At 70.7% G+C, this 57,671-nt stretch carries 36 protein-coding genes and 3 pseudogenes (1 of these 39 running past the window's edge); 18 read left to right on the top strand and 21 right to left on the bottom strand.

Features of this window, described 5'->3' with window-relative positions:
* Positions 1–1,214, bottom strand: the 5' portion of a protein-coding gene (locus AB0G32_RS20930) for a LuxR family transcriptional regulator (RefSeq protein ID WP_361165026.1). Its footprint begins 1,714 nt before the window's first position; the window shows 1,214 of its 2,928 coding nt (coding positions 1–1,214); the start codon lies at positions 1,212–1,214; its stop codon lies off the left edge, out of view.
* Positions 1,215–1,239: 25 nt separating this feature from the next.
* Positions 1,240–3,210: a multicopper oxidase family protein gene (locus AB0G32_RS20925; protein WP_361165023.1), complete on the bottom strand. Its 1,971-nt coding sequence runs from the start codon at positions 3,208–3,210 to the stop codon at positions 1,240–1,242.
* 168 nt (positions 3,211–3,378) lie between these two features.
* On the opposite strand from AB0G32_RS20925, the gene AB0G32_RS20920 reads away from it, so the two are divergent.
* Genes AB0G32_RS20920 through AB0G32_RS20910 form a run of 3 tightly spaced genes read left to right on the top strand, consistent with a single transcriptional unit; the run spans position 3,379 to position 5,654 of the window.
* Complete coding sequence (locus tag AB0G32_RS20920) at positions 3,379–4,425, top strand: medium chain dehydrogenase/reductase family protein (RefSeq protein WP_361165020.1); 1,047 nt, start codon at positions 3,379–3,381, stop codon at positions 4,423–4,425.
* A 36-nt stretch (positions 4,426–4,461) separates the two neighbouring features.
* Complete coding sequence (locus tag AB0G32_RS20915) at positions 4,462–5,085, top strand: ABC transporter permease (RefSeq protein WP_361165017.1); 624 nt, start codon at positions 4,462–4,464, stop codon at positions 5,083–5,085.
* Positions 5,085–5,654, top strand: coding sequence for an SRPBCC family protein (locus AB0G32_RS20910; RefSeq protein ID WP_361165014.1), 570 nt, complete (start codon positions 5,085–5,087; stop codon positions 5,652–5,654). The genes AB0G32_RS20915 and AB0G32_RS20910 overlap by 1 nt, the downstream gene beginning before the upstream one ends.
* 46 nt (positions 5,655–5,700) lie before the next feature.
* Here AB0G32_RS20910 and AB0G32_RS20905 read toward each other — a convergent pair whose 3' ends face one another.
* From AB0G32_RS20905 to AB0G32_RS20890, 4 genes and pseudogenes are all read right to left on the bottom strand, one after another.
* On the bottom strand, positions 5,701–5,886 hold the full coding sequence (locus tag AB0G32_RS20905) for a DUF397 domain-containing protein (RefSeq protein ID WP_361165011.1): 186 nt from the start codon (positions 5,884–5,886) through the stop codon (positions 5,701–5,703).
* On the bottom strand, positions 5,883–6,719 hold the full coding sequence (locus tag AB0G32_RS20900; RefSeq protein WP_361165008.1) for a helix-turn-helix transcriptional regulator: 837 nt from the start codon (positions 6,717–6,719) through the stop codon (positions 5,883–5,885). The genes AB0G32_RS20905 and AB0G32_RS20900 overlap by 4 nt, the downstream gene beginning before the upstream one ends.
* 107 nt (positions 6,720–6,826) lie before the next feature.
* Positions 6,827–13,600, bottom strand: a complete 6,774-nt coding sequence (locus tag AB0G32_RS20895) for a glycoside hydrolase domain-containing protein (protein ID WP_361165005.1) — start codon at positions 13,598–13,600, stop codon at positions 6,827–6,829.
* 318 nt (positions 13,601–13,918) lie between these two features.
* Positions 13,919–14,032, bottom strand: a pseudogene (locus AB0G32_RS20890) (XRE family transcriptional regulator); the annotation flags it as partial.
* Here AB0G32_RS20890 and AB0G32_RS20885 point away from each other — a divergent pair.
* Positions 13,979–14,125: a hypothetical protein gene (locus AB0G32_RS20885; protein WP_361165213.1), complete on the top strand. Its 147-nt coding sequence runs from the start codon at positions 13,979–13,981 to the stop codon at positions 14,123–14,125. The pseudogene AB0G32_RS20890 and the gene AB0G32_RS20885 sit on opposite strands and share 54 nt — an antisense overlap.
* An 18-nt stretch (positions 14,126–14,143) precedes the next feature.
* On the opposite strand, the gene AB0G32_RS20880 is transcribed toward AB0G32_RS20885, so the two are convergent.
* The 3 genes from AB0G32_RS20880 to AB0G32_RS20870 form a co-directional block, all read right to left on the bottom strand.
* Positions 14,144–15,322 (bottom strand): cytochrome P450, encoded by a 1,179-nt coding sequence (locus tag AB0G32_RS20880; RefSeq protein ID WP_361165002.1) that lies wholly within the window; start codon positions 15,320–15,322, stop codon positions 14,144–14,146.
* 80 nt (positions 15,323–15,402) lie between these two features.
* The gene (locus AB0G32_RS20875) at positions 15,403–16,038 is read right to left on the bottom strand and encodes a TIGR03086 family metal-binding protein (protein WP_361164999.1); all 636 of its coding nucleotides are present in this window, start codon (positions 16,036–16,038) and stop codon (positions 15,403–15,405) included.
* 214 nt (positions 16,039–16,252) lie between these two features.
* Positions 16,253–17,068: an SAM-dependent methyltransferase gene (locus AB0G32_RS20870; protein WP_361165195.1), complete on the bottom strand. Its 816-nt coding sequence runs from the start codon at positions 17,066–17,068 to the stop codon at positions 16,253–16,255.
* 427 nt (positions 17,069–17,495) lie between these two features.
* On the opposite strand from AB0G32_RS20870, the gene AB0G32_RS20865 reads away from it, so the two are divergent.
* Entirely contained in the window at positions 17,496–17,849 is a 354-nt protein-coding gene (locus AB0G32_RS20865) for a hypothetical protein (protein ID WP_361164996.1), read from the top strand.
* 589 nt (positions 17,850–18,438) lie between these two features.
* On the opposite strand, the gene AB0G32_RS20860 is transcribed toward AB0G32_RS20865, so the two are convergent.
* Positions 18,439–19,905, bottom strand: coding sequence for a UvrD-helicase domain-containing protein (locus AB0G32_RS20860; RefSeq protein ID WP_361164993.1), 1,467 nt, complete (start codon positions 19,903–19,905; stop codon positions 18,439–18,441).
* A gap of 13 nt (positions 19,906–19,918) precedes the next feature.
* A complete protein-coding gene (locus tag AB0G32_RS20855) occupies positions 19,919–22,003 on the bottom strand; it encodes an AAA family ATPase (RefSeq protein ID WP_361164991.1) in 2,085 nt (694 codons plus the stop codon).
* A 566-nt stretch (positions 22,004–22,569) separates the two neighbouring features.
* On the opposite strand from AB0G32_RS20855, the pseudogene AB0G32_RS20850 reads away from it, so the two are divergent.
* A pseudogene (locus tag AB0G32_RS20850) lies at positions 22,570–23,329 on the top strand (transposase family protein).
* Positions 23,330–23,429: 100 nt separating this feature from the next.
* On the opposite strand, the gene AB0G32_RS20845 reads toward AB0G32_RS20850, so the two are convergent.
* The 4 genes from AB0G32_RS20845 to AB0G32_RS20830 form a co-directional block, all read right to left on the bottom strand.
* Positions 23,430–23,822: a type II toxin-antitoxin system death-on-curing family toxin gene (locus tag AB0G32_RS20845; protein ID WP_361164988.1), complete on the bottom strand. Its 393-nt coding sequence runs from the start codon at positions 23,820–23,822 to the stop codon at positions 23,430–23,432.
* The gene (locus AB0G32_RS20840) at positions 23,819–24,013 is read right to left on the bottom strand and encodes a ribbon-helix-helix protein, CopG family (protein WP_007445201.1); all 195 of its coding nucleotides are present in this window, start codon (positions 24,011–24,013) and stop codon (positions 23,819–23,821) included. Before AB0G32_RS20840 ends, AB0G32_RS20845 begins: the two co-directional genes overlap by 4 nt.
* Positions 24,014–25,036: 1,023 nt before the next feature.
* Positions 25,037–26,041, bottom strand: a complete 1,005-nt coding sequence (locus AB0G32_RS20835) for a beta-ketoacyl-ACP synthase 3 (RefSeq protein WP_361164985.1) — start codon at positions 26,039–26,041, stop codon at positions 25,037–25,039.
* Positions 26,038–26,799: an alpha/beta fold hydrolase gene (locus AB0G32_RS20830; protein ID WP_361164982.1), complete on the bottom strand. Its 762-nt coding sequence runs from the start codon at positions 26,797–26,799 to the stop codon at positions 26,038–26,040. The genes AB0G32_RS20835 and AB0G32_RS20830 overlap by 4 nt, the downstream gene beginning before the upstream one ends.
* A gap of 227 nt (positions 26,800–27,026) precedes the next feature.
* Between AB0G32_RS20830 and ccrA the strand changes: the two genes are divergently transcribed.
* Entirely contained in the window at positions 27,027–28,370 is a 1,344-nt protein-coding gene (ccrA, locus tag AB0G32_RS20825) for a crotonyl-CoA carboxylase/reductase (RefSeq protein ID WP_361164979.1), read from the top strand.
* 36 nt (positions 28,371–28,406) lie between these two features.
* The gene (locus AB0G32_RS20820) at positions 28,407–30,152 is read left to right on the top strand and encodes a 3-hydroxyacyl-CoA dehydrogenase family protein (RefSeq protein ID WP_361164976.1); all 1,746 of its coding nucleotides are present in this window, start codon (positions 28,407–28,409) and stop codon (positions 30,150–30,152) included.
* A gap of 47 nt (positions 30,153–30,199) precedes the next feature.
* Here AB0G32_RS20820 and AB0G32_RS20815 read toward each other — a convergent pair whose 3' ends face one another.
* Entirely contained in the window at positions 30,200–30,790 is a 591-nt protein-coding gene (locus AB0G32_RS20815; RefSeq protein ID WP_361164974.1) for a TetR family transcriptional regulator, read from the bottom strand.
* 194 nt (positions 30,791–30,984) lie between these two features.
* Here AB0G32_RS20815 and AB0G32_RS20810 point away from each other — a divergent pair, with 194 nt between their 5' ends.
* From AB0G32_RS20810 to AB0G32_RS20790, 5 genes are all read left to right on the top strand, one after another.
* Positions 30,985–32,208 carry a beta-ketoacyl-[acyl-carrier-protein] synthase family protein gene (locus tag AB0G32_RS20810; RefSeq protein ID WP_361164971.1) on the top strand — a complete coding sequence of 408 codons (1,224 nt, stop codon included), beginning with the start codon at positions 30,985–30,987 and terminating at the stop codon, positions 32,206–32,208.
* 138 nt (positions 32,209–32,346) lie between these two features.
* Entirely contained in the window at positions 32,347–33,633 is a 1,287-nt protein-coding gene (locus AB0G32_RS20805) for a cytochrome P450 (protein ID WP_361164968.1), read from the top strand.
* Positions 33,634–33,666: 33 nt separating this feature from the next.
* The gene (locus AB0G32_RS20800; RefSeq protein WP_361164965.1) at positions 33,667–35,706 is read left to right on the top strand and encodes a beta-ketoacyl synthase N-terminal-like domain-containing protein; all 2,040 of its coding nucleotides are present in this window, start codon (positions 33,667–33,669) and stop codon (positions 35,704–35,706) included.
* A complete protein-coding gene (locus tag AB0G32_RS20795; RefSeq protein ID WP_361164962.1) occupies positions 35,699–42,433 on the top strand; it encodes an SDR family NAD(P)-dependent oxidoreductase in 6,735 nt (2,244 codons plus the stop codon). The genes AB0G32_RS20800 and AB0G32_RS20795 overlap by 8 nt, the downstream gene beginning before the upstream one ends.
* Entirely contained in the window at positions 42,417–44,288 is a 1,872-nt protein-coding gene (locus AB0G32_RS20790) for an amino acid adenylation domain-containing protein (protein ID WP_361164959.1), read from the top strand. Before AB0G32_RS20795 ends, AB0G32_RS20790 begins: the two co-directional genes overlap by 17 nt.
* Positions 44,289–44,376: 88 nt before the next feature.
* On the opposite strand, the pseudogene AB0G32_RS20785 reads toward AB0G32_RS20790, so the two are convergent.
* Positions 44,377–45,012: pseudogene (locus AB0G32_RS20785) on the bottom strand (enoyl-CoA hydratase-related protein); the annotation flags it as partial.
* 389 nt (positions 45,013–45,401) lie between these two features.
* Here AB0G32_RS20785 and AB0G32_RS20780 point away from each other — a divergent pair.
* The 5 genes from AB0G32_RS20780 to AB0G32_RS20760 all read left to right on the top strand — a co-directional run bounded on the left by AB0G32_RS20780 (position 45,402) and on the right by AB0G32_RS20760 (position 52,513).
* Positions 45,402–46,037 carry a lysophospholipid acyltransferase family protein gene (locus AB0G32_RS20780; RefSeq protein ID WP_361164956.1) on the top strand — a complete coding sequence of 212 codons (636 nt, stop codon included), beginning with the start codon at positions 45,402–45,404 and terminating at the stop codon, positions 46,035–46,037.
* Positions 46,038–46,129: 92 nt separating this feature from the next.
* Positions 46,130–48,784: a LuxR family transcriptional regulator gene (locus AB0G32_RS20775; RefSeq protein WP_361164954.1), complete on the top strand. Its 2,655-nt coding sequence runs from the start codon at positions 46,130–46,132 to the stop codon at positions 48,782–48,784.
* 263 nt (positions 48,785–49,047) lie between these two features.
* Positions 49,048–49,830: an AfsR/SARP family transcriptional regulator gene (locus AB0G32_RS20770; RefSeq protein WP_361164952.1), complete on the top strand. Its 783-nt coding sequence runs from the start codon at positions 49,048–49,050 to the stop codon at positions 49,828–49,830.
* A gap of 110 nt (positions 49,831–49,940) precedes the next feature.
* Positions 49,941–50,843, top strand: coding sequence for a sterol desaturase family protein (locus AB0G32_RS20765; RefSeq protein WP_361164949.1), 903 nt, complete (start codon positions 49,941–49,943; stop codon positions 50,841–50,843).
* 77 nt (positions 50,844–50,920) lie between these two features.
* Positions 50,921–52,513 carry an MFS transporter gene (locus AB0G32_RS20760; RefSeq protein WP_361164946.1) on the top strand — a complete coding sequence of 531 codons (1,593 nt, stop codon included), beginning with the start codon at positions 50,921–50,923 and terminating at the stop codon, positions 52,511–52,513.
* A 47-nt stretch (positions 52,514–52,560) separates the two neighbouring features.
* On the opposite strand, the gene AB0G32_RS20755 is transcribed toward AB0G32_RS20760, so the two are convergent.
* The 4 genes from AB0G32_RS20755 to AB0G32_RS20740 form a co-directional block, all read right to left on the bottom strand.
* Positions 52,561–54,795 carry an FAD/NAD(P)-binding protein gene (locus AB0G32_RS20755; protein ID WP_361164945.1) on the bottom strand — a complete coding sequence of 745 codons (2,235 nt, stop codon included), beginning with the start codon at positions 54,793–54,795 and terminating at the stop codon, positions 52,561–52,563.
* The gene (locus tag AB0G32_RS20750; RefSeq protein ID WP_361164943.1) at positions 54,792–55,940 is read right to left on the bottom strand and encodes a 2-aminoethylphosphonate aminotransferase; all 1,149 of its coding nucleotides are present in this window, start codon (positions 55,938–55,940) and stop codon (positions 54,792–54,794) included. Before AB0G32_RS20750 ends, AB0G32_RS20755 begins: the two co-directional genes overlap by 4 nt.
* Positions 55,937–57,061: a phosphonopyruvate decarboxylase gene (gene aepY / locus AB0G32_RS20745; protein WP_361164940.1), complete on the bottom strand. Its 1,125-nt coding sequence runs from the start codon at positions 57,059–57,061 to the stop codon at positions 55,937–55,939. Before aepY ends, AB0G32_RS20750 begins: the two co-directional genes overlap by 4 nt.
* A partial coding sequence (locus AB0G32_RS20740; RefSeq protein ID WP_361164937.1) for a hypothetical protein occupies positions 57,058–57,671 on the bottom strand: 614 nt, incomplete at its 5' end. The genes aepY and AB0G32_RS20740, both read right to left, overlap by 4 nt.

Below are 57,671 nucleotides of genomic sequence, written 5' to 3'. Positions count from 1 at the left end.
GCGGGTGACGCGGCCCGGTAGACGGCGGACCGGGCCAGCGGGTGGCAGAAGCGGACCCGGGTGCCGAACTCGATCAGCCCGGTGCCGGTCGCCGCCGCGCCGGCCGCCGCCGGGTCGAGGTCCAGGCGCCGGGCGGCGGGCCACAGCAGCCCGGGGTCGCCGGTCGGATCGGCGCTCGCGACGGTCAGCAGCAGCCGCGTCGCGTCGGACAGTCCGGCCAGCCTGGCCCGGAACCCGCGCTCGATCCGGGTCGGCACGGACGAGGTGTCCGGCGCGCCGAACCCGCCGGCCCGGGGCAGTTCGAGCAGCGCGAGCGGGTTGCCCCGGGCCTCGGCCAGCAGCCGCCGGTACACCTGGTCGTCGACCGCCACATGCCCCCGCGCGGCCAGCAGCGCCCGCGCGTCGGCATCACCCAGCCCACCGACCGGCAGCACGGGCAGGTCGTCCAACTCGCCCGCCGCCGGAACGGGCAGACGATCCGGCCCGTCCAGCCCGTCCACCGCCGGAACGGGCAGACGATCCGGCCCGTCCAGCCCGTCCACCGCCGGAACAGGCAGACCGCCCGGCCCGTCCAGCCCGCCCGCCGCCGGAACGCGCAGACGGTCCGGCCCGTCCAGCCCGTCCACGGCCGGAGCAGACAGACCGCCCAGCCCACCCACCCCCGAATCAGGCACGCCATCCACTCCACCCACCCCCGGCTGCGACCGGGCCGCGAACACCAGGGCGACCGGTTCGCAGCCGACCCGCCGGGCGACGAAGGTCAGCACCCGCGAGGACGCCGCGTCCAGCCAGTGCGCGTCGTCGATCAGGCACAGCAGTGGCCGTTCGCGGGCCGCGCAGGCCAGCAGCTCCAGGGCCGCCAGGCCGATCCGGAACACGTCCGGCGCCCCGGTGGCCAGCCCGAACGCGTTCCGCAGCGCCGCGCGGTGCCCCTCGGGCAGGCCGGCCAGATGCGGCAGCAGCGGTACGCAGAGCTGGTGCAGGGCGGCGAACGGCAACTCCCGCTCGTACTGCGACCCGGACGCCCGCAGGGTGCGCAGCCCGGCAGCCGACCGCCCGGCGTGCGCCAGTAGCGCGCTCTTGCCGATGCCCGCCTCGCCGCGCAGGACCAGCGCCCCGCCCCGGCCCTCGCGGGCGGCGCCGGTCAGCTCGTCGAGACGGCGCATCTCCGCGTGTCTGCCTATGAGTTGCGCGGAAGGTGGTGCCGACGTCATGGCGCATACGTTAAGGGAGAAGCGGTCACTCAGGCATGTGGTCCGCCTCGTAGGGGCTGCTGACGCCGGTGTAGGCGAGGTGCATGATCATGCCGTCGGCGGCGTGCTCGAAGTTGTGGCAGTGGTCCATCCAGATGCCGGGGTTGTCGGCGGTGAACGCGATCTCGAAGACGTCGCCCGGGGCGACGTTGAGGGTGTCGGTCCACCAGGGGCTGCCGGTGGCGGGCGTGCCGTTGCGGGAGAGCACCTGGATCCGGTGGCCGTGCAGGTGCAGCGGGTGGTCGTTGAAGCCGCGGTGGGCGATCCGCACCTTCACCCGGTCGCCCTCGGTGACCTCCAGGGTGGGCACGGCCGGGTACAGCCGCCCGTTGATCAGGCTGCTGACGAACCCGAACCCGTTCTGGCCGAACCCGAATCCGTCGTCCAGCCGCAGGTCGTACGTACGGTCGTAGGCGACCGGTGCGGCCTCGGTGCCGGTTCCGTAGCTGAGCGGGTCGAAGAGCGTGCCGTCGTCGAGGTCGGCGGGTGGGGCGGTGCCGTCCGGGCTGAGGGCGAGGGCGGCGGTGCCGCCGTCGCCGGAGTAGCCGAGGGTGACCGGCGTGTCCGGCATGGTGAAGGCGATGTCGTAGCGCCCGCCCGCGGCCAGCAGCAGATCGGTGCCCGGATCGACCGGATCGGCACCCCGGACGGTGTTGCCGTCGAGGGCGGTGACGGTGTAGCGAGCACCGCCGACATGTATCCGGCGCGGGTCGGTGGAGCTGTTGACCAGCCGCAGCCGGACCTTCCGGCCCGCGCCGGCGGCGTACCGCGCGGGCCGGTCGGCGCGGTCGAGGGCGGGGACGGCCGAACCGCCCTCGACCGGCCACTCATGGGTGAAGACGGTCCGCTCGATCCCGTCGAAGCGAGCCGCGTCCGGTTCCGTCACGATCAGCGAGCCGAACAGCCCCCGCCGCACGGTGTCCAGGGCCTCCCGGTGGGTGTGGTACCAGAAGGTGCCCGCGCGGTCGGGCACGAACCGGTAGACGTGCCGCTGCCCCGGCCGGACGGCGTCCTGGGTCACCCCGGGCACACCGTCCTCGGCGTTGGGCACGTCGACGCCGTGCCAGTGCAGGGTCACGCCCTCCTCGACATCGAGGTTGACGAGCGTCACCTCGGCCAACTGCCCCCGGGCCACCCGTATCTCGGGCCCGGGCGCGACGCCGTTGAAGGTGAGCGCGGCCACGGTCCGCCCGGAGGCCAGCCGGACCGTCCCATGAGCCGCCGTCAGGGTCACCCGGACATCGGGCTCCCGGTCGCGCGGCCCGGTGAGCTGGTCGACCCCAACCCCGACCCCGACACCGCCCCCGCCCACGGCGTGCTGATGTCCGCCCGGCGCCACCGCGCCCGCCTGCCCGCCGAGCACCAGCGCGACCGCGGGCACCAGCAGGAACACCGCCGACAGCCAGGGCACCCGCGCGGCCCGGGTCCCCGACCGCCGCCACGCGCCGAGGCCGGTGGAGAGCCCGCCGATCATCGCCAGCGCCGCCACCGACCCGACCAGCACGTACCCGGTGTCCTGCGGGCCGAACGGCACGTACAGCCACCAGGCCGACAACGTGACGCCGGCCGCCGCGACCTGGACGGCGGCCCGGCCCGGCCGCCACACCGCCCAGGCCACCGGCAGCGTCGCCAGCGGCACCTGCACGAACAGCCGCGAGTCGGCCAGCAGCAGGCCCCGGCCGAGTACGACGAGCGCGATGACCAGCCGGGCCGCCACCAGGGCCGCGGTGAGGTGCAGCCACCGGCGCGGCCGCCGGTCGGACCGGGCCGCCCGGGCGCCGGCGACGAGGGCGGCGGCCGTCGCCAGCAGGGCGAGGGCGGCGTCTGCGAAGAAGAGGGAGAGGAACACGCGATCACGGTGCTGACCGGCGGCCGACGCCCGCGTCGGCGTCCGCCACCCATCCCGGCCGGCCGCCACCACGTAGGCGGACTTCACCGACGCGAGCGGGCGCGCCACGCCAAGAGGCTGGCCGCCCCGTCGCGTTCGGGATCGATACCCCGAGTTCCGCCACGGCAACCCCATCGAATCGAGTGGCGCACTCAGTTGCGACCAATGACCTAACGCCTGTAGCATTACAGCCGTAAGCAAACAGCCGCAGCACTGACAAGCCCTCAGAGGTACGCCATGAACAGCACCGCCACCACTTCCGTCACCGAGATCGTCCTGCCCGGCAAGGTCGAGCCGGAGGGGCTGGAACTGCGCGTCCGTGAGCTGCCCGCCCCGGCCAAGGGCCAGGTCGTGCTGCGGATGGACGCGACCGGCGTGTGCTTCGCCGAGCAGCAGATGCGGCGCGGCAAGTACTACGACCAGCCGCCGTTCCCCTTCGTGCCCGGCTACGACGTGGTGGGCACGGTGACGGCGGCCGGCCCGGACGTGGACGCGGCGGTGATCGGCCGCCGGTTCGCCGCGGTTACCAAGATCGGCGCGTGGGCCAGTCATCTGCTGGTGGACGCCGTGGACCTGATGCCGGTACCGGACGCGGTGGACGCCGTCGCCGCGGAGACCCTGGTCGTCAACGGCATCACCGCCTGGCAGTTGCTGCACCGCGTCGCCAAGGTGGCCGCCGGCGGCACCGTCGTGGTGCTGGGCGCCAACGGCGGCGTCGGCTCCACCCTGGTCCAACTCGCCCGGCACGCCGGGATCACCGTGATCGGCACCGCCTCCCCGCGCCACCACGACACCGTCACCGCGCTGGGCGCGACCCCGGTCGACTACCGCGACCCGGACCTGTACGCCCGCATCCGCGAACTGGCCCCGGACGGCGTGGACGCGGTCTTCGACCACGTGGGCGGCGACGCGGTGGAGGAGTCCTGGCGGCTGCTGCGCAAGGGCGGCACGCTGGTCTCGTACGGCACCGCGGCCACCAAGGACGAGGACGGCAGCTCGCAGCTGCCGGTGCTGAAGCTGTTCGCCCGGCTCAACGCGTGGAACGCGCTGCCCAACGGCAAGAGCGCGCACTTCTACAACTTCTGGGCGGGCAAGCGCCGTTGCCGCGCCTCCTGGCAGCAGCGGCTGAACGAGGACTTCGCCCAGGTGCTGGGCCTGCTGGCGGACGGCGTCCTGACTCCGCAGATCGCCGCGGAGTTCCCGCTGTCCGAGACCACCGCGGCGCTCACCCTGGCCGAGTCCCGCACCGTCGCCGGCAAGGTCGTCCTCGTCCCCGAGGCGTGACACACCCCCACTCCACCCAGCCCCGGAGGCCCTCCCATGTCCCTCACCACCGCCGTCACCCCGCCCGCCGCCGTCCGCCGGGCCCGCCCGCTCGGCGACGTCGACAACCGCGCCACCTACGTCAGTTTCGGTCTCGCCTACGTACTCGGCCACGGCTCCGCCGCCCTCTCCAAGGGCGGCACGCCGCTGCTCGACCTGCCCGGCTGGCTGCCGATGACCCTGCTCGGCGCCGGGCTCGCCACCGGCACCGTGGTGGCCACCGCCGCCGCCCTGCGCGCCCAGCGCGCCGCCACCGACCCCGCCGAGGTGCTCACCGGCAAACTGCTCGGCGCCGCCTGGGTGACCGCCTTCAGCGCCCTGTTCCTCGCCATCACGGGCCTCGCCGCCACCGTCGACAACCCCGACATCCAGACCCTGCTCTGGCCCACCGGCTCCGGCCTCGTCGTCGGCCTCCTCTACGTCGCCGAGGGCGCCGCCCGCCGCAACGCGCTGCACTACACCCTCGGCACCTGGCTCGCCCTGACCTCCACGGCGGCCCTGCTGCTCGGCAACCCCGGCCTGTACTGGGTCCTCACCCTGGCCGGCGGCGGCGCGTACGCCGTCGCGTCGGTGCTCGAACTCCGCCGCACCGGCACCTCACCTCGAAAGGGAACCACCTGATGACCGCCCGGCACACCCTCCTCCAGGGCCTGGCCCTCGCCGCCCTCGCCACCGCGACGACCCTCACCGCCCCCGCCGCGGCGACCGCCGCCGCCCCCTCCTCCCCCTCCTCCCACTTCCAGCGGTGCGGCGACGTGACCGTCGACAAGAGCGCGCCGGTCGTCAGCCGGGCGAGCGTCCTGATCAAGGCGCCGTTGAAGAAGATCTGGAACCTGCACACCGACATCGACGCGTGGTCCGCCTGGATACCGGAGATCACCCCCGCCGCGAAGCTGACGCCGGGCCCGCTGCGCCCCGGCTCGGTCTTCACGTGGTCCCCGCAGAACATGAAGGTGACCTCGACAGTCACCGAGGTCCGGCGCCTGCGCTGCACCGCGTGGGGCGCGCCCGTCAACGGCATCGACGGCGTCCACCTGTTCACCTTCAAGCCGGTCCGCGGCGGCGTCCTCGCCACCACCGAGGAATCCTGGTCCGGCGCCCCGGTCGAGGCCGACGTCCCCGGCAACCAGGCCGCGCTCGACGCCGGCCTGACCGACTGGATGAACCGGCTCAAGGCGACGGCGGAGTAACACCGCCCGGGTCAGGGCCTCCCGCCGGCGCCGGGAGGCCCGTACCTCAGCGTCCGGCGGCGTACCGCACGAAGCGGGTCCATCCGACCCGGCCGACCGCGAAGTCGGGGCGCGTCACGTCCTTGGAGTCGCGGACGTGGACGGCGTGTGAGGTGACGGCGACTTGCACGCAGCTGTCCCCCTGGCTGCCGCTGTAGCTGGACTTGAACCACGCCAGTTCCGTCGTGCTCATAGTTCCCCTCGGAGTCGCTCCAGCAGACCCCGCGAGTCCTTGGTGTTCAGGGCCTGCGAGCGCAGTGTGTCATAGCGCTGGTAGAGCAGGCCCACCTCTTTCACGTCGGAGATCAGGCGGCCATTCTGCTGCCCTTCGGAATAGGCGAGCCGTTGGCCCTGCGGGGTTTCGAGCAGTTGGAGAGGCCCGTCAAGGCAGGTATGCAACCCGGCCTCCAACGGCACGATCTGAAGAGTCACGTTGCGCGGCGCGGTCAGCTTCAGTACGTGGTCCAAGGACTCCCGCATCTGCTCCGCACCGCCGAACCGCCGCCGGAACACGTGCTCCTCGACGATGAAGCTGAACGGCGTGGCCGGCCGCTCGAAGAGCATCCGCTGGCGTCCCATGCGACGGGCCATGAAGTCTTCGAGCTGCCCGTCCGGAGCCACCGGCAGGCTTCCCTCGAACACGGCCCGGGCGTAATCCTCCGACTGCAACAGCCCTGGAATCACCCGGCACTCGTAGGTACACAGACTCACCGCGTCCCGCTCCAGCAGCGCCCACCGCCGGAACCACGCCGCCAGTCCCACCTCCCCCCGGGCCAGATGCCGCGACGACTTCCGCAGCGCGCCCGTGTTGCCCGTCGCCTCCTCGCCCCGTTCCACGAAGGAGTCGTCCGGCATACGCCGGCCCAACTCCACCGAGGCGACGGTATGTTTGGAGAACCGGACGCGTTGGGCGAACTCGACCCGGCTGAGCCCCGCGTGTTCCCGCAGGGCCTGGACCACGGCCCCGAAGGTCCGCAGACTGCCCGAGGGATCGGGCTCCCGTTCCACGTACTCGTTCACGCGCACCTCCAGATGCGTACGTACCGCGTCCAGGGTGACGAATCGAGCCGCGTACCGCCACCGAACGTGCGCGTACGCTGACTCAGCGTACGCGCACGTTCGGTGCCTGCCGCTCAGCGCAGAGCGGCCTCCCACTCCCGGGCCGGTGACCAGAGCCCGGTGCCGTCCGTGGCGCCGAAGCCACCGCGGTCGGTGCCGCCGGCACCTGTGGGGTTCCAGGACGGCCGGCGATCGTGGTCCGTCCGCTGGAAGCCGACCGTGTAGGTGCGCACCACCGATCCGTTGGCCGACGTCACCGTGATGGTACGGGCGGTGAACCCGGCAGCGGACGACGAGACCGTGTCACTGCCGGTGCTGACCTTCACCCGGGCGCCGGACTCGGCCGCCACCGCACCGACCGCCGGGAGCTTCCCGTTCGTCGGCCAGTCCACGACGTACGTCGACACGGCCGGGTCGAACCCGTCGACCGGCACGCCCCCGACGGTGATCGCGGAGGCGTCCGCGACACTCGCCTTCGTCGCGTCGGAGAAGTTGGTCACCGTCACCGAACCATCGGCGTTCACGACCACGTTCGCCGCCATCGCCGCCGCGAGGTTGATCCGCTGCCAGCTCGCTCCGCCCTCGGCGGTGAGGTCGAGCGGGTAGCCGGAGTCGGTCGCGGTCTGCTCCAGGATCTGCGTGCGCTGCTCGGCGGTCAGCTGCGGGAACGCCGTGATCAGCAGCGCCGCCGCGTCGGACGGGGCGTCCAGCGCCTGGCCGGAGGCGCCGACCTGCGAGAAGCCGTACGTCAGCCGCTGCGTGTACAGGTCGATGTCCTCGGCCGTGCTCAGCCCGGCGTACGGGTCACCCGCGCATTCGGTGAGCGTGTCGCCGTACCCCTTCGCCTCGCACGCCGCGAGCAGCACGTTCTGCATCTCGGTGTGCGCCTGGGTGAGCAGTTTCTCGAACTCGGGGTCCGCCCACCGGTGCGCGACGGTCGCCTGGGCGGTCATCCGGCCGCCCATCACGTCGAGCGGGTAGTGGAAGCCGAGGATGATCCGGTTGTCGCCGTACTCCGAGGCGCGGGCCAGGATCGAGGGGGCCAGCTCCGGCAGCAGCGTGGCGAGGATGGTGCCCGCCTCGAAGCCGCCGTAGGTGTGACCGCTCGGGTACGAGCCCTGGCCGGCCAGGCCGCTGTAGCCGCCGTCCTGCGACTCGTAGATCAGCCCGCCGTCGCCGACGAACCCGAGCCGCACGTAGGGGCGCAGGTAGTCGTAGTACTCCTTCGCCGCGTCGTGGGTGTCGAGGTCCTGGGTGACCCGGCCGAACAGCGCGTTCGTCTTCGGCAGGTCGCCGCCGTTCAGTGCGTCGAGGTAGATCTCGCCGAGCCGGGAGCCGAGGCCGTCGGCCATGGTGACGGTGCCGCTGCTGTTCGCGTCCACCTCGGCCCGGTCGACCTGGGCCTGGGTCGCCGCGTTGTTGACGCGTACGGCGATCTCGTCGTTCTCCGCGGTGAGCTCGTCCGTCTCGGTGTTGGCGCCGAGGATGTCGGTGCCGAGATCGTCTATGCCGCTGAGGAGGTTGTTGAAGTAGTCGCTCCCGTCGTCGGTCTTGGGCCAGGAGTCGGACGCGTAGTCGGCGTCGAGGGTGTCGTCGGGGAAGGGGGAGGGTTCGTAGGCGGCGGGGTCGGCGTCGGTGGTCGTGGCGGCCGTCGTGTCCGAGGTGTCCGGGGTGTCCGAGGTGCCGGCCAGGGTGACCGCCGTGACGGTGGCGCTGTGGGTGCTCGCCTTGCCGCTCGCGGTGAGCCAGGCCGTGTCGGCCGTGCCGGAGGTGTACGCCGTGCTGCCGTCGTCGAGGGTCACCGTGTAGCCGATGAGCGGATGTCCGCCGTCACCGGCCGCGTTCCAGGTCACCCGGACCCGCTTGCCGTCGGTGACCACGCCGGTCACGGTCGGCGCCTGGGGCCGGCTGTCGCCGGTGACCACGGGCTGGGTGGCGGCGCTCGCGGCCGAGGTGCCGACGGCGTTCACCGCGCGGACCCGGGCCGTGTACGACGTGCCGGTCTTCAGCCCGGTGAAGGTCGTCGCCCGGGTGTCCGGGTCCTTGACCCGCACCTGGTGACCGCCGCTGAGGGTGATCTCGTAGCCGGTGACCGCCGAACCGCCGTCGTCCCCGGGCGCGGCCCAGGCGACCTTCACACTCGTGCCGGACGCCGTCACCGACACCGCGTCGGGCACGGCCGGGACGGTCCTGCGCTTCGTCTTCAGGGCCGAGACGGCGCGGTCGAGGGCCTGGTACCGGACGGTCAGGGCCGCGTCCGTCGCCGCGTCGTCCGCGACGGCGGCCTCGGCTGCGGTGAGCGCGGTACTGAACGCCGACCAGGAGGCTTCCGTGTAACGGGCGTTGGTGAGCGCCGAGGCCGTGCTGACCAGGTCCTCCAGCTTCAGCCTCGGCAGCGGGACGAGCTGGTTGGCGGCGAGGGTGAGGCTGCGGGTGCGGGTGTCGACTTCGAGCTGGGTCGCCTGGTCGGCGACGGCCAGCAGGTCGCGAGCGGCGCCGAGTTCACGCTCGTACACCCCGAAGTCGATGGTGCCGTAGCGGTCCGCGTCGTCGGCGAGACCCTCGTACTGCTCGATCGCCTTGCGCAGCGCGGCCGGGTCCGTGCTGGCGGGCGCCTGCACGTGACTGAAGGTGAGCCGGCCGAGGTTGGCGACGTACGGGTGCGAGGAGTCGGCGGTCGTCGTCAGCCGCAGGTGCACGGCGTGCGTGCCGGTGATGCCCTTGGGCAGGGTCAGGCTGGTCGTGCCGCCCGTCGACCACGAGCTGCCGGTGACCGGCAGCGGGACGGTCGCGTACGGCGTACCGGGGCTGTCCGCGTCGAAGGAGTCCAGGTAGAGCTGGACGGCGGAACCGGTGCCGCAGCGGGCGGAGTTGTTGACGTAGCTGATGGTGACGGTGTTCTTGGCCTGACCGGAGCCGCCGAAGTCGATGTCGCCGTAGTCCAGCCAGGCCCCGTCGTAGGTGCCGCCGAGGCTGGTCGCGGAACCCGCGTCGCTCCAGGTGGCCGTCTCGCTCTTCAGCCCGCCGCCGCTGTTCGACTTCCACGCCGTGGCGTCGAGGGCGACCGGGGTGTCGGCGCTCCGCGTCAGGGTGAGGGAGTAGACGTTGGCCACGTAGGGCTGGGCGTCGGTCTGGGTGCTGGAGACGAACGTGGCGTACACGTCCTGGACGCCGGTGAAGACGTCCGGGTCCAGCGGCGCGGTGGTGGTGGCGACGGTGCCCCAGCCGGAGCCGGTGTAGGCGAGCGGGATGTCGACGGTCCGGTCGCCGTCCTTGGCGCCCAGGTGCAGTTCGATGTGCGAGTCGGCGGCCGCGCGGGAGCTGGGCTTGTCGTAGCTGACGGTGACCGTGTCGGCGCCGTCGCCGAGGTCGGTGCCCTGCCACTGGGCAAAGGCGCCGTTGGTGACGTTCTCGAAGATGCCGTTGGACAGCTTGAGCGCGGCCGAACCGTTGCCGGTGGCGGTGGAGTTGGCCGCGCTGAGGGTGGCGAGCGTCGTGCTGGAGCCGGACGAGGGGACCTGATCCGGGGAGAACTGGAACCAGTCGAAGTTCGACACCCACTGCTGCCCGGACGGCGCGTGGAACACGAACGTGACGCCGGCGGCGTCCAGCAGCGCGTCCGGGTCGGTGACGGCCGCCTGGACGGTGGTGTAGTACTGCCAGCCGCCGGTCCCGGGGAGGGAGACGGTGGCGACGACCGGACCGGAGGCGTCCCCGGCGTGGACGTCGACGCTGCTCGATTTCGCGGTCGTGGCCTGCGAGTTGGCGTACCGGACGGAGATGCTCTCCGGGGCGACGCCGCCGAAGTCGAGGCCGGCGTAGCGCACCCATGCCCCCTCGGTGACACCGCCGAGGTCGCCGTCCGAGTAGTACGCCTCACTGACCAGGCTGGGGCCTTCCTTCTGGTCGGGGTCCTCGGCCTGGAGGACGGCGTACCCGCCCTCGTCGAGGGTGAGCGCGTCGATCGCCGACCGCAGGGCGTCGTGCGCGGCCATCAGGGTGGCGGTGGCCGCGTCGCTGTCCGCGAGGGCGGTCCGGGCCCGTTCGAGCGCCGAGCGGAAGACGGTGTAGGAGCCGTCGGAGTAGTTGCCCTCCCGCACCAGGGACGCCTGGTCGGTCAGGTCGCTGAGCGCCGCGCGCTGCACCGCGGCGGCGGAGATGCGCAGCGGGTCGGTCACGGACACACCCGTGCCGGTCACCGACGCGGCCGGGACCTTGTGGGCGAAGGCCGCGTCCCGGAAGGTGAGGCCGAGGCGGACGTCGGTCTCGGTGCTGCCGGTGAGCGTGAGGGTCGCCGTACGGGTGCCGGTGACCCGCAGGTCGGCCGTGACGCCGTCCGGGAGACCCGTGACGGACACCGCCCCGGACCTGGTGAGGCTGGTGCCCTCGCGGGCGGCGAACGTCGCCTTGCCCGACAGGGTGAGCCGTACGCTGTCGTCGACGGTGCCGTCGGCGTCGGTGGCGACGGTGGCCGGACGGGCGGCGAGGACGGACGTGCCCTTGCCCGCCCCGGTGTCACCGTCGTCGGTGCTCGTGCTCAGCGAGTACGCGGGCTCGGTCTTCGCACCCCAGGAGGACGGCTTGGCGCCCATCGTGAAGTCGAGGGTCCCGCCGGCGATGATCTGCGAGTAGTCCAGCCAGGTGTTGTCGAACCGCTTGCCGTTGAGGGTGGCGCGCTGCACGTAGTAGTTGCTGTCCGACACCCCGTCGGCCTTGACGGTGAACGTGCTGCCGTTGCCGTAGGTGATCGTCGTCGAGTCGAAGAACGGGCTGCCGATCTGGAACTGGCTGGATCCGGCGGTCACCGGGAACAGCCCCAGCGCGGCGGCGACGAACATGGTCGACATGGTGCCGGCGTCGTTGTCCATGGTCGGCAGGAAGCCGTCCGGGGCGAGTTCGTACACCTTGTCCTTGACCGGCGGGGTGAACTCGCCGCCCGAGCTGGGCGCCTCGTTGGTCGACCCGGTGGCGATGTACCGGTTCCAGGTCTCCTTGGTGTAGATGGACCGCACCCACTTCTGCGTCAGGCTGGGCTCACCGACGTAATTGAAGAGGTAGGGCGCTTGCAGATCGATCTCGTTGGCGTTGGAGTGCAGCATGGTCGAGCCGTCGTCGGCGGCGGAGTCCTCACCGAACATGTGCTCGATGGCGGCCTTGCCCGCCTCCGTCCCGCCCATCGCCTCGATGAGCCCGTCCATGTCGTAGGCGTCGTACCAGTTGTACTGCCACAGCGTGCCCTGGTAGAGACCGGTCGCCTCGAACTTCTCGTAGTCGACGCTCCCCCAGTCGCCGTTCGCGGCGCGCGGGGTGAGCAGGCCGACCTCGGTGCCGTCGGCGGCCGTCCAGGCGCCGGACTTGACGAGGTTGTCGATGGCCATCGTCGCCTGGGTGCGCAGCTTCGCGGCGTCCGCGTCCTTGCCGAGCGCGTCCGCGATGATCGCCAGCGCCCACTGGTCGTAGCCGCGCTGCACGGTGGTGCCGGGATCACCCGCGACGTACCCCTGCCGCAGCTGCGTGCCGGTGTAGTACCCGACATACGACTTCAGCGCGGGATACGCCTCGTCCAGCCGGTCGAAGCCGTCATACCCCTTGGACAGCGCGTCGGCGATGACGACGGCCAGCCGTTCCCAGCGCACGGTCGGCACCGAGTGGGTCAGGCTGCTGAGGCTCTTTCCGGCGGTGCGGGCGTCGGCGAAGAGGATGACGGCCGACTGCACCATGTCCCGGTAGGTGGCCGGGTCGATGTACGCCTCGACGGAGAACTTGCGGAAGTCGTCCCAGGACGACCAGCCGTCGTAGTACGTGAACCCGTTCGCCTTGTGCACCGCGCCGTCGACACCCCGGTAGGTGCCGCTGGTGCTGGTGGCGTTCACCGGCAGCGCGTACATGCGGTACAGGTGCGTGTAGAACTGCTTGGTCAGCGTCGCGTCCGGGTCGGCCGCCTTGGACGCCTGTACGGCGACGGCACCGAGGGTGCTGTTCCAGGCGGCCTTCGCCGCCGCCCGCGCCTGGTCGAAACCGAGGTCACCGGTCTCGTTGGCCTGGTCGGTGGCGGCCTGCTCGGCGCTGATCGGCGAGAGGGTGACGCGCAGCTCGATGTCGTCGCCGTCGGCCGCGTCGAAGCCGAGAACCGCGCCGGTGTCGGTGCCGTCCTGCGCGGTGGCGCCGGTGAGCTTGCCGTCGCCGCCCCAGGTCTTGAGGGAGGTCACGGGCACGTTGGTCGTGGCGTGGTAGTACAAGCGGTACGAGGCGCCGTTGAACGACCCGGCGATGAGGCCGTCGATCGCCGTGGTGCCGTCCGCCAGCGTCTTGGCGTCCAGGGTGGCGCGGGTACGGCTGGTGAAGTTGTTGGCGAGGTCCAGCACGAGCTGCGGCTTGGACCCGGCGGGGAAGCTGTAGCGCTCCAGCGCCGTGCGCGTCGTCGCCGTCATCTCGGCGTCGATGGTCCCGGCGGGGTCGTCCAGGCCGACCTGGTAGTAACCGGGCGACGCGGTCTCGTCGTCGTGGCTGTACGCGTGCGCGTACGTGCTGGTGGCCGGCCGGCTCTCGTACTCCTCGGAGGTCGGCACGACCAGCAGGTCACCGCCGCCGCCGGAACCGCCGACGCCGTCGAGGTTCGTCGCGGTGAACCCGGCGATGTGGTCCTCGTTGTAGTCGTACCCCGAGTGGTTGCGGTTCGGCGTGGTCATCGGGTTGACCTTGGCCAGCCCGTGCGGCGCCTGCGCACCCGGCAGGTCGTTGCCGTCGTCACCGGCGGTGGCGACGAAGGGGTCGACCAGCGCCGCGTAGTCCTTGCCGCCGGACGCCGCCTGCGGGGCGGCTGCGGCCGTGCCGGCGGTGCCGGTCAACGCGGCGAGGCCGAGGGCGCTGGCTAGCAGGGCGGCGGTGAACCTGGCTGCCCCGGTAGATCTTTGGCGCCTTATGCGCCTTATGGATCTTATCGGTCTTACGAACACGGAACCTCTCCAGCATCGCGATATACGCGCACGCCCGGGCCCCGTCGGGACAACGTTGTCACCATCGCCGCCTCCACCGCGTGCACAACTTCCGCCATCAGATACGGAGTAGTCGTACAACGGGGAAACAGTGCAAGTACAGGGGGTTCAGCGCATCAGCCGACCGTTCTTCACGGCGGTGACGAAGGAGGCCCAGCACGCGCCACCGTCGTACGCCGCGGTCCGCCCCTCCGGAAGGAGCAAGTACCAGACGTCCACTCCCAGGAGACCGTGCAGCCCAGCGCTCTGCGGGAGCACCTGGACGGTCACACCGGGACGCTCCGCTTCGCGATATCGCTCACGGAACTGCGTATGGTCCCCGGCCGCCAGCTCCCACAGGGCCAGCAACAGCCCCTGCGCCGCCGGCCGGTCAAGTGACCGCCGTCCGCTTGACCCTCAGGTCGCGGGCTCGACCGCCACTTCCAGGCGCTCAAGCCCACGCAGCCCGTTGTTGATCAAGGGCTGATGTTGCAGTGTCCGGAACCCGGCGACCCGGTCGGCGAGCCTTTCCAGCAGGGTGCTCATTTCCAGCCGGGCGAGGTGCATGCCGACGCACACGTGCTCGCCCCGGCCGAAGGCGAGGTGGTCCGAGGGGCGGCGGGTAATGTCGAAGCGCGTGGGGTCCGGGTAGTGCCGGTCGTCGCGGTTGGCGCAGGCGTAGAGCAGCGCGACCCGTGACCCGGCGGCCAGCCGGACGCCGCCGATCTCGTGGTCCTCGGTGAGCACCCGGCTGAACTGCGGCACCGGGGTTTCCAGCCGCAGCGACTCGTTGATCGCGTGCGGGATCAACGAGCGGTCCGCGCGCAGCAGTTCCCACTGGTCGGGATGCTGAGCGAAGAGGGCGACCGCGTTGGTGATCGCGAGAATGGTCGTATCCAGGCTGGGGGTGACGTAGTCGAGCATCATGACCGGGCACTTGTCGTGCGGGATCTCGCCACGGTCGGCGGCCTGGTAGAGCTGTGCCGCCCAGCCGTCGGGGCTGATCTTCCCCGGCACGGCGTCCTGCATGGCGAACGCCATGAACTCCGCGACGGCCGGCCCCGCCGCGGCCGCCCGGTGGTCGGCGGGCCCCTGGGTGTTCCAGATGGCCGCGGCCCACTCCAGCATCTTCTCCCGCCCGTGCTCGGGGAGCCCGACCAGATCGGACACCACGGTCATGGGCAGGTACTCCGCCAGTTCGGTGACGACCTCGAACCTCCCCCGGCCGACCAGCCGCTCGACCACCCGATCGGCCTCGGCCTCGATCCGCGGCGTCACCTCGCGCATCCGGTCCGGCCGCAGCGGCCGCCCCAGCACCGAACGCATCGCCGTGTGCTCGGGCGGATCACTGCACAGCGTGATCCCCTCCAGTTGGGCGTTGACGTCCGGATCCACGAACACGCCCCGCGCCGAGGAGAACGTCTGCCAGTCCATCAGCGCGGCACGCACCTCGTCGTAGCGGGGCAGCGCGTAGAGGTCGTAGCGGGACAGGTACACCACGGGTCCGAGAGCCCGGAGTTCGGCATAGATGCCGTACGGGTCGACGCGCGCCGATTCGGTGTAGAGATCGACGTCGCTGACGGGTATGGGGGGCAACTGTTCTCCAGGAGAGGGGCGAAGGTGAAGCACGTACGGCGACGCCCACGTCGTCGCCGCGTCGGGCGGCCCGGCCTCGGTCAGCCGCCCTGGGTGACGGCCGTGGGTGTCCAGTCAGGTGTGCGGCCCGCGAAAGCCAGCAACCGGTCCAGTGCCGGGGCGTCCGGACGCACCGGCACCTCGGGCCCGAACGGCATGCCCGCGCCGCCCCGGTACTCCGGTCTGATCTGGTCGGCGAGCAGCGCGCGCGCCCGCTCGGACGCCGCGCGGTCGGGGCGCCAGGTCTGACCGGTGGCGCGGGCGAGGTCCCAGCCGTGCACCACGGCCTCGGTCAGCAGCATGTCCAGCACGTAGGCACCGGGAAAGGTGCCACCCAGCGCGGGCACCCGCACCGGAACCGCCGCCACGCCACCGGCCAGGGCGGTCCGCACGGCCACCGACAGTTCCTGGACCGCCGCGATCAGGACGTCGGCCCCGTCAGGACCGGCGTACGCCCGGGGATCCGGCCGCCGGTCACCATCGGGATCAGCCAGGACGACGCTGAAGTACCCGGTCCCGCCGAGCAGATGTCCGCGCAGCGAGACCACGTCCAGACCGGCGCACGGCGTCGGCGCCGCGTCCTGCTGGGGAGTCGTCGCACCGATCACCCGCACCAAGTCGTCCAGGACGGGAAGCACCGGATGCGGAGAGGTCGGTTCTGTTTCGTTCGGGCCCACGGGTGAATCCTCCTGCTGCGGCGGAACGTTCGCGTCGGTAAGAACTACGTACGATCGCATACGAGTTCAACCGTGTCGATCATGGCCACCAGGTGCTTTGGCCGGTCAACGCAGGGCCGGGTGCGCACGGGGCGGGCAAACTCGGTGGCAACCCGCAGGCCGACGTCCCGGGCGCCCTGGGCGGTGGCGGCGGCGTCCGAGACCGGAAGGCGCCCTACCGGCGGACCGCCGAGATCAGTCCGCCGGGCCGCTCCTCGCGCTGCGGCGGGGCGCTGAACGGGCGGCCGTAGGCGGCGGCGCACTCGTGCAGGGTGTGGCTGTCGGCCGCCCAGCCGTGCCCGGCCAGCCAGCCCACCGGGTCGTCGGGCATCTCCGAGACCCACATGGACGCCGCCGATCCCGGCCCGGCGTCCGCGCCGAAGCGCTCGATCACGCCGCGCGAGCCCAACGTCAGCCCCATCCGGCTGCCTGCCGCCGACTGAGCGCTGATCCGGGCCAGCAGCAGCTCCACCGCGTCCTCGGGCAGATAGATCAGCAGCCCTTCGGCGATCCACACGGTCGGCACCGCCGGGTCGTGCCCCGCGGCGGCCAGCGCGGCCGGCCAGTCCGCACGCAGATCCGCCGCGACGGTGATCCGCGCGCAGCGCGCGACGGCCCGCTCCTGACGCAGCACCGAAGCCTTGAACTCCAGTGGCGCGGCGGTGTCGACCTCGAACAGCCGGGTGCCCTCTGGCCAGTCCATGCGGAAGGCCCGGCTGTCCATGCCGGCGCCGAGCAGCACGACCTGCCGTACCCCGGACACGGAGGCCCGCCGCAACAGGTCGTCGAGGAACTTCGTCCTGATGACGATGGACAACGACACGGCCAGCCGGCGGCGGCGCGCGGCCTCGTCGCCGGGCGGCGCCGGCGAGGAGGGCCACAGGCCGCCGGCGGCGGCGAAGGCCCGCGCCAGCGGATCGCGGAACAACGCGTCCTCCCGCTCACTCTCCAACGCCCGCACCCGGGCCACCCCCACCGCCGTACCCCACACTCCCGACGGCTGCACCCGCGCCCGCTCCCGCTCATCAGCCACGGCGCCAGCCTAGACGGCCGGCCCCCAGGGGGCACTGATGAGCGAGGCCAGGTTCATGCACAGCCAGCCGGGCTGACACCCCGGATCCCGTCGAGCCGGATGGAGCGCTTCGGTCACTCCAGGTGATCCGGAATCTCCGCGTCGCTGTCCATCCGCGACGCCCAGAACGTCATCGACCCTGAACTAGGTCCTGCACTGGGCGTCGCGGATGGCACCGACGGGGAGACCTGCCTACCGCGGTGCGTAGCCAGGGCGGTCCCGTAGCCGCTGGTCACGGAGCTGGGAGGGTGCGGAAACTGCGTAGCTGTTGAGTTCGCGGTGCCGGTATCGTCCGATCTCGACCCGTGGCACCCGCCCCGCGGCCTATGTGCAGAGAGCGATGCAGATGACCAGCCAGCGAGCGACGACGACCCTGTGGCGCCCCACCGGCCCCAAGGAGCTGGATCTGGTTCGGGAGCTGAATTGGCGTGCCTGGCCACCCCGGCTGCCCGAGCAGCCGATCTTCTACCCGGTCCTCAACGAGGACTACGCGGTCAGGATCGCGCGGGACTGGAACGTGAAGCACGATGGCGCTGGGTTCGTCACTCGTTTCGAGGTCGAGTCGGTGTTCTTGAGCCGGTATCCCGTACAGCGGGCCGGCGGGCGGACGATCCTCGAGCTCTGGGTTCCGGCCGAGGAGTTGGACGACTTCAACGCCCACATCGTCGGCGAGATCCAGGTAGTGCACGAGTTCCGCTGAGGCGCGGAAGTCTGCTGACGGATGCCATGATCTTGGCGTGGCTGGTGTCAGCCCTCGCAGCAGCGGGAGCGACCCATGCAAGTGCGCCGGCCTCGCGGGCACGCGTACCGGTCTGCTCGCCGCCGGCCGTGGCTGCGCGCGTTGGGATGCGGGCCCTCCGCAAGGAAGGACTCCAAGCCGAGCCCACCGTACGGAACCATCCTCGGGCAGGATCGGGCCACCCGCACGCAGCCTCCAGCCCACTCTGCGACCCAGGTCACGGCACATCGACTGAAGCCGCAAGTCAGCGGCCTTTCTCGGCAGGTTCAGGGATCGCGACACACTCCACATGATGGGTCATAGGAAAGACGTCACGTCATGCGAAACACAGAGAAAGAGCAGGTCAGATGCCTCTTTCCGGTTCTTTGGGTGGCCTTTTGGGCCGTCGGAGCGTCAAACGAGCGTCACGCGCAGCCTCGTTACGCGGAAAGGACAACGAACGCTAGCGTCGGACGGTACTCCCAACGGTCTGTGAGGGAGGCTCGGCACCAGCGACCTGACCACGACGTCGTGATCAGGACCATCCTTGGTCCTGCAGGCTACCCTTCGTTTACACCGCTAGGCTGCGGACTCGTGCCCTGGTGAGTGCGACGTAGAGCGAGCGGTGAGCCTCGTCAGCGGGGTCGAGCCCCTTTCGGAGCACGGCGACGTCAGACTCTTCCAGTCTCACCCCGACCCTGTCCCACTCCCTACCCTTCGCCTGGTGGCACGTCAGGCCGGGAACAAGTCGCTCGTGCGCGTCCTCCAGCCGCAAGCGCAGGTTACCGAGCGCCTTGCGGGGTGTCCGCTTCTGGCTCTCCGACGGCTCGAAGTGCGTCTTCGCGACCACGCTCTCCGTCAAGGCGGTCCATACTTCGCCGATGGCGTCCTGGCTCGCCAGGCGCTGAAGAGCAGTCTCTAGGTCCGGACGCAGCCCCTCGAACGTTTCAGCCTCTTCGATGCCCAGTGTGGACCGAGCATCGCTGATAAATGCAGCCGGCAGGCCAAAGGAACTTTGGGTCAGCTCATTCAGGAGCAAGGTGCATACTGCCTCCTGGAACGGTCCTGATGGCTGCTTGACGGCCAGCGGGAGGACGTGAGGGCTCCCGTCCCACAGCGTCTTCCAGCGCCGGGCGAGGACGACTTGGACATCTCGTACCGCACCCGCGGGAAGGGCCACCCGCTCCCTGCGGCGCAGTCGACGTGCCAGTGACGTCTGGTCGGTACTGTCCTGCCACCTGAACGACGTCTGGAGTTCGCGGCGCTCGAATCCCAGTAGCTCGATGACCCGGCGCACGCTCTGCGGACGGGCGCCACGGAAGGCGTAAAGGGCTTGCCAGGGGTCTCCCACCAGAGTGACGGTCAGTCCCGCTTCCGCCGCGATGCGAATGATCTCCACGTCCAGGTCGTTCGCGTCGTAGACCTCGTCGACGAGTAGCGACCTGATCGTCATGGCGAAGTAGGTCGTCACATGGGCGCGGATACGGTCAATGCGGAGGGCCGCGTCCAGGACCTCACGTACGTTCTCGTGCGTGCACTTTCCTTCGTGGACCGCAGTTGCGAAGTCCGCTGGCTTTATGTAGTTGTCCGGCGTCGGCTCAGCTAGGTAGGTGGTGCTGACCTGGGTGCCCATGAGGCGGAGAGCGGGCTTCGCGGTAGTGCGGATGGTGGGGAAGTGTGTCCGCCATGTGTCCAGTACCTCCAGTTCCTCGTGGCCACCTGGCCACTGGAGGACCCCAGACCGCAGGAGGTGGATGAGCAGGTCGTTCAGGACGGTGTCGAGGGTGATGATGCGATGGGGCCACGCCAGGGCTGAAGGACCCCACTGTCGAAGCACGCGGCTACGTATTTCCCCAGTGGCCGAGCGTGTGAAGCTGACCGCCACGACCGCCCGGTGATCGATCGTGCGCGCGAAGCGGTGCAGGCCAAAGCGCTGTTGGGAGACGGTCGTCTTCCCGGATCCGGGAAGCGCCTCTACGTAGACGAGGCGGTGAGGGCTTGCGGCGGTGAGGAGTTGCTCCGGCGTGAGACCGCGCATGCCAGGCCAGCGACTACCCATCGGAAACCGTCATTCGACGTGTGGCTGTCGGCCAGCCCCCAAGGGAGGGCTGCCAGCGCTGGAGTTCCTCCCATGGTGGTGCATCCGGATCCGGCGCAGCAGGGTCCGGCGGCTCAGGGGCCGGTTCGTGCCCGGTTGTTTCCGCCCACTCCCGCTCTTCCTCCTGCCAATCGTCCGGCCAGTAAAACTCCACCGCGTCATTGACCTGTTGCTTATCCATATCCCGTTGGTCGTCCAGCACGAGCCAGTCCGGCTCATCAGTGGACTCACAGAGGTCGGTCTCATCGGCCGGCATGGGCGGGTACAGAAACTCGAACAGCCGCCGCATGTGGTCGGGCACGGTCGGAAGGCGCGACGCCTGCTCGGGACCTGCTTCGTTGGTCTCTGCCAGTAGACCGGCGAAGGCAAGCGCGAAATCCCCCTTCTTACTGGAACCCCGCCCTGCTGGGACGCCGGACTCCCCGTCCTTGCCCCTCCGAGCACTGCGGAACAGTTCGTAGACCGTCCGGGCCGTTACGAGCGGCTCGTGCAGGTCCACTTCGCGTAGGGCCGCCTCAATCAAGTCCTCGTTACCCTCGGTGATCGACGGCTCCAAGGTCGGATGGCTGACGAAGGCATCAACGACCGATGGATCGTGGTCAGAAAGCCAAGTCGGCTTCTTGCGCTCGTTGCTCTCGAACGGTAGGTCGCTGTCGACCAGGATCGCCAGCTTGGTACACAGTTCCTTACCCGGAGTCGCCAGGAGATGCGCCGGCCACTGCCCGACCTTCCATCCCATGTGGACAATGCTGAGCGCATCGATGAATGCCTGCTTGCGCGCGTCCTCTCCGGCCCAAGTCCTGCCGAACTCTCGAAGCACAGCGGCGTCGGTGACCCCCTCGACCAGGACGAGGCGGTCAGCGAAGAGGGCGGCAGACCGACTGGCGTCCAGATGGAGTCGTGTCTTCCGCAGTGTCACGTCGCGGTGCTTATCCGGCACAACATCGGCAACAGCACGACACACTCTCCCCTGCGCCGTCTGACGTACGACGACGAGTTCCTCGGGGGAGCATGACGTGATGACGTCCGTCGCATGGCTGGAGAGGATGACCTGCAGTTCCGGCCGCCTCTTGACAGTTCTGCGCAAGTACCGGACGAGAGCGTGCTGCAACTGCGGGTGAAGGTGCGCCTCAGGCTCCTCGATGACGACCGTCGCGTGCAAGGGCTTCGCACCGAAGAAGGAGTCCTCCTCCGACTCGGCATCAGCCTGTGCCTGTTCAAGGTTCCTGGTTGCCTGCTCGATCTGCTGAACATCCGTGAGGGGCGGCTGGTCACGAGCATTCTGGGGAAGTTCAGTCGAGTCCGGTATCGCCGCCAGGATCACGGCGATGTGCAACAGGTTGACGTATCCCAACCCGGACACTTCAAGCGGCCGAGCGAATCTGCGTCCCTCCATGACAGCGAGCATGACTTCCAGCACGCGAGCCAAGTAGGTGTCGTCAATAACCTGCCCACGTATGTACGACCACTGGCGACTCACCCCAGCCGACAAGTCCGTGAGGTACCCGCCGATCCTCTTCTCAACGGCGTCGATGATGCTCTCCTTGGCCAGTTCCTCAAGCAGCTGGGAGGCCCGCGCCCGGAGTCCCACAAGGTTCCGGGTGCCGTTCAGGCGCTGCTGTTCAGCACGGAGCAGCTCAACCAGGATCCGTGCCTCGCGGCGAGCCAGTTCGTCCAGAGGACTACGCAAGGCCGGCAGGTAGATCAGCTTGTACGGGTCCAGATCCAAGGACCTCCCATGCGTCATCTCAATCTTCGAGGTAACACCGCCGAGCCTGCGCCCCAGCGTGACACCCCAACTCTGAGCAACACTCCCAAGGCGCTGGTGGCTGACCTCATGCAACTGGCGTCCGAGACGGCCTTCCCCGTCGAGGCTATCGCCCAGCCGGTACTCCACCTTGATGGTGCGGGTGGACCTCTCGGGTGCAAGCGTGGCGGATCCGTACCTCGGCAGGACCGGGAAGCGAGAACCGGGATGAGCAAGGTAGAGCGCATCCGTGAGCGTCGTCTTCCCGACCCCGTTGGCTCCGATCAGCACACTGAAACGGCCCGGTAGATGGCAGACCATCTCACCGTCTACGCTCGCCCGAAACCCACTCACCACGATACGACTCAGGTGCATCATGCCCCCCATGAACAAGAAGTACGTGAAGTCATCATCACCCCCAGCACTGACAACACTGCTTCTCCTTTTGATCGCTTGCGGCCTGGGGGCGCCTGGGTTCGATCGAACGCCGGACGACTCCCCTTGCCCTCTTGAGGACTCCGACTGGAGAACGCTTCCCGAGCCCAGGCAGGGCAGAGGCGGTCGCGTACACCCCAATCGGTGACGAGAAGCGCAACGGCCTCCATGGTCGTCCAGGCCGGAAGCCAGCCGAGTTGCCAGGTGCGCGGTGGGTGTCGGTCATACCACCCTCGGGACGCCATTTCCGCGCCAAGCGGACTCGCTGCTACGTCTCGCGACGGCAAACGCATCAACCCGCTGAATGAACTGAGCCTCTTCCAACCTGGTGGGTAGTTGAACCGGCGCCCCGGTGGCGGGCATGAAGGAAGCTCCTGGTAGACGGGTTCACGACCAAGATCACCAGTCCGCCAGGAGCTCTCGTGCTTGTCTACCCGTCTGCCATCGATCTGTCCAGCCGCACCCTGCAGCGTCTCGCCGGTCTCCTCGCGGGGCACCGGCGGCGGATCGGCTCCCGCTGGCGCCGCCTCACCTGCGGCCGGCAGGCCCGGCTCGTCCTTGCGCACCTGCGCTGCGGTGACACCTATGCCCGACTGGCCGCGGATTTCCGCATCGGCATCGCGACGGTCTATCGCCACATCCGCGAGGCCGTCGACCTCCTGGCCGCGCTGGCTCCGACGCTGGAGCAGGCCAGGGACACGGCCCGCCGGAAGGCGTACGTGATCCTCGACGGCACGCTCCTGCCCATCGACCGCATCGCCGCCGACCGCCCGTACTACTCGGGAAAGAAGAAGCATCACGGCATGAACGTGCAGGTCCTCACCGACCCGGCCGGACGCCTGATCTGGGCCTCGGACGCACTGCCGGGAAACGGGAGCCACCCACGACCTGACCGCGGCCAGGGCCCACGACATCTCGGCCGCTCTGACCGCCCACAACATCAAGTGCTGGGCCGACAAGGCGTACCAGGGTGCGGGCCCCGCCATCCGCGTTTCGCTCCGCGGCAGGAGCCTGCGCGGCTGGCGCCGGAGTCACAACCGCGACCATGCCAAGATCCGCAGCCTCGGCGAACGCGCCATGGCGATCCTGAAGGGCTGGCGGCTCCTGTGCAAGCTCCGCTGCAGCACCACCCGGATCACCGCGATCACCCGAGCCGTCGTCGCCCTCGAACTCGCCAACTGATCAAGGTGGGAAACGCTCACTGATCCAAGAAAAGCGGAATGCGTGGAGCCAGCACCGCTTTCCAGACCTCTCTCAGTCCCGCACCACACGATGCCGAACATCAGGAAATGGGGAACCAGATCGAGAGGCGCTTGGCGATGGCCGGTACATCGACGTTGTCCTGCGCAACTTCCTCGACGAACGGGCCGGCGACGGAGGCGGGCGGCGGGACGGTGCCGGCGCTGACGCCGTTGAACCGGAGGAAGACGCGCATGGCGAGCCAGGCGGTGCGCTTGTTGCCGTCGATCAGCGCGTGATTGCGAGCGACGGAGTGCAGGAGTGCCGCCGCCTTCTCATGCAGCGTGAGATACAGCTCGGCCCCGAACACGTTGGTCCGGGGCCGCTCAATCGCCGACACCAGAAGGCCCATGTCGCGCACACTGTGCTCGGTGCCGTTGACCGTGCCGGCGATGGCCAGGATCTCGTCGATCTGGAGGTATCGCACGTCCATCACTTCAGGTAGTCCAGGATCTCCGCGTCGCTGTCCATCAGCTCGGCCAGGACGTCGTCAACCTTCAGCTCGGCCCGGTCCTGAGCGTCACGAATGGCCTCGATGGCGAGTTCCTGCTTACTACGGCCCTCTCGGCGAGCACGCTCGGTGAGCTTCGCGTCAAGGTCGTCGGGGAGCCGGAGTGTCATCGCCATACAGAGATGATACCAGGCCGATATCAGATGGTGCGGTCAGGCCGCGCTTCCGGCTCCGCGTAGCGCGGGCCCGGATGGCCGCTCGCACCGCTACCGGGGAGGTACAGCAGAGACGTCTGTTCCGAGCGTCGTCCGAGCGTCAAGAATTTTCGAGAGAGCCACTGAAGGCGTCGCCGCTGTAAGCGCGCCGCTCGCGTCTTCGCAGTTCAGAGAGCTTCTGAAGAGCGACCGTCCACTCGAACCGTTTCACTGAGTGAAACAGGTCGAGCACCACCGACCGCACCTGGACAGCACAAGAAAACCGCAGGTCAGAGCCCCTTTGTGGCAGGCTCAAGAATCGCCACGCATTCCATGTGCGACGTCATCGGTATGACGTCGGTCTGTGCCACTTTTGTAAAAACGCAGGTCAAAGCGATCTCATCGATTCTCGCCCCGTCTTGTCGGCGTCCAGAGCGTCAAACGAGCATCATGGTCGACAGCCTGCGCTGTCTCCTTGGCGACCACGCCGTAGTGCCCGGGCCATCGTGTGTTCGAACCGGTCGACGAGGAGACCGAGAAGACCGACCGGACTCCACCGGTGCCATCCGTCGATGTGCCCAAGCGTGTAGGTCGCCACACCGTCTGGTGAGTGCACCTCCCACGGCTCTCGGCAGTAACCGGACCGTGGCCTACACCAGGGATAGGCCCGAGGTCATACCCTTCTGGTCGGCACCAGGACCGTGTGACTCCTGCTCCGCTCGGCTTGTGCAACAACCGTGCAAGATGATCTTCGAGAGGGGGCATTTACACAGGCCAGAAGGCTTGTCCATGAGTTCCGGGACATCTGATCGGTGAGACCATGAGCGTTCGCACCGCGTGACGTACCGTCGTGCCGCCCCGTGACGTTGCGCCCGAGCAGAGCAGATGCGGCAGGTCGACCCGTGCCACCCGGTCCGAAGGCGTCCGGCGCACCGGCCGGCCACCGGGCAGGGCGGCTCGGGTGGCAGAAAGCCGTCGCACCGCCGCGCCGGGACGGTCGTGCTGTCAGGCGGTCCAGCGGAGCAGGGCCGTGCCCACGGTCATACCGCCACCGAAACCGGCCAGCATGACCAGCTCTCCGAGGCGCAGCAGGCCGGAGCGATGGGCGTCGTCGAGCGCCAGCGGTATGGATGCGGCACCGGTGTTCGCGTGATGTGTCACGGGCAGATGTGCCCGTGCCCGGGGCAGCCCCAGCGGTCCCAGCAGGTCCTGGAGCATCGCTCCATTGGCCTGGTGCGGGACGAAGTGGTCGACGTCCTGCGGCCGTACACCGAACGTGCGCAGCGATTCCCGCACCGCAGCCGGCAGTGCCCGCATGACGTAGTTTCTGACCTCCCGGCCGCGCATACGGAAGTAGTGGTCGCCGGCGGCCACGGTCTTCTCCGACGCGGGCAGTCTGCTGCCGCCCGCCGGTACGCCGATGAGGTCGTGGAACCGGCTGTCGGTGGCCAGCCCGGTGCCGAGCAGGCCACCGCCCTCGGCGACGGGGCCGAGGACGACGGCCCCGGCCCCGTCGCCGAACAACGGCGCGGTCCGCCGGTCCGCCGGGTCGACGATCCGCGAGTATGTCTCGGCACCGATGACCAGAGCACGTCCGCGCCGGCCGGCGGTGAGCAGAGCCCCCGTGTGCAGAGCCGCCACGAATCCGGCACAGACCGCGTTGACATCGAACGCCGCGGCGCGGAACGCTCCCAGCCGATGCTGCACCAGGGCGGCTGTGGCGGGCTGCGGATGGTCCGGTGTCGAGGTGGCGACGATGATCCAGTCCAGCTGCCCGGGGGCCGTGCCGGAGTTCTCCAACGCGCGCACGGCGGCCTCCGCGGCGAGGTCGGAGGTGGCCTCGTGAGCGGCGGCGTGGCGCCGCTCACGGATTCCGGTCCTGCGCTCGATCCACTCCGCGGTCACTCCGGCGGGCAGGGCGGCCGACTCGTTCGACACGACCCGCTCCGGCAGGAACGACCCCGTGCCCAGCACCCCGACGGGAGTGTGGACCGTCGAGTACCCGGTCACGGACACCCCACCCGGCCGGCCAGCCGGTCCACGACGGCCCGGCAGACCGCGGACTGGTGCTCCGACAGGTAGAAGTGGCCGCCCGGGAAGACCAGGAGGTCGAACGGGGCCTCGGTGTGGTCGCTCCAGTGGTGCAGTTCGGCGACCGGTACCCGTGGGTCGCAGGAGCCGGTGAAGGCATGGACCGGGCAGGTCAGCACCGGACCCGGCGTACAGGTGTAGGTTTCGGCGGCCGTGTAATCGGCGCGGATCGACGGCAGGATCATCCGCATCAGGTCCGGAGCGCCGAACATCGTCGATCCCGTCCCGTCCAGGGCCTTGAGGTCTTCGATGATTTCACTGTCCGACAGGCCGTGCAGTCCGTCGTCCAGGACCCGGTGGGGCGCCCGGCGTCCAGAGACGAACAGGGCGTCGGCGCTCCGGCCGGCCTCCTGGAGCCGACGGGCGACCTCGTATGCCAGTGTGGCGCCCATGCTGTGCCCGAACAGGGCGAACGGCCGGTCCGTGCACGGCAGAAGAGCCTCGGTGGCCCGGTCCGCCAGGACGCTCATGTCGTGGATGTTCTCCTCGGTGTGCCGGTCCTGGCGTCCGGGATACTGCACGGCCAGCACCTCGACCGGGAACGCCGGGTCCTGTCCGAGTTCCTTGGAAAAGGGGAAGAAGAAGCTCGCCGAACCTCCGGCGTGCGGGAAGCAGATCAGGCGGAACTCCGCGTCGTTCACCGGGTGAAATCGACGCGCCCACTTTCCGCTGTCCACCGTACCTCCGCCCACGGGTCACCCTCTCTCACTTCGCTCGGCCGCGGGCCGTACACGCGACCCGTTTTCTCAAGGATGTGAGAGAGGCGAGAGCCGGACAACCCCTAGACGCCCCCCTAGAAAGATGGAGTCCCGTCCTGGGGTGTTTGTCCTCCGGGGTGCGGGATTACCTTTCCAGCAGCGGCACACGTGTGCCGCTGAAGCATTTCACTTCCGAAGGGAAACCAGTGGAAGAAATCATCGGGGCCATTCTTTCCGGCGGAGCGGACCGCCGGGACTTCGAGGCGCTCCGACTTCCGGAGAAGTACCGAGGTGTCGTCGTCCAAAAAGAGAACGTCGGCATGTTCGACGGCATGCGCACAGCGGACAAAGACCCCCGGAAGTCACTGTCCGTCCAGGACGTTCCTGTGCCCGAGGTCGGCCCGGGTGAGGCACTGGTCGCCGTCATGGCCTCCTCGGTCAACTACAACACCGTGTGGTCAGCCGTCTTCGAACCACTGCCGACCTTCGTGTTCCTGGAGCGCTACGGCCGCACCAACGAACTGGCCGCACGTCATGACCTGCCGTACCACGTCCTCGGCTCCGACCTCGCGGGCGTGGTCCTGCGCACCGGCCCGGGTGTCAGCGCCTGGCGACCCGGTGACGAGGTCGTGGCGCACTGCCTGTCGGTGGAACTGGAGTCCAGCGACGGCCACAACGACACCATGCTCGATCCGGAGCAGCGGATCTGGGGCTTCGAGACCAACTTCGGCGGTCTCGCCGAGCTGGCCCTGGTCAAGTCCAACCAGCTCATGCCCAAGCCCGGCCACCTGAGCTGGGAGGAGGCCGCCGCGCCGGGCCTGGTGAATTCCACCGCCTACCGGCAGCTGGTCTCCCGCAACGGCGCCGGGATGAAGCAGGGCGACAACGTCCTGGTCTGGGGCGCGAGCGGCGGACTCGGCTCGTATGCCACGCAGTTGGCCCTGGCCGGCGGCGCCAACCCCATCTGCGTCGTGTCCAGCCCGGAGAAGGCGGACATCTGCCGTTCGATGGGCGCCGAGAACGTCATCGACCGCCGCGCCGAGGGATTCCGGTTCTGGCAGGACGAGCGGACCCAGGACCCGAGGGAGTGGAAGCGCTTCGGGAAACGCATCCGGGAACTCACCGGCGGGGAGGACATCGACATCGTCTTCGAGCACCCCGGCCGGGAGACCTTCGGCGCCTCCGTTTTCGTCACCCGCAAGGGCGGCACCATCACCACCTGTGCCTCGACCTCCGGCTACCTGCACGAGTACGACAACCGCTACCTGTGGATGTCCCTGAAGCGCATCATCGGCTCGCACTTCGCCAACTACCGCGAGGCCTGGGAGGCCAACCGGCTCGTCGCGAAGGGCAGGATCCACCCGACGCTCTCGAGGGTCTACTCCCTCGACGACACCGGGCAGGCCGCCCACGACGTGCACCGCAACCGTCATCAGGGCAAGGTCGGCGTGCTGTGTCTGGCTCCCGAGGAAGGTCTCGGCGTACGCAACCAGGAGATGCGCGCCAAGCACATCGACGCCATCAACCGCTTCCGGACGTCCTCGTACTGAGACCCGAAAGCCAATCCGCAAGGAAGGAAGACGCACGTGGTACACGAGCCGTTCGTGGTGGGCATCGTGGGGCTGGGAGCACTGGGTGAACCCTTGCTGCGCATGCTGTGCGCAGCCGGGCACCATGTGGTCGGGGTCGAGCCGGAGGTCGGTGTACTGGCCCGGGTCGACCAGCGGACGAAGGCGGCGGACGCGGCCCGCAGTGCCGACGGGGACTTTACGCTCACCCTCACCAACGACACCGCGGCACTGTGCCGGGCCGACCTGGTGATCGAGACCGTCACCGAGGACCTCCGGACGAAAACGGAAGTACTGCGCCGCCTGGACAGCGTCTGCTCCGACCACACCGTCCTGGTCAGCACGACCGCGTCGCTCTCGCTCACCCACCTCGCGATCGCGTCGGGACGGCCGAGCCGGACCCTCGGACTGCGGCTTCTCGCTCCGCCGGCACCGGAGTCCGCTGCGGAACCCGTGCGGCTCGCGATGAGCGACGACGACGCCGTCGAGGCGCTGCACCGGCTGCTGCGGACCACGGGGCTGCGTTCCGTCGCCCTCGGGCCGGTGCCGTCCCGGGACGCGACCGCACTGGTGTACGCCTTCCTCAACCGGGCCGTGGCCCTGTGCGCCGACGGGTACATCGGCCATGAGGACCTCGACACTGCCCTGCGCCTGGGCTGCGGACTGCCCCTCGGACCGCTGGAGATGCTGGACGGACTCGGCGTGGACAGGGTGCACTCGGCGCTGCTGGAGCTGTGGCGCCAGACCGACGACGACGCCTTCCGCCCCTCCCCGCTGCTCACCTCCATGGTCCGGGACGGCGCGCTCGGCCGGAAGACCGGCCGGGGGATCCACCGGTACGACGACCTGGGCAACCGGCTGCCCTCGGCACAGCCGGTGGAGACCGACGGTGGCGCGGAGGGTGTCCGGACCGTCGGTGTCGTCGGCTCCGGCACCATGGCCCGGGGCATAGCGCAGGTCGTGGCGGCAGCCGGGCTGCGCACGGTCGTCGTGACCCGCACGCAGCGGAAGGCGGTCGATGTCCGGGCGGCGGTGGACGCCTCGCTCACCAGCGCCGTGCGCCGCGGCGTCCTCACCGTCGAGCAACGGCGAACGGCGCTGGACCTCCTCGACATCACCGATGCCCACCCCGCGCTCTCCGGCTGCGACCTGGTCATCGAGGCGACCGCGGAGGATCCGGACGTCAAGCACGCCGTCTTCGAGCGGCTCGGTGCGGTCTGCCGCCCTGGGGCGGTCCTGGCGACCACCACGTCCAGTCTCTCGGTCGGCGCGTGCGCGGTCGCCTCCGGCCGTCCGGAAGCCGTGCTGGGGCTGCACTTCTTCAATCCGGCACCGACGATGCGGCTGGTCGAGGTGGTCCGGACCGCGGACACCCGCCCGGATGTCGTGGCGCTGGGACACGCGTTGTGCCGGCGCCTGGGCAAGACCCCGGTAGAGTGCGACGACCGGACCGGCTTCATCGTCAACCGCCTGCTGTTCCCCTATCTTGCGGATGCCGTCCGGCTCCTGGAACGCCATGATGTGGACATCGAGGAGACGGACCACGCGGTCCGACAGGGCTTCGGGTTCCCCATGGGCCCGTTCGCGCTGCTCGACACCATCGGGCTGGACGTCTCCCTCGCCATCCTTCGCAGTCTGCACCAGGCGTTCCCGGAACCGGACATGAAGCCCCCGATGCTGCTGGAGCAGTTGGTCGCGCAGGGGTGTCTGGGGCGGAAGAGCAGCCACGGCTTCCACCGGACCCCCCGACGCCGACGGCTGTGACCCAGCCGACCCACGGCGCTCGTGGTCGGGGGGGGCGGGGACGAAGCTCACAAGCCGTCGAACCCTGGTGCGGACACCAGTGCGTCGGCCATAGCGACGACGTACCGGCGCATGGCGCCGGGCTCCACGTCGGCAGTGCCCATGATCAGCCGCGTCATCTGCGGGAACGCCAGCGGCCACACCGCCACGGCGATGAGGGCCACGAAGACCGCCGCCGCCCGTTCGTCGAAGCGGTGCCCACGGCTCTCGGCCACAGCGGCCACCTTCACCGTGTAGTGGGCGGCACGCACCTTGTCGTCGGGCAGCGGCCGGTCGCGGTAGTACAGGGCCTCCCACATCATGAGCCGGGTCAGCTCGGGGTCGGCCAGATGGAAGTCGTAGATGCGTCCCGCGTACTCGCCCAGGTCACCGTCGGGGACGCCCACCCGCCCCGCGTGGTCGCCGAGGGCCTCCGCGATCACCTCCGTGAACAGGCGCTCCTTGCTGCCGAAGTAACCGTAGATGCGTTCCTTGTTGACTCCGGCCTGGCGCGCGATGCGCTCGACGCGGGCGCCGCTCATGCCGGACTCGGCGAACTCGGCGCGCGCCGCGACCAGCAGGCGAGCCCGCGTCTCCTCCGAACGACTGCTGGTTCTCATGACCGGTGATGTTACACGGCGTGAACCAACCAGTTGGTTGGTTCCATGAATCCGAGACGCGAGGAAAGCCCGGGACCCACTCGGTGATGCCGAGAATGAGCCGGTGGAGCGGCCGAACCGCCGCTAAAGGGTCACCTAAACACGTCGGCCTTCACCTTGCTTGCCAACCAGTCGGTTGGCTACGGTTCTGACTCATGCAGACGAGCGCGATCGATGTATGGGTAACCGGCCTTGGCGCCATGACGCCGGTGGGCATGGGCGCCTCCGACACCTGGGATGCCCTGCTGGCCGGCGAGAACGGCATCACGGCCCTGGACGCCGACTGGGCGCAGCCCCTGCCCGTGCGCATCGCCGCGACCCTGCCCCGCGATCCCGCCGAGATGATGGAGCGGACCGAGGCCCGCCGGCTCGACCGCTGCGAACAGATGGCCCTGGTGACCGCCCGGCAGACCTGGGAGGACGCCGGCAAGCCGGACGTCGACCCGGAGCGGCTGGCAGTCGCCATCGGCACCGGCATCGGCGGGGTGACCTCGCTGATCGGCCAGAACCGCGTCCTGGAGACCACCGGCCCGCGCCGGGTCTCCCCGCACACGGTGCCGATGCTCATGGCCAACGGACCGGCGGCCTGGGTCAGCATGGAACTGGGCGCTCTCGCCGGAGCCCACTCGCCGGTCAGCGCCTGCGCCTCGGGCGCCGAGGCGATCGCGCTCGGCCTCGACCTCATCCGGTCCGGCCGCGCGGACATGGTGGTCGCCGGCGGTGTCGAGGCGAGCATCCACCCGCTGCCGCTCACCGCCTTCGCCAGGATGCTCGCGCTCTCCGCGGACAACGACGACCCGTCTCACGCCTGCCGACCGTTCGACCGCAGCCGCAACGGCTTCGTCCTGGGCGAGGGGGCCGCACTGTTCGTCCTCGAACGGGCCGCCCACGCTCGCGCGCGGGGGGTCACCAGCCCGCACGGCAGGCTGCTCGGTGCCGGGATCAGCTCCAGCGCCGTACACATCACAGCCTCGGACGTACCTGGTCAGGTCCGGGCGATGCGACAGTCACTCCGGGACGCGGATGTCGACCCGGCGTCTGTCGGGCATGTCCACGCGCACGCCACCTCGACCCCGCAGGGCGACGTGGCCGAGGCCGAGGCCATCGCCACCGCGATCGGCACCCACCCCGTGGTGACGTCCACCAAGTCGATGACCGGGCACCTGCTCGGCGCGTCCGGAGCGCTCGGCGCCCTGTCCGCTGTGCTGGCACTGCGCGACGGGGCGGTGCCCCCCACCCGCAATCTGCACGACCTGGACCCGGCGGTCCCGTTGGACGTCGTCCACGGCGAGGCACGCACCGGCCGTTGGGACAGCGCTGTGGCCAACTCGTTCGGCTTCGGAGGCCACAACGTCTCCCTGGTCCTCGGGCGGCCCTAGAGGGCCTGTCGAGGACCGCCCGGCTCGCACCCTCGCGCGTCCGGCCGGTTGTCCGGGGGGACTTTCAGGAATTCCGTGAAGCGGCGGTCGACGATGCCCGCCGCTCATGGAGACATGAAAGGAAACAGAGGGAACACGATGACGCCATCCACCGGTGATTCCATCGGAGACTGTCCGGGCGACGCCGCCGCAAGCGCGTGTCCGATTGCACTCGACCAAGCCTTCTACACCGACCCGCACCCCACCTACCGCGTCATCAAGCAGGACGGCAACACACCCACCGAGATCGTCCTCAAGACCGGCATGGCCTACCTTCCGCCGGGGCTGCGTGCCTGGCTCGTCACTTCCTATGCGGACGTCGAATTCGTCTTGCGCGACGAGCGGTTCCGCAAGGACATCTCGGAGGCCATGCCGCTTTTCTCCGCTCGTTCCGGGCAGAGCCGCAGCGAAGGCCGGGCCCGCTCGTCGCTGCTTTATGACAACATGGCCAACAACGACCCGCCGAAACACACTCGGCTGCGCAGACCGCTGAATGCCAATTTCACCGCGCGCGCCGTTTCCGGCAAGCGGCAGGACATCTGGCGGGTCGCGACCGAGACTCTCGACGCGGTGGCCGGCCAGGAGACCTTCGACCTCGTCCGCGACTACGCCTTCCCCTTCTCCATCGCGGTCATCTGCGACACCCTGGGAGTGCCCCGCCAGGACCGGCGGAGCTTCGACTCCTGGGTGCAGAGCATCACCGGCGACGCGGCCCCGGACGTCCTGCAACAGGACGTCGAACTGATGACGGCTTATCTGCGCGATCTCATCAAGCGGAAGCGGGCCGGTACCGACGAGGACGTCCTCACCCATCTGGCACGTTCGCTGGAGCCGGCGGAGGCGGTCGCCCAGGCCTACGCCCTGCTGGCCGCGGGCTACGAGACCACGGCGAACCTCATCGTCACCGGCGTCCTCACCTTGAAGGACAACCCGGAACAGAAACGACGGTTGTGGGCCGACCCCTCGCTCGCCCCCCGAGCGGTCGAGGAGATGCTCCGCCATCAGTCTCCGTTCAACCTCTCGCTCTACCGGTACACCACCGAGGACGTCGAGGTCGGCGGCGTCAAGATCCCCGCGCATTCCATCCTGTTCCTCTCGTTCGCGGCGGCCAACCGGGACGATGCCCGCTTCCCCGATCCGGACACCTTCGACATCGCGCGAGCGCGTCAGGAGCACCTCGCCTTCGGCGGGGGCATCCACAACTGCATCGGCAAGCACCTGGCCAGGACGGAGGCGGAGATCGCCTTCGAGGCCCTCGCCCGCCGGTGCCCCGACCTCTCGGTCCGCACCCCCCTCGACCGGTTCGACTGGAAGGCCAGCCCGACCTTTCGCGGACTGCGCAGTCTCGTGGTCGGGCCGGGTCCCGCGGCCTCCGCCGCGGTGTGACGCGACTCCCCCCTCAGGACGGAACCCCCATTCATGACGCCTCTTGCCCTCGTCGGCATGTCCTGTCGCGTGCCCGGAGCGGAGAACCCGACCGAATTCTGGGCGAATCTCCTGTCCTCGACGTCGAGCGTCCGCCGCGCTCCCAAAGAGCGGTGGGTCTTCGCGCCGGCCACGACCGCCCCTGCCCCTGTCTCCTTCGGCGGCTTCCTGAAGGACCCCGACCTGTTCGACGCCTCCTTCTTCGGTATCTCGCAGCGGGAGGCCGCCCATCTCGATCCACAGCAACGACTGGTGCTGGAACTCGCCTGGGAGGCCGTCGAGGACGCCGCGCTGTGCGCCGGGCGGCTCCGGGGACGGCGTTGGGGAGTCTTCGTCGGAGCCGGATCCGACGACTTCCGGCTGCGCTATCTGAACTCCGGACAACTAGACCGGTTCGGCCACACCGGCACCGCCGGATGCATGCTCGCCAACCGCGTCTCCCACCACTTCGGGCTGCGCGGCCCGAGCGAAGTGATCGACACCGGTCAGTCGTCCTCCCTCGCGGCAATCCACCGGGCCATGGGCGCCGTCCAGCTCGGTGAGTGCGAGGCCGCGGTGGTGGCGGGTGTCGCGGTCAACCTGCTCGGCGAGGTGACCGAACAGATCCGGCTGTGGGGCGGACTATCCGCCGACGGCCGCTGCCACACCTTCGACGAGCGGGCCGACGGTTACGTCCGCGGCGAGGGCGGCGCCTGCGTCGTACTGAAGCCACTGGACGCCGCGCTGCGCGACGGTGACCACGTCTACTGCGTGGTGCGCGGATCGGCCACCACCAATGACGGGGACCGCGGCGCGCTCGGCGAGCCGTCCACCCAGGCCCAGTGCGAAGTGCTGCGGGCGGCGCACCGGGCCGCGGGGGTCACCGCGGCGGACGTGTCCTACATCGAACTGCACGGCACCGGGACGCCCGTGGGCGATCCCGTCGAGGCCGCGGCGATCGGCGAGGCGGTGGGCCGCGCGCGTGCTGCGGGCAGCCCCGTACGGGTCGGCTCCGTGAAGACGAACATCGGGCACCTCGAATCGGCGGCCGGCGTCGCGGGGCTGGTGAAGGCCGCTCTGGTGCTGCACCACGGGCGGGTGCCGCCCAGCCTCAACTTCAGCCGGAACAACCCGGACATCGACCTGGAAGCCGCGAACATCCGCGTCGTCACCCGGACCGAGCAGGGCGGATTCAGCGCCCGGGACGCGGTCGGAGTCAGCTCGTTCGGTATGGGCGGCACCCATGTCCACGTGGTGCTGGGACCGGCTCCCGCCGCGGTCCGGGGCGGCGGCGCGGAGGCGTCCCGCACCCAGGTGCCCTGGTGTCTGTCCGCCCGCTCCCCCGAGGCCCTGCGGGAGTTCGCCCGGACGCTGCTCGGACACCCCTTCGACACGGACGCGTACACGGTCGCCGACGTCGGCCGGGCGCTGAACGGCCGTACGCAGTGGGAGCATCGGGCCGTCGTCGTCGGCGCCGACTGGGACGAGATGCGCCACGGTCTCGAAAAGGTCGTCGCCGGTCACCACTTCACCGTCCCGCCCGAGCGACCGGACACCGACCCGGCGGTACGCGATGCCGTCGTCCGAGCTGCTGCCGCATACGCACACAGCGGCGACATCGAGGCCGTACGACGGCTGTCACCCGCGCTGCGGACGCGCCCGGCACCCCTGATGCCGACGTACCCCTTCCGGCGGGAACCGTTCCGGCTGCCCGAGCCGGCCTCGCGGGCGGCCGCGCCGGCACCTTCCGGCCCGGATCACGCGTCGTTCGTCAGCCGTTGGCGGGCGGCGCGCGGCGGCGCGGAGCGGTCCTGGATCGTGCGCGAGCTCCTGGAAGGGGAACTCGCGGCGGTGTACGGCGGGACGATCCCCGACTTCGATCCCGCGGCGTCCTTCTCCGACAACGCCATCGACTCGATGAGCCTGCTGGAGTTCCTCGACCGGCTCAACACGGCGACGGACTCGAACCTGTCGGAGGTGGCTCTCTTCGACCATCCCACGATCAACGAACTGGCCGAGTACGTGAACAAGGAGATGGAGGCATCGCATGGCTGAGCGGGACGCGGAGCGGGACGACATAGCCGTCATCGGAATGGCCTGCCGCTACCCCGGCGGTGTTCGCGGTCCCGAGGACCTGTGGACCCTCGTCAGTGAGGGGCGGGACGGCGTCGGCGACTTCCCGGCCGACCGTGCCTGGCACACCGAGGACCTGTACGACCCCGGATACGTCAGACAGGGCGGGTTCCTCGACGAGGCCGCCCTGTTCGACGCGGAGTTCTTCGGTATCCGGCCCGCCGAGGCCAAGGCCATGGACCCGCAGCAGCGTGTGTTGCTGGAAGTCGCGTGGGAAGCGATCGAACGGGCCGGCATCGTGCCGTCGCGCCTGAAGGGCACGCAGACGGGCGTCTTCGTCGGTGTCATGCCCAACGAGTACGGCATGCCCCTGTGGAAGTGGCAAGGCGAGACGGCCGGCTTCATGGGCTCCGGGACGTCGCCCAGCGTGGCATCGGGCCGCATCTCCTACCTCCTGGGCCTCGAGGGGCCCGCCCTCACCATCGACACGGCGTGCTCCTCGTCGGGTGTCGCCATCCACACCGCCGTCCGGTCGTTGCGCAGCGGCGAGACGACGCTGGCGCTCGCGGGCGGCTGCACTGTCCTGACCGGGCCGGGCATGTTCGTCGACTACGCCAGGAAGCAGGCGCTGTCGCCCGACGCGCGGTGCCGTACCTTCTCCGACGCGGCCAACGGCACGGTGTGGGCGGAGGGGGCTGGTGTACTCGTGCTGGAACGGCTGTCCACGGCCCGCCGGACCGGCCGCCGCATACTTGGGGTGATCAAGGGCACCGCCGTCAACCAGGACGGCGCTAGCAACGGGCTCACCGCGCCGAACGGCCGAGCTCAGGTCAAGGTGATCAACCAGGCTCTGGCCGACGCGGGCCTGTCCCCCGACGACATCCAGTTGGTGGAGGCCCACGGCACGGCGACCAAGCTGGGTGACCCGATCGAGGTCAACGCGATCCACTCCACCTACGGTGAGGGCGAGCGGGACGCGCCGGTCTGGCTCGGATCGCTCAAGTCGAACATCGGCCACTCGATGGCCGCCGCCGGCGTGGGCGGTGTCATCAAGTGCCTCACCGCCATGCGAGCGGGGCAGATGCCCCGGACCATGCATGTCGACGGACCGCTGAACTCGCACGTCGACTGGGCGGGCACCGTGCGGGTGCTGCGCGAGAACCGGGCCTGGCCGGTCCGGGACGGGGTACGCCGGTGCGCGGTGTCCTCCTTCGGGGTGAGCGGGACGAACTCGCACGTCGTCCTGGAGAGCTGGGAAGAGCCGGAACCCGAACCGTCGGTACCGCAGGAGCCCGGCCGCACCCTGCTCAAGCTGTCCGCTAAGAAGCCGGCCGCCCTGCTGGCCCGCGCCGAGGCACTCATCGGCACCCTGGAGTCCGGAACCGACCCGCTGGCCGCGGTCGCACGGTCCCTCATGTTCGAGAAGGAGGACTACGACTGCCGGGCCGTGGTCGGCGGCGACGACCGGGCCGAACTGCTCACCGCCCTGCGCTCCTTCGTGGCCGATCCCGCCGAAGCGCCGGTCGTCCACGGCGAGGCGCGCCGGATCAGGCGCCCCGTCTTCGTCTTCCCGGGTCAGGGCGGGCAGTGGCCGGACATGGCACGCGCCCTGATGGAGGAGTCGGAGGTGTTTCGGAACGCGGCACAGGAGTGTGCCGTCGCCTTCAAGCCCTACCTCGACTTCGACATCGTGGCCGCTCTGTCCGGTGCCGACCCCGAGGTCGATCCGGACCGTACCGACGTCGTCCAGCCGCTGCTGTTCACCATGATGGTGGCACTGGCCGCCGTATGGCGGTCGCTGGGCGTGGAACCCGCCGCGGTGGTCGGGCACTCCCAGGGCGAGGTGGCCGCCGCCTGCGTCTCGGGCGCACTCGCCCTGGACGACGCCGCGGCGGTCGTGGCCTGTCGCAGCCGGCTCCTGGAGGACAAGGGCCGGGGCGGCATGGCCGCCATCGCCGTCTCGACGGACGAGGCGACCGGCCTCATCGCGACGGCGGACGCGGACCTCGTAATCGCCGCGGTCAACGGACCGTCCTTCGTGGTGGTGTCCGGCGTCGACGAACCCGGCATGGATCGGTTGCTCGCGCTCTGTGACGACAACGGTGTCTTCGCGCGCAGGGTGCCCACGAAGTGCGCCTCCCACTCGTCGGCCGTCGAGGAGCTGCGCGAGGACATCCTGGCCGGCCTGAGCGGCGTCACTCCGGTGCCGTCCGGCCTGCCCCTGTTCTCCACCGTCGACGCGCGTGCGCTGAGCGGCGCGGAGCTGGACGCCGACTACTGGTACCGGAACCTGCGGGGTCAGGTGCGGTTCGCGGAGACGATCGAGGAGATGGTCGTGCACGGCTATGACGCCTTCGTGGAGGTCAGTCCCCATCCGGTCCTGGTGAACTCCGTCGAAACGATTCTGCACGCGGTGGGCAGCGACGCCCCCGTCAACGCGACCCTGAAGCGCGACCAGGGCACGGTCGAGCGCCTTCGGGAGGCCGCCGCGGAGGCGTACGTCCAGGGCCACGCCGTGGACTGGTACGCCCTCGGGCTCGGCGGCGCGACCGACCGGGCCGTGCCCGCCGAACTGCCGACCTACCCGTTCCAGCGGGAGCGTTTCTGGCTGACCGAGGAACTGGCGAGCGTCACCGCCCCGGCCGCCACCGGCGCCGCCGAGGCCGTCGGCCCCCGGCCGGGCACGGTCGTGAACGGCGGCCATCCCTGGCTGACCGGCGTCGTCGAGACCGTCGACGGCACCGTTCTCGTCCATGGGCGTCTCTCGCTGCGCTCCCACCCGTGGCTGATGGACCACCGGGTGGGCGACACGGCGCTCCTGCCGGGTACCGCGTTCCTGGAACTGCTGCTGTCGGCCGGCCGAGAGCTGGGCTGTGCGGGTCTGGACGAGATGGTTCTGAGCGATCCCCTGTTTATCCCGTTGGACGGCGCCGCCGTCGACCTCCAGATCTCCGTCGGCTGGGCCGACGCCCAGGGAGCCCGCCCGGTCGCCGTCTTCTCCCGCACGCAGGGCGCGGAGTCCTGGCAGCGGCACGCGGAGGGGCTGCTCCCCTCGCCCGCCCGCCGCCGCTCGCCGACCGTTCCCGAGCACCTGCCGACCGGAGCCCGCGCCGCCGCACTGCCGCCCGAGGCCATGTACGAACGGCTGCGGGCGATGGGGTACGGCTACGGAGCGGCGTTCCAGGGCGTACGGGACGCCCACCACCACGCTGAACAGGTCCGCTCCCGGGTCGCCCTGCCACCCGCCGCCCTGGTCAATCACCGCGGCTTCGCCGTCCACCCCGCACTGGCCGACGCCGCCCTGCACGCGGCCGTGGCCTGCGGTCTCCTCGACGACCCCGGAGCCGGGCAGGTCGCGGTGCCGTTCGTCTTCAACGGCGTGCGCACGGTCAGGCACACGGACGTCGACGAGGTGTACGCAGTCGCGCGGCGCGTCGGCCCCGAGGCGATGTCCCTCGTCCTCACCGATGGTGCCGGCACCCCCCTGATGTCCGTCGAGCGGATCGTCGTACGAGGGCTCCAGCAGCTACCGGACGCCGGCCTCGACGCCGCGGCGCTGTACGAGATCCGGTGGGAACCCGTCACCGAAGGCGCCGACGCGGACTGCCGGTTGTGCGTCGTGGGCGGAGACGACGGCGGCCTCGCGCGCTTCCTGCGCGACGCCAACCGGGGCGGCATCTCGGTCGCCACCCTGGACGAGGCGGTCACCGTCGTGCGCGGGATCCCCGGGGAGTGGCAGGTGGTGGTGGCGTGCGCGGGCACCGACGACGGCACGGCCGCCCGTGTGCACGCGGCGGCGGCCCGCACCCTCGATGTGGTACAGACCTGGCTGCGCGCCGACGACCTGGAGGGGCGGGTCCGGCTGACGTTCGTCACCCAGCAGGCGACCGCCGTGCCCGGCGACACCTCGCACGCGCTGGACGACAGTGCCGTGTGGGGCATGGTGCGGTCGGCCCAGACGGAACACCCCGGACAGTTCCGCATCATCGATGTCGGCGCGGCGGCCCAGCGCGACACCGACACCGTCCTCACCGCGCTGCGGCGCGCCGAGCCCCAACTCGCCGTGCGCGGCGGACGCGTTCTGCTGCCACAGTTCACGCCGTACGTCTCCGCCGGCGCGGGCCTTCCCGACCTCGGGGAAGGAGCGGTGGTGATCACCGGCGGCACCGGAACCCTCGGCCGGATGATCGCGCGGCACCTGGCCGACCGGTGGGGCGCACGGGCGCTCGCCCTGGTGAGCAGGAGCGGTGAACAAGCCCCCGGAGTCGCCGAGTTCCGCGCCGAATTGCTCGCGCGGGGGGTCTCGGTCCAGGTGCTCGCCGCCGATGTCGCCGACGCCGAGGACCTGCGCCGGGCCCTGGCCGAGGTGCGAGCGCGGCGACCGCTGGTGGGCGTGGTGCACGCCGCCGGTCTGCTCGACGACTCGATCGTCGCCAACATGACACCGGAGAAACTCCACAAGGTGCTGCGCAGCAAGGTCGACTCGGCGCTGCACCTGGACGCCGCCACCAGCGGCGACGAGCTGCGCTTCGTCATGCTGTTCTCGTCGCTCTACGGCCTCCTCGGCGGTCCCGGACAGGCCAACTACGCGGGTGCCAACACCTTCCTCGACCAGTTCGCCGCTCGACGGCGAGCACAGGGCCGGCCCGTCCACGCCGTCGCCTGGGGGCTGTGGGCCGAGGCGACCGGGATGACCGGGCACCTCGACGACGGCGATCTGCTGCGGTTGCGCCGCAACGGAGTGGCTCCGTTCCCGGTCGCCGAGGGTCTTGAGCTCTTCGACCGGTCCTTCGGCGGTGACGTGCCCGCGCTGGCCGGAGCCCGTCTCGTCCTGCCCGAGCCGATGGACGGCACGGCCGTACCCTTCCTGCTGACCGGCCTCGCCCGGCAGCGCGGCCGGGCCGTCGACACGGCCGGCGAGCGGGTGCCCAGGCCGGCACCCCCGCAGCGGAGCCCGGCCGTCGAACAGTCGGTCGAAGCCCGTGCCGCCAGTGCGGACACCACCGGTCTCATCGCTCTCCTCACCTCGCCGGACACCTCGGCCGACCGGCGCGTCGCCGCGCTGCTCGGGCAGGTCAAGGAGAGTGTGGCCGGGCTGCTGGGCAACAAGCCGGCCCGGGTGGACGCCCAGAAGTCCTTCTACGAGATGGGCTTCGACTCCCTGACCTCCATGGAGCTGCGCGGCAGGCTCAGCCGCCTGCTGGACGTGCGGCTCGGCGCGACCGTGGTCTTCGACCACCCCACCCCGGAGGCCCTGGCCGACCACATCGCCGAACTGTTCGCGGACGGTGAGGCGGGCGGTCGCTCCACGGAGGTCACGGTGGCCGAACCCGCGCCCGAGCCCGTGGTCGAGCCCGTGGTCGAGCCCGTGGTCGAGCCCGTGGCCGCTCGCCCGGACTCCGAGCCGTTCCCGCTGACCAAGCTGCAGGAGGCCTACCTCGTCGGCCGCAGGGGACACTTCGAACTCGGCAACGTGCCCACCGTCCTCTACATCGAGGTCGACCTCACGGGCTTCGACGTCCACGGGGCCGAGCGGGCGCTGAGACGCCTCGTCGCACGGCACGAGATGCTGCGGGCCGTCTTCGACCGGGCCGGCACCCAACGGGTACTGGGCGAGGTTCCCGACTACCGCATCGCCGTGGAGGATCTGACCCTGCTGGACGACGCCCAGCGCACGGCGCGGCTCGCGCAGATCCACGAAGAGCTGCGGGTGCACTCCTTCGACACCACCCGCTGGCCGTTGTTCCTGGTCCGTGCGACCCGGATCGACGGGCAGCGCACGCGCCTGCACGTCGCCATCGACGTACTGATCTCCGACGGCGGCAGCAGCACCCTGCTCTTCGACGAATGGGCTCGCCTCCACCGGGACCCGGACCTGGAACTCGGCGCGGTGAACGGCTCGTTCGAGGCGTTTGTCCGCAAACTCACCGCCCACCAGGCATCCGGCGCGATCGAGCCCGGCAGAACCTACTGGCAAGGGCGCCTGGCCTCGCTCCCACCCGCCCCCCAGCTGCCGCTGGCGCTACCGCTCGGTGACGTGCGCTCGCCGGTCTTCGGCAACCGGCGCATCCGGATCGACCAGCACCGCTGGTCCCGTTTCCAACACAACGCGGGGGCCGCCGGCATCACACCGTCGAGCGCGATCCTGGCGGCGTACTGCCAGGTCCTGGCGCGCTGGTCGAAGTCGCCGCACTTCACTGTCACCGTCCTGGTGTCGCACCGGTCGGGCCTCACCGGCCAGGACATGTCCGGGGTGGTGGGCAACTTCTCGTCCACCAGCCTGCTGGAGGCGCACATCGAAGAGACGGCCTCCTTCCGGGAGGTCGCGGCCGCTCTCCAGCGGCAGCTGATGCACGACCTGGAACACGTGGGCTACACCGGACTCGACGTCCTGCGCGATCTGAGCCGCCTCGACCAGGAGGCGGGCCGCGCCCGGATGCCCGTCGTCTTCAACAGCACGCTCGGCGGCACCCCCGTCCAGGGCGCCGGGGCGGTCGGTCCGGTCGGCGCCCTGTGCCGGCTCGGCGAGTCCGGGACACCGGTGTGGAGCGGCGTGCGCACACCGCAGGTCATCCTCGACCACCAGGTCTTCGAGGAGGAGGGCAACCTGATCCTCAACTGGGACGTCGTCGAGGAGGTCTTCCCCGACGGCGTCATCGACGCCATGCTCACCGCCTACGAAGGGCTGATCGATGAACTCTGTCACTGATTCGGCCTGGCACCGGCCCGCCTGGTCGCACGACCTCCCCGCCGAGCCTGCCGTCGCGCACCCGGCCCCGGGCGCTCTCCTGCACGACGGCTTCCTGACGCAGGCGGTCGCGACCCCCGAGGCGACGGCCGTCGTCAGCGCGGAACGGTCCCTCACCTACCGGGAGCTGGACGCCGAATCGGGTGCCGTGGCCAGGGCGCTGACCACCGGTGGCGCGGGCCCGGACACGCTGGTGGGCGTGGTCATGGAGAAGGGCTGGGAGCAGATCGTCGCCTGTCTCGGAGTACTGCGCAGCGGGGCCGCCTATGTCCCGCTCGACCCGCGCTGGCCCTCCGAACGGCTGCGCGGGGTCCTGGAGTCGGCCGCTGTCGGCCAGGTCCTCGTCCAGCCGGGGCTGAGCGACCATGCCGGTCTGCCCGGCACGGTGTCCGTCACGGTGGTCGGACGTCCGGCCCCGGGCACGGTCCCGGACCCGGCCGAGACCCGCGGGAGGGCCACGTCGGGCGATCTGGCGTACGTCATCTACACCTCCGGATCGACCGGCGTCCCCAAGGGCGTGATGATCGAACACGGCTCCGCTCTCAACACGGTGCTCGACGTCAACGAGGAGTTGTCCCTCACCGCGGACGACCGGGTGCTGGCACTGTCGGCGCTCAACTTCGACCTGTCCGTGTACGACATCTTCGGCCCGCTGTCGGTCGGCGGCGCCGTCGTGATCCCCGCTCCCGAGGACCAGCGGGAGCCCGGCGACTGGCTGCGGCTGGCGGCGGGGGCCGACGTCACCGTGTGGAACAGCGTGCCCGCCCTGATGTCCATGCTGTGCGAGCACGTGGCGGCAGCGCCGAAGCCGCCGGACCTGCCTCCGTTGCGCGCCGTTCTGCTGAGCGGCGACTGGATTCCGGTGTCCCTTCCCGCCGACGTGCGGCGCTTGTTCCCCGAAGCCGTGCTGTGGGGCCTGGGTGGGGCGACGGAGGCTTCCATCTGGTCCATCCGGCACCGCGTCGTCCCCTCCGACGAAACGCTCGCGTCGATCCCGTACGGAGTGTCGATGCGCAATCAGCGGGTGTTCGTCGCGGACGGTGCCATGCGGCCCCGGCCCTGCTGGGTGCCCGGCGAGATCTATATCGCCGGTGCCGGGCTCGCCCGCGGCTACCTGGGCGACGAGGAGCGCACGGCGCGGAGTTTCCGTCTCGAGGGCACGACGGGAGCCCGTCTGTACCGGACCGGCGACTGGGGGCGGTTGCTGCCCGACGGCGAGATCGAGTTCCTCGGCCGCGAGGATATGCAGGTCAAGATCGGCGGTCATCGGATCGAACTGGGTGAGGTGGAGTCGGCGCTGCTGGGCTGCCCCGGTGTGCGGATGGCGGTGGCGAGTGTCAACGGCGACCGGGGCCGGACCCGGCTGGCGGCCCACCTGGTGCTCGAACCGGGCAGTCGGCGGACCGGTGCGGAAGTGCGCCGCCTGCTGGCTGACCGGCTCCCCGGATACATGATTCCCACGGTCGTCTCGGTGCGCGACGAGCTGCCCCTGACGCCGAACGGCAAGGTGGACCGCAAGGCCCTGGCGGAGTTGCCCGGCGGTCTCGCGCCGCTGCCGGTCGAACCGCCGGCGGACGCCGAGGAGCAGGTGCTGCTGGCGGTCTGGAGCGAGTTCTTCGCACTGCCCGGACTGTCCGTGACGGACAACTTCTTCGAGCTGGGTGGTGATTCGCTCAAAGCGGTGCGGCTGGCCGCGGCGCTGCGCCGTGCGACCGGAGTCGAGGTTCCGGTCTCCGCGCTCTTCCGGTCGCCCACCGTCAGGTCGCTGGCTCCCCTCCTGACGCGGCTGCGTCAGGCCACGGCCTCCGCCGGCTGAGGACCGCGGCGTCCACCGGACAGTCCGCGGGCACGTCTCGCGCTTCGGGTCGGTCCTCGGCGTCCGTGGGCGTGGCCGTCAGGAGCTGGAGGGCGGTGGCGTACATGCGCCGCTTGACGGTGTGCAGAGTGGGGCCTGCCTTGGCAGCGCCGGCCCGCGCGATGGCGAAGGCCGTCGGGTGCACCGCGTCCGCGGCGACGGCGTGGTCGACGACAGCCGCGGCCGCGGCGTCGGCGCCGCCGTAGCGACGGCCGCTGATCAAGGCCTCATGGGCGGCCTGCGGGCTGAGCCGGGCCTGGACGAGGGTGGCCATGCCGCGGGTCAGGGGGATGCCGATGTCGATCTCCGGCAGGCACCAGAAACCGCGGTCGGCGCGCATGACACGGAAGTCGTGGGCGAGGGTGAACAGAGCGCCGGCGGCGAAGGCGTGCCCCTGAACGGCGGCCACCGTGATCACCGGAAGAGCGAGCACACGGGCGAAGAGGCGCTGGAGGGAGGCCATGCACTCCTCCCAGCGCTCTCCGTCGGCAGCCAGCCAGGTGAGGTCCGCGCCGTTGGAATAGAACCGGCCCGTCGCGGTGGTCATCAGGGCCCGGGGCCCCTCGGCCTTCTCGACCTGGTCGAGAGCGTCATGCACGGCGCCGATGAATGCGGGATCGAAACGGTTCTCCGTGTTGCCGAGATCGAGGACGAAGATGTCGTCGCGCAGCTTGAGTGTGGGCATGGCGGCTCCTTCGACGTGGTGGCGACATACAAGCACGCAGCGGTTAAGCAATGACCGCACCGCCTCCAAACAGGCGCTTAAGCGGTGGAGGGGGGAACGGCGACCCCGAGGCAAAAATCTCACCAAGGGAAGGGACAGCAGCGCAGATGTTGAACCCGGGCGAGCGGCCGATCTGGTAACGGCGCCTGTTTGCTTTGAGCGTTTTGCCCTTCCTCAAATTTCCCTCACGTTTTGAGGTCCTTGACTGGTGGGACACCTCAAGGCAAGCTCTGGCAGGTTGTCGACGGACAGTGGGGGGCGAGTCGATGGGCTTTGCAACAACGCGCCGGAAAAACGCTGGGTACATATACGGGCTCATCGCTGCGATCGTACGGACGTTTCTGTGCATCGTGGCCCGAAGGGACTGGCGGGGCGCCCATAATCTGCCCCGAGAAAGTGGATACATCACCGCGATCAATCACACCTCATATCTCGACCCATTGGCCTACGGCCATTTCCAGTACAACAATGGATTACCGCCGAGATTCCTGATCAAAAGCTCACTGTTCGATGTTCCGGTACTGGGTGGAATTCTTCGGGCGACCGGGCAGATTCCCGTGGAACGCGGCAGCCACCGGGCGGCGGACGCCTTGCACGCGGCCGTCGAGGCGCTGGAGCGCGGACGCTGTGTCGCCATCTACCCCGAAGGCACCTTGAACGCCACCGCGGACCTGTGGCCCGGCCGGGCCAAGACCGGTACCGCCCGACTCGCTCTGACGACGGGGGCGCCGGTCGTACCGGTGGCGCAGTGGGGCGCGCACGAGATCGTCCCGCCCGACGGCAGGAGCCGTCGACGGTTCCGGCCGTTCCCGCGCACCGCGCTGATCGTCGCGGCCGGGCCGCCGGTCGATCTGTCCGACCTCTACGGTGCGGAACTCACGGTGCCGGTCCTGCGGGAGGCCAGTGCGCGGATCATGGCGGCGATCACGGATCTTCTGGTGGAGGTCCGGGGGGAGGAGCAACAGCCATCGCCGAGCCCCGGCTGAGGTCCGGTGCGCGGGCAAGTCCGCCATGGCCTGCCGGGCAGGCCGAAGGAGACACACACACTCAGACGTCGTGTGAGAGAACGGGAAACGTAGTGGATCTGGTGGAGCGTGAACGCAGCCGAAGTGCGCTGGAGGAACTGTTCGCTCAGGCGTATACGGGCGGCGGGCGGGCGGCGCTTGCCGTCGGTGCGCCCGGCATGGGAAAGAGCGCATTGATCCGGCAGGTGCAGACGCATGCCGCCGGGGCGGGCGCGGTGGTGCTGTCGGCAGTGGCCTCACGGGCGGAGAAATCCCTGCCGATGGGTGTCATCGGGCAGTTGCTCGGAGCGGTGGGGTCATCCTCCTCGCGCTCCCCGGACCTGGACGGGCTGCTGTCGTCCGCCATCACGCTGCACCCCGAGGAGTGGACGATGCCCAGCCACACCTCCGTCACGGCCCCCATCGTCGAGGGCGTCCACCGGGTCGTACGCGGCCTGACCGAGCGGGCACCGCTCCTCATCACCGTCGACGACATCCACGAGAGCGACGCCGCGTCGCTGTTCTGCCTGCTGTACCTGGTGCGACGTGCGGCCATGTCACGCATGCTGGTCGTGCTGAGCGACGGCCATGTGCTGCCCCAGATGTCCTCGCCGCTCACCTCCGAGTTTTTCGGTAACCCGGCGTGTTCACTGATCCACCTGACGCCGTTCTCCGCGCAGCGCACGAGGGTGGAGATCGCGCCGCACACGCCCCCGGGCACCGTCGACCGCCGGGCCGCGAGCTGCCACCGGGCGTCCGGCGGCAACCCGTTGTTGCTGCGGGCCCTCCTGGAGGACGACGACCGGGTGGACGACGGCAGAGTGGACGACGGCAGTGCGGAGCGGCCCGGCCGCGGCGTCACCCCGGTGGCAGGGGCCAACTTCCGTCTCGCCGTGCGCTATCTGCTCAACCGGCTGGAAAAGCCGATGCCGCAGGTCGCCCGGGGGCTCGCCCTGCTGGCCACCGAGGCGACGCCGGGCCGGCTGGACCGGCTGCTGGCGCTGCCGAGCGGCACGGCTGCCCAAACGCTGAGCACACTGGACGCTGTCGGCCTGACCTGGGGCGGCCGACTCCAGTTCGAGGCCACCCGGGCCGCCGTCCTTGAGGAGATGTCCACGGCGGACCGGGTGGACCTGCGGCGCCGGGCCGCCTGGCTGTTGTACGAGGAAGGGGCGCCGGCGCCGGCGGTGGCCTCCCTGCTGGTCGCGGCGGGCACCTCGGCCGCCGAGAGCTGGGCCCTGCCGGTCCTGTCGGACGCCGCCGAACACGCGCTGCGCGGCGGCGACGTGCGGGGAGCGGTCGCCTGTCTCCACGCCGCCCGCACCGCCTGCCGCACCGGTGAACAGCGTGCCGCGGTACGAGCCGAACTCGCCAGGACCGAATGGGACGCCGACCCTTCTCTCGTCCTGGGACACCTCACCGGGCTGATCCACGACCATGGCACCGATCGGTTGGAGCCGCGGCACGGGCTGCTGCTGGCCGGGTTCCTGCTGTGGCACGGCCGCCCGGAGACCGCGGCCGACGTGCTCGCGGACCTGTCCGCCGCGGGCGACCGGCTGTCGGACAGCCAGCGTTCCCACCTGCCGTCCGTACGGGCCTGGCTGCGGTACGCCTACCCGGCGGCCGGGGCGCGGATCGAGGACGGCCACGAACCCGCTGATCCGCCGCCGCTGGACGAGACGATCGCGGGCACCCGGCCGGACGCGGTGAGCGCCGGGCCGCCGGACGCCCGCAGCGCGAGTGATCCGGCGACGGGCGCGGTGGCCGTCGCCGAGAGCCTGCTGCAGAGCACGGTCATGCACGGTCCTCGCACGGCCTCCGCCCTGGCGGGGCTCACCGTGCTGTTCGACCACGCCCGGCTCGACCGGGCCGCCGCCTGGTGCGAGGTGCTGATCGACAAACTGCCCAACCAGCCGCGGACGGCACGCGCCCTCTTCCTGGCGGCGAGCGCCGCGGTGGAGTGCCGGCGGGAGAACTTCGAGTTGGCCGGGGAACGGGCCGGGACGGCGCTCTCCCTGCTCACCCCGGCGGCCTGGGGTGTCACCATCGGCATACCGCTGGCCGTGCAGGCGCTCTCCCGGCTCGCTGCCGGGGACCGCCGGGGGGCGGACGCCTGCTTCGCGGTCCCGGTGCCCCCCGAGATGTTCGGTTCCCTGCCCGGCTTGCACTACCTACAGGCTCGTGGCCGCCGCCATCTGACGGAGGGGCGCCACCACGCCGCTCTCGGTGACTTCTACGCCTGTCGCGAAGTGATGACGGCGGCGAACCTGGCCGACCTTCGGTCGGTGCCCTGGCGCCTGTACGCCGCGGAGGCGCTGGCGGGGCTCGGCGACCTCGCCGGGGCCCGCGCTCTTCTCACGACCGAATGGGAGTACGGGGCGGACGGGCGTCGCGCGCCGGCCGAACGGCGCCGGGCCCAGCGGCTGATGGACTGCCTGGAGACGGCCGTGTCCGAGGCAGCGCGTCATCCCCTTCAGCCGGTCGTCCTGTACCCCGGAGGGTTGGGTGACGGCGCCGCGGAGCGTGCTTCGTTCGACGTGCTCAGCCCGGCCGAGCAGCGCGTCGCCCGGTTGGCTGTGCGGGGGCACACCAATCGCGAGATCGCCGCCCGCCTGTTCGTGACGATGAGCACGGTGGAGCAGCATCTGACGCGCTCCTACCAGAAGCTCGGCGTGCGCGGGCGACCGGACCTGCTGTCGAGGCTGGGCGCGCAGTTGACGGTGCACTGAGCGGCCGCATTGTCGGGCGATTCTCCGTGGACGGCTTTTCGGTGATGCCCTGAATCACCGAAAAGCCGTTCCGAACATAACTCTGTCATGCGAGGCCGATGAACCCTTATTCGCGGCGCCTGCCACCCCAGCCTCCTTTTAAGGGTGCTGTTAGGGGTTGTCAGGGGATTGAGTTCTCTCGCATTGTCGAACAGGCCGGGGCGTCACTGCGGAGGCCCTGGGCGGAGCACAGGTCGCACACGGAAGTCACGGGGGGATGCCACGTGCAGTTCGGAATTCTGGGGCCGGTCGAAACAGTCGTATCCGGGCGGGTCATCACGCCCCAGCCGGCCAAGGTCAGGGCCGTCCTGGGTTTTCTGGCCGGGCACGCGGGGAAAGCCGTCTCCCGGAAGAGCCTGGTGGACGCGCTGTGGAACGGGGCTCCGCCGCGCACCGCGCGTACGGCGCTCCAGGTCTATGTGTCCAAGCTGCGCAAGCACCTCGACGAGCATGCCGGTCTGGCCCACCGGCTGGTGACCATGCCGCACGGCTACTCACTCGCCCTGGAACCCGGCGAGCTGGACCTCCAGGTGTTCGACGGCCTGGTCCGGCGCGCCCGGACCGCGGTGTCCGACAGCCGTTCGCACGAGGCGCTGGCTCACTTGCAGGAAGCCTGCGCGCTGTGGCGCGGTCCCGCCTTGGCCGACCTGCGTGGCTCGGTCCCATTCGACGCCCTGGCACGCCAGTTGGACGAGCGGCGGATCGACGCACTGGACCAGCGGATCGGCATCCAGCTCGCGCTGGGCCAGCATTCTCACGTCATCGGCGAGTTGTACGGGCTGATCGACCAGTACCCCACCTGGGAGGCGGCGCACGGGCACCTGATGCTCGCCCTGTACCGCAGCGGTCGGGTCGCCGAGTCGCTGGACGTCTACCGTGTGATCCGCCTCGCTCTGGTGCGCGAACTCGGCATGGAGCCCGGGGAGCACATACAGCAGCTCCAGAGGTCCATCCTCTCCCGGAACCCGGAGCTGGACGACGCCGCGTTGCTGTCGGGCACTCGCTGACCGACGATTAGGCAGCGCTTAAGCGGGACTCGAATTCCGCACTGTTAGGCTCCCCGAGAAGCCCGCCTACCGGATTTCTGTCGGAAGTCACTCGAAATAAGGGCCACTTCATGCTTTCGCATCTCTCAGAAAGACTCCACGACCCCATATTCTACGCCCTGCCGGCGGTCGTACTGATCATCGTCGTGGAATTCATCGCCATTCGTTGCGACAGCGAGGACGTCGAACGCTACAGCAGCGCGGACACCTGGGCCAACATACTGACCGGGATGGGCGCCCTGGTCATCTCCAGTGTGCTGCGCACGGGGGCGCTGGTCTTCTACGCCTGGCTGTACGTCTACGTCGCCCCGTTCCAGCTGCCCGCGGACGCCTGGTACACGTGGGTGGCCCTGTTCTTCGGGGTCGATCTCACCATCTACGTCTACCACCGCATGACCCACCGCATCCGGCTGCTGTGGGCCGGCCACCAGGTGCATCACTCCAGCCAGTACTTCAACGTCTCCGTTGCCCTGCGACGCAAGTGGGCACAGTGGTTCGAGAAATTGATGTGGCTGCCGCTGCCGCTGCTGGGCGTGCCGCCAGCGCTGGTCTTCACGATGCACTCGGTTCACCTGCTGTACGGGCTGTTCGCGCACACGGAGAAGATCGGCACCCTGCCACGCCCCATCGAGGCGGTGTTCGTGACGCCCTCCCACCACCGGGTGCACCACGGCAGCGACCCGGAGTACCTGGACAAGAACTACGGCAGCATCCTCATCGTCTGGGACCGGATGTTCGGCACCTTCCAGCCCGAACTGCACCGTCCCACCTACGGTCTGACGAAGCCGGTCACCACGCACAGCGTCTGGCGGATCCAGCTGCACGAGTTCGTCCAGATGTTCCGCGACGTGCGTAACGCAACGTCCTGGCACGACCGTGCCGGATACGTCTTCGGACCGCCCGGCTGGCACCCCGGTGCCCGGCGCGCGCCCGGCCCGCGCCGGCCGGAACCCGCGCGGCGCACCACCGCCTGACCACCAGGAGGGACCCGGCCCGTCGGGCCGGGTCCCTCCTGCATTCGAGGACCGTGACAGACCGAGAAGGACCGAGGATGACCACACCCGTCCCCTCCAGTGGCAGTGGCCCGCGCGGCCACGCCTGGCTCACGCTCGTCACGCTCGCCCTGGGCGCCATGACGGTCTCCCTGGACAGCACCGTCGTGGCCGTCGCGCAGCCCGTCATGCGGGACCGGCTCGACGCCGGCATCGGCGACATCCAGTGGGTGACGGCCAGTTATCTACTGGCCCTCGCCTCCTCGCTCGTCATCGCGGGCCGGGTGGGGGACCGGTTCGGGCACCGGCGGACGTTCCTGGCTGGCACCGCCGGCTTCGTGGTGTCGTCGGCCGCGATCGGTCTGGCGACGGATGTCACCTGGGTCATCGCACTGAGAGTGGTGCAGGGGCTGTTCGGCGCGCTGATGCAGCCGCCGACACTGGCCCTGCTGCGTACCACGTTCCCGCCGGACCGGCTGAACCTTCCCATCGCGCTGCGCAGCGGCGCCCTGGGCCTGGCCACCGCGGCGGGTCCGGTCGTCGGGGGGCTGCTGGTGGCGCACGGCGACTGGCGTCCGGTGTTCTTCGTCAACGTACCGCTGGGTGCCGTCGCCTTCGGGCTGGGGCTGCTGGTGCTGCGCGAGACACCGCCCGACCGGACGGCCCCGGACACCGACCCGGTCGCCGTGCTGCTTCTGACCGGCACACTGCTCGCCCTGGTGTGGGGTGCGGTCAAGGCACCCGACTACGGCTTCGCCGACGTGCGGACCTGGTCGTCGCTGGGCGGTGCGGTCGTGCTGGGGGTCGGCTTCTGCCGGTGGGAGTCGCGGGCGCGGACACCGCTGGTACCACCCGCCCTGTTCCGGGTGCGCCGTTTCGCCGCGGGCGTGCTGCTGATGACGCTGGTCTCCTTCGTGCTGTTCGGCGTGCCCTTCCTGCTCGCCTTCCAGTTGCAGAACGCCCTGGGCATGTCGCCGCTGGACTGCGGGCTGCTGGTGCTGTGGCTGACCCTGGCCATGGTCGCGTCGGGGGTGGGGACCGGCCTGCTGATGCACCGCACCGGGGCACCGCTGCCCGCGGTGGCCGGCATGGGCCTCACGGGCCTGGCCGCGCTCGGCCTCGCGCACGCGGTCACGGCGGGCCCGGTCGGTGTGGAGACGCGGTGCTGGCTGGTGCTGCTGGGGGTCGGCTTCAGCGCCGTGATCGTGGCTGCCACTCATCTCATCGTGCGCGAGGCGCCGGTACAGCACTCCGGCATCGCCGGCGGCATCCAGCAGACCGCGATGCAGGTCGGCGGGAGCCTGGGCACCGCCGTGCTGGGGGCGGTGCTCGCCGCCCGCGTCGAGGCCCTGCTGCCGGACCGGCTGGCCGAGGCGGGTGTGCGGCTGGAGGGGGACGCGCTCCGGGACGCCGTGCGCTCGGCGGTGACCGGCAGCACCCCGCGGGCGCTGGGCGGCCCGGCGCACTGGGCCGTCCGGGATTCCTTCGGCTCCGGCCTGCACATCGCCCTCGTCCTGTCCGGCGTCCTCGCCCTGCTGGCCGCCGCCGCGGGCGCGGTGCTGCTGCGCCGGCCCGGCCGGGCAGCGCACGACGGCGGTGCCGAGAACGCCGCGACGCCGGAGCGGGAGCGGGCGTCGGGAACCGCCGAGTGACGACGGTCCGCGCGCCCGGTGACCGGGACCCCGTCGCGGGGTCCCGGTCACCGCCAGCCGGACATCGGCGAGACCGGCCGGGCAGCGGCCTCGCGGGCCGCCGTGTGTCCGGCGCCTCGCATATCGGTCTCCCAGCGGCTCCAGAAGTCGTCGAGCCAGGTCAGGGTCTCCCGCATCAGGTAGTGGTCGGCGTCGGGGCGTAGGGCGGAGAGCAGGAAGGACTTGCGGCCCTCGGCGGGTGGTCCGAGCACGGTGACGCGTTCCTCCACCGAGCCGTCGCAGCGTACGGGGCGGTGCCGGTCGTCCAGGTCCAGCCCGCCCGGCTCGAAGTCCTCCCCCGTGGCGGAGGTGTTCCGCCACAGCCGCACGGTTCCCCGGCGCAGCAGGTTGCGGAAGAGGGAGGCGGCGTCGCGGCGCGGATCGAAGGGGTGGACGCGCGCGTCCACCAGCGTGTCCACCGGGCACGACACCCCGGTGACGGGACCGTCGACGCGGAACCGCCCGGTGCCGGGATCGGGCGTGACCACGGCGCCCTGACCGGCGCCGACCAGCAGCAGCCCGTGCCGGACCAGGGCTTGGACACGGGCCATCACCTCGGCGGCGGCACCGTTGGCGAGCCGGTTGTGCAGGCGTACGTAACGGGTCAGGAAGTCCCGGTGGGAGTCGGCCGTCAGTCCGCCGTCGTCCACCGCGTAGGAGATCACTGCGCGCAGGTCCCGCCACACTCCGTCGGCCGCGGCCTTGTGCGGGTTGTCGAGGTTGCCATGGGCGGCCCACCGCTGGTCGCGGTCCATGAAGGCGAGCACATGGGCCCGGTATTCCTCAGGCGTGGGGGCGGCGGAGGGAAGCACGGGCCGTACGGTGCGCTCCCAGCTGAAGCGATTGCCCTTGGGATCGGTCTCCAGGGCCCAGGGCGAGTGGCGCGCCGTGTCCGGGCCGGGCAGCGGGCTGTCCGGCCCGAGGACCACGTCCGTCCAGCGGCGCAGAGCCGCCCCGACCGGCCAGTTCCCCTGGGCCGCCTCCGCGTCGGCCTGGGACACCCGGCCGGCCAGTACCGAGTCGAGCACCTCGACCACCTCGTCGACCGCGGCCTCCAACGGGGCCAGCAGCCGGGTCGGATCGTGCGGCCGGTCGCCGTGCGGAGGGCCGCCCGCCAGGAACGCCCGGTGGGCGAGGGCGGTATGGGCGGCCAGGAAGGCACCCGTGCCCGGTCCGAACAGGGTGGTGTAGTGGACGTGGGCCATCTCCAGCACGATGAGCGGCAGCACGTCCCGTTCGAAGTCGAGGCGGCGCGGTCCCGAGCCGTCCGCGCCGGGCACACCGACGCCGGCGCGCAGCCGGTCGACGGCGTCGGTGGTCAGGAACACCCCCTGGTGTTCCAGCCGGGCGGGGTCGGCCTCCTTGTGGTTGTCCGGCCGGGCGAAGGTGAACAGGCCGCTCTCGCTGAAGGCCAGCAGCCGTGCGGGCTCGGCACCGCTCGGCGCGTAGCACAAGCCGTGCGCGGGATCGGGCAGGAAGCGTCCGCCGCGGCCCTCGGTGAGGTGGAGGATCACGTCGATGGCGGTCAGCCCCATACCCGCGACGCCGACCACCCGGTCGCTCCCGGTGTCCGCGGCCCGCAGCGTCCGGTCCAGCGGGTAGGCGTACGGCACGTACGACGACGCGGTGCGCTCGGCGTGAGCCAGCAGTTCGGCGGTGCGGGGCGTGCGCCGGGGGTCGTGCTGGGTATGGCCGGTGACGATCAGGGCCTGGTCGACGGGGAAGCAGCGGCCGTCGGTGATCCGCACCAGCAGCCGGCGTCCCCGCGGCTGGATGTCCGCCACCTCCGCGTGGTGCAGGTACACCTCGACACCGGGGTGCCGGCGCAGGTCGCGCAGGTAGGCGTGGAACATGTCCTGGAGGGCCAGACCGTGCACGTAGCGCCGGGGCCAGTCGTCGGGGCCGAGGTCGAGGTCCGGCTCGCCGGTGCGGGCGAACCTGCGCCGGCACCACTCGTGCAGGGTGGGCCGCTCCCGCGCGGGACGCAGCCGCCGGGCACCGCGCACCGATTCGTCGGCGGCAAAGGACACCTGGCTGGTGATGCGGTTCAGGAAGCTGGTCGTGGGCTGGGTGGGGCTGTGCGATTCCCCGGAGCCGAAGTGTCCGGAGCGTTCGAAGAGATGGATGCGCAGCCGGCCGTCCGGCCCGAGCCGGTCGAGGTCGGCGGAGAGCCGTTCGAGGGCGTAGGTGGCGCGGGGGCCGCCGCCGACGATGGCGAGCGTGTGGACCCGGGTCGCGGTCATCTGGCCTCCGTGGTCCTGGGGGGCGGGTCGCCGGCCCCCGCCGACGGCAGGGCGCGGGCGAGTACGGCGAGGCAGGCGTCGATGTCCGCCGCGTCCATGGCCCCCATGGTGGAGAGCCGGAAATAGCCGCCGGCGAGCTGTTCCTGCGCCGCGTACACGACGAAACCCTCGTCCTTCAGTTCCTGGTGCAGTCGTGCGAAGGTCAGGCCCTCGGGTAGTGCGACGGCGGTGAGCCCGACCGCGCGGTGGTGCGGCGGGATCAGGATGCGCAGGCCGAGCGCGGTCAGTCCGGCGCGCAGTCGTTCCGCCAGCCGGCGGTAGCGGGCGCCGCGCGCCGCCGGGCCCTCCGCGAGCGCCAGGTCCAGGGCCTTGTCGAAGGCGTGGAAGACCGGAACGGCCGGGGTGAAGGCGGGGACGCCCGCGGTGTGCTGGGCCTGGTAGTGCCGTCCCAGGTCGAGGTAGTAGGAGCGCGGGGCCCGGGTCGCCAGCTCCGCGAAGTCGGTGTGCGCGGCACAGACGAACGACAGTCCGGGCATCCCCTCCAGGCACTTGTTCGCCGTTCCCACCAGCCAGTCGATGCCGTGCGCCGCGATGTCGACCGGCTCGGCACCGACGCTGCTGATGGCGTCCACGATGACCTGGCGCCCGTGGCGGTGCGCGACGGCGGCCGACGCGGCGACGTCGTTGAGCATGCCGGTGCTGGTCTCGTGGTGCACGAGCGCGACATGGGTGAGGGAGGCGTCCGCGGCGAGTGCCCGTTCGACGCGGCCGGGGTCGACGGGCGTGCCCCAGCCCAGCTCCAACCTGACGCACCGGACACCGAGAGCCGCCGCGATGTCGTGCAGACGCTGTCCGTAGTGGCCGTTGTCCACCACGAGCAGGCCGCCCGTCGGGGGGACGACGCCGACGGCGGCTTCCAGCGCGGCCGTGCCCGAACCGGTCAGCACCACGGAGGTGTGCCGGGCCGTGCCACCGCACAGGGCGGTGACCTTGCGGCGGACGTCGTTCATCAGCTCGGTGAACTCGGGTTCGCGATGGCACAGGTCCGGGCCGCCGAGCGCGGCGCGCACCTCCGGCACGGTGTTCACCGGCCCCGGGTTCATCAGCACCCAGCTGCGCGAGGCGGCGGAGGCGGAGGTGGTCATGCCGTCACCGCCGTGCGGAAGCGAGTGGCCGACGCCGGCGGGGGCAGGGCGGGCCGGCCCAGGCGCGGGTCGGAGTGGGCGCGGATACGGACCCGGATCAGGGAGGGGCCGCGGTGGCGCAGCTGCTCGGCGAGAGCCGCCCGCAGGCCCTGCTCGCCGGTGACCTCGGTCGCCGAGCAGTAGCCGGACGCGGCGGCGATCTCCGTGAAGTCGACCGCCGCCGACCCGGTGGGCTGTCCGCCCGTCGACTCGTACGCCTCGTTGTCCAACAGCACGTGCAGCAGGTTCGGCGGGGCGGTCCGGCCGATGGTGGCCATGGTCTCCAGGCGCATGAGGGCGGCGCCGTCCCCGTCGAGGACGACGACCTGCCGGGTGGGCGCGTTCAGGGCGACGCCGAGGGCCACAGCGGAGGCGCAGCCCATGGAGCCGACAACGTACAGGTTCTGCGACCGGTCCCAGTCGCGTTCCAGTTCCCGCGCGGTCTTGCCGGTGGTGGCGACGACCAGAGCCTGGTCGCCGACCGCCCGCATCACGTGCCCGATGGCCTCCGAGCGCGCCATCAGGCGGCTGTCCGGGCGGGAGTCCGCCGTGTCGCACGGTGCCGCCGGCCAGGGGGCGATGGCGCCCTTGGGGACGACGAAGGCGAAGGGCAGCCCCGTCTCGCGCATGTGCGCGTCCGCGACCGCCAGCCGTGCGGTCAGTTCTTCCTCCCGGTCCGGCAGGAGCTCGTTGCGGATCTCCATGCCGGTCAGCAGGGAGCGGGTGATGCCGCCCATGAGCTGGTGCTGCGGTTCGTCCGGGACGCCGGGTTCGCCGCGCCAGGTCACCAGGAGCAGCACCGGCACGCGCAGGGTGTGGCACAGGGAGGTGAGGGGGTTGACGGCGTTGCCCAGTCCGGAGTTCTGAAGGATCACCACCGGACGGCGCCCGGCCAGCCAGGCGCCCGCGGCCATAGCGACGGCCTCCCCCTCGTTGGCGGAGATGAGGTAGCTGTCCGGCATCTCCTGTTGCAGGCAGCTGATGACAGGGCCGAGGTAGGAGCAGGGCACCCCGGTGAACGGGCCGAAGCCCGCCCGGTCCAGGATGCCGACGACCTTGCCGGGGTCGAGGGCGCGGGTCATGCCGTCACCTGCTCCGGCATCAGCGCTGCCAGTTGCCGCAGGTGGTCCGGAGAGCGGACCTCCGTCCAGCCGCCGGCCGTCGTCACCGCGTGCACGGTCCGGCCGGCGGCGACGAGATCGGCGAGCAGGTCGGCCAGGGCAACGGAGGCGGCCGCACCGGAACGCCGTTTCTCGGCGGCCTGCCGCAGGTCGGCGAAGGCGGCGCGGGAGAAGGCCGCCGCGTGCGCGAACACCGCGGGTCCAGCGGCCCCGTCACCCAGGGCGGTCACCAGGTGGCGTCCGAGCCGCCGGCCCCCGACCGCCCCCGAGGCCAGCGTCACGGGGACCGCGTCCGTCTCCGGCCCGGCCGCGGTCACGTCGACGAGTACGCAGATGTCGGCGGGGTCGGTGACCAGCCGGCGCAGCGTCTCCGCGTCGGCGAACACGCGCTCCGGCAGCACCAGGGTGCGCGCGGCGGTACCGGCGGGCACGTCGGCGAGGGCCGCCGCGGTGTCGGTGCGGCCGTCGCGGGAGGTGTCGAGGACGGACCGCACCCCGCTCTCGCGCAGCGCGGCGGCCAGCAGCCCGGACAGGCCCCGCGCGTCGGCCGTCGTCGTCCCCGGCCCCGGGG

Source organism: Streptomyces sp. NPDC023723 (genome assembly GCF_040639815.1).
Lineage (GTDB): Bacteria > Actinomycetota > Actinomycetes > Streptomycetales > Streptomycetaceae > Streptomyces.
This window is presented reverse-complemented; position numbering and strand designations above follow the sequence as displayed.

Excerpts from the sequence above, each read along its gene's own strand:
- AB0G32_RS20790 (WP_361164959.1), top strand. The coding sequence starts at position 42,417 with ATGAACTCTGTCACTGATTCGGCCTGGCACCGGCCCGCCTGGTCGCAC.
- AB0G32_RS20905 (WP_361165011.1), bottom strand. The coding sequence starts at position 5,886 with ATGAGCACGACGGAACTGGCGTGGTTCAAGTCCAGCTACAGCGGCAGC.
- AB0G32_RS20805 (WP_361164968.1), top strand. The coding sequence starts at position 32,347 with ATGACGCCATCCACCGGTGATTCCATCGGAGACTGTCCGGGCGACGCC.
- AB0G32_RS20765 (WP_361164949.1), top strand. The coding sequence starts at position 49,941 with ATGCTTTCGCATCTCTCAGAAAGACTCCACGACCCCATATTCTACGCC.
- AB0G32_RS20910 (WP_361165014.1), top strand. The coding sequence starts at position 5,085 with ATGACCGCCCGGCACACCCTCCTCCAGGGCCTGGCCCTCGCCGCCCTC.
- AB0G32_RS20810 (WP_361164971.1), top strand. The coding sequence starts at position 30,985 with ATGCAGACGAGCGCGATCGATGTATGGGTAACCGGCCTTGGCGCCATG.
- aepY (WP_361164940.1), bottom strand. The coding sequence starts at position 57,061 with ATGACCCGCGCCCTCGACCCCGGCAAGGTCGTCGGCATCCTGGACCGG.
- AB0G32_RS20865 (WP_361164996.1), top strand. The coding sequence starts at position 17,496 with ATGACCAGCCAGCGAGCGACGACGACCCTGTGGCGCCCCACCGGCCCC.
- AB0G32_RS20815 (WP_361164974.1), bottom strand. The coding sequence starts at position 30,790 with ATGAGAACCAGCAGTCGTTCGGAGGAGACGCGGGCTCGCCTGCTGGTC.
- AB0G32_RS20840 (WP_007445201.1), bottom strand. The coding sequence starts at position 24,013 with ATGGCGATGACACTCCGGCTCCCCGACGACCTTGACGCGAAGCTCACC.
- AB0G32_RS20755 (WP_361164945.1), bottom strand. The coding sequence starts at position 54,795 with ATGACCGCGACCCGGGTCCACACGCTCGCCATCGTCGGCGGCGGCCCC.
- AB0G32_RS20800 (WP_361164965.1), top strand. The coding sequence starts at position 33,667 with ATGACGCCTCTTGCCCTCGTCGGCATGTCCTGTCGCGTGCCCGGAGCG.
- AB0G32_RS20860 (WP_361164993.1), bottom strand. The coding sequence starts at position 19,905 with ATGCGCGGTCTCACGCCGGAGCAACTCCTCACCGCCGCAAGCCCTCAC.
- AB0G32_RS20915 (WP_361165017.1), top strand. The coding sequence starts at position 4,462 with ATGTCCCTCACCACCGCCGTCACCCCGCCCGCCGCCGTCCGCCGGGCC.
- AB0G32_RS20760 (WP_361164946.1), top strand. The coding sequence starts at position 50,921 with ATGACCACACCCGTCCCCTCCAGTGGCAGTGGCCCGCGCGGCCACGCC.
- AB0G32_RS20920 (WP_361165020.1), top strand. The coding sequence starts at position 3,379 with ATGAACAGCACCGCCACCACTTCCGTCACCGAGATCGTCCTGCCCGGC.
- AB0G32_RS20750 (WP_361164943.1), bottom strand. The coding sequence starts at position 55,940 with ATGACCACCTCCGCCTCCGCCGCCTCGCGCAGCTGGGTGCTGATGAAC.
- AB0G32_RS20795 (WP_361164962.1), top strand. The coding sequence starts at position 35,699 with ATGGCTGAGCGGGACGCGGAGCGGGACGACATAGCCGTCATCGGAATG.